The following is a 54967-nucleotide window of genomic DNA, read 5'->3' on the forward strand; positions in this document are numbered from 1 at the left end:
CGCCCCCCCCCGCCCCCCGGCGCCCCCCCCCCCCGGGGGCCCCCCCCCCCGCCCCCGGCCCCCCCCCCCCCCCCCCCCCGGGCCCCCCCCCCCCCCGCGGGGGCCCCCACGGCCGCGTCCCCGGGCACCCCGGGCGGGGGTCCAGGGGCGCCAGGGGGCCTCGGTTCGGGGGCGTGCCGTAGGCTCACGGGAAAATCGTTGCGCCGGAGCCGCGCGGGACCACGAGCGGGGCGGGGAGTCCAGACCAGATGAGCACGGCATCGAGCACCGAGTCGTCCAGCACCCAGCCCGGAGCGGCGGCGCCGGTGGAGGCCCCCGAGGAGCGCACGGGCCGCGTGCCCCGGCGGTTCGGGGCGCTGGTGGACCGCTTCGCGCCCGCGCTGGGCGCGTACGCGGTGGTGAAGGCGATCGGCATGACCGTCTTCCTGCTGCTGCTCTCGCACACCGGCGACTACCTGACGAAGCAGCCGGGCCGCGGTGGCGCCGCCACCCCGTGGGACGTCCTGGGCACCTGGGACGGCGTCTGGTACCAGCGGATCGCCGAGGACGGGTACGACCCGCAGCTGATCCCGCTGCACGGCTTCCCGCTGGCCACCTACTACGAGAACTCGGCCGCCTTCTTCCCGCTCTACCCCTGGCTGATGCGGCTGGTCGGCGCGGTCACCGGGCTCGGTACGTACGGCTCCGGGATGGTCGTCTCGGTGCTGGCCTCGCTGGTCGCCGCGGCGGGGATCTTCGCGATCGCCGAGCGGCTCGGCGGCTTCCGGGCGGGCGTGATCGCGGCGGTGCTCTGGGGGCTGTTCCCGGGCTCCGGCGTGGAGTGGGCGGTCTACTCGGACTCGCTGTTCGTCGCGCTGTCCGCCTGGGCCTGCTACTGCGTGATGACCCGTCGCTGGATCGCGGCCGGCCTGCTGACGCTGGTGGCGGGCCTCAACCGGCCGACCGCCGCCGTACTGATCGCCGCCGTCTCGATCGCCGCGCTGGTCGCGCTGGTCCGCCGCACCGACGGGGTGGCCCGTCCGCTGACCGCGATGCTGGTCACCCCCTGGGGCCTGCTCGGCTACGTGGCCTGGGTCGGCTGGAAGATGGGCGACTGGACCGGCTACTTCAAGCTCCAGCAGGGCGCCTGGAACCGCTACTTCGACGGCGGCGTGTCCACCGTGCGCACGATCAGGGACGTGCTCGCCGGCCACTGGGTCTACTGGCAGGCCAACCCCGTCCCGGACCTGATCGCGATCGTCCTGCTGATCGCCCTGCCCGGGCTGCTGGTGCTGCTCTGGCGCACCCGGCCGCCGCTGGTGCTGTGGGTCTACACCGGGCTCACCCTCTTCACCGCGCTGAGCACCAACCAGATCTTCGGCAACATCTCGCGCTACCTGCTGCCCGCCTTCCCGCTCTGCATCGGCCTGGCGGTGGCGCTGCGCCGGGTGCGGACCTCCTCGCTGGCCGGGCTGCTGGCGACGCCGGTCCTCGCGGCGGGCTGGTACGCGGGCTATGCGCTGTTCGAGTTGGGCATCCCGTAGACCGCTGTTGGTTGGCTACGGGATCATCCGGCAGCAGACGGGCCGTTGCTAACCTCGGACGTATGACGACGACCCCGCCGCCCGCGCGCCAGATCCGCGACATCTCCGGGCTGATGGACCACGCGAGCCACGTGCTGGCCACCCGGATGGCGGCCGCCTTCACCGAGCTCGGGATCACCCCGCGCGCCTACTGCGTGCTGTTCCACGCCCAGGAGGCCGAGCGCACCCAGATCCAGCTGGCCGAGCTGACGGACCTGGACAAGACGACCATGGTGGTCACCGTCGACGAGCTGGAGAAGGCGGGCCTGGCCGAGCGCCGTCCGTCCGCGACCGACCGGCGGGCCCGGATCGTCTCGGTCACCGAGGCGGGCGCACGGGCCGTGGTGCAGGGCACCGCGATCGCCGACCGGGTGCACCGCGAGCTGCTGGAGTCGCTGCCGCGGCCCGAGCGCGAGGTGTTCGTCTCCGCCCTGACGCACCTGGTGGACGGCCATCTCGCGGAGCCGGTCGAGGTCGAGCGCACCGTCCGCCGGGCCCGCCGTTCCCGGGGCTGAGGGCGAGCCGGGGGCTCCACCCGCCGTACCCGAGAGCCCGGACCGTCCGCCGCGCATGTACTCCCGAGATAGATAGTCCCGAACAAAACAATCTGATAGCGTCCTACCCGGTACTCGACGAACCGGGAGAACCGCCATGACCACGCACGCCCCGGCCGCCACCAGGCCGGCTTCCGCAGCCCCCGCCCGCTCCCGCACCCTCGCCCTCGTGGTGCTCTGCGCGGGAATGCTGATGATCATCCTGGACGGCTCGATCGTCACCGTGGCCCTGCCCGCCATCCAGCAGGACCTCGGCTTCTCGCCGTCCGGACTGACCTGGACGGTCAACGCCTACCTGATCGCCTTCGGCGGCCTGCTCCTGCTGGCCGGCCGGCTCGGCGACCTGATCGGCCGCAAGCGGGTGTTCGTCGCCGGGCTCGCCGTCTTCACCGCCGCCTCGCTGCTCTGCGCCGTCGCCACCAGCCCCGGGCTGCTGATCGGCGCCCGCTTCCTCCAGGGCGTCGGCGGCGCGCTGGCCTCCTCGGTCAGCCTCGGCATGATCGTCACGCTCTTCCCCGAACCGCGCGAACGCGGCCGCGCGATCGGCGCGTTCAGCTTCGTCGGCGCGGCCGGCGCCTCCATCGGCCAGGTGCTCGGCGGCGTCCTCACCGAAGCCCTCGACTGGCACTGGATCTTCCTGATCAACCTGCCGCTCGGCATCACCGCCGCGCTGCTCGCCCTCCGGGTGCTGGAGCCCGAGCGCGGCCCCGGCCTGCGGGCCGGCGCCGACGCCCCCGGCGCGGTGTTGATCACCGCCGCCCTGATGCTCGGCGTCTACACCATCGTCGGCACCGGCGAGCACGGCTGGACCTCCGTCCGCACCCTCGGCCTGGGCGCCCTCGCCGTCGCCCTGCTGGCCGCCTTCCTGTGGCACGAGGGGCGGGCCGCCCACCCGCTGCTGCCCCTGCGGATGTTCCGCTCGCGCAGCGTCTCCGGCGCCAACCTCGTCCAGGTCCTGACCATCTCCGGGATGTTCGGGTTCCAGATCCTGGTCGCCCTCCACATGCAGAACGTGCTCGGTTACGGGGCCGCCGCCACCGGCCTCGCGATGCTGCCGGCCGCCGTCGCCATCGGCGCGGTGTCCCTGCTGCTCTCCGCCCGGCTGAGCGCGCGCTTCGGCGAGCGCCGCGTCCTGCTCGCCGGCCTCGCCCTGCTGGTCGCCGCGCTCGGCCTGCTCACCCGGCTGCCCGCCGACGCCGACTACGCCGTGCACCTGCTGCCGACCATGCTGCTGATCGGCGGTGGCGGCCTGGTGCTCTCCACCCTCGCCGTGCTCGGCATGTCGGGCGCCGGACCGGCCGACGCGGGCACCGCCTCCGGGCTCTTCAACACCACCCAGCAGATCGGCGGCGCGCTCGGGGTCGCCGTCCTCACCACCCTCGCCGACGGCCGCACCGCGGCCCTCTCGGCCGCCGGGCAGCCCGCCACCGAGGCGCTCGCGGACGGCTTCCGGCTCGCCTTCGCGGTGGCCGCGGGCCTGCTGGCGACGGCTCTGCTGCTCGCCGCCACCGTACTGCGGCCCGCCGGTCGCCAGGACTGACGAACCGTCAACCAGCCCCACCCCGGCCCGCGTTCGGCGGAGTCGGGGCGGCGGGCGTCACGGCCAGACCAGGCAGTACAGCTGGTGCCCGGCGTCGTGCAGCCGGTTGGCGAAGTCCTGCCACTCGTGCAGCATGCTGTAGATCACGAACGCGTCCCGCGGCCCGCGCCGGTCCGGCACGGTGGACCAGATGAAGGCGGCGGCGCCGAGCTCGGTCTCGTCGGCCTTGCGCAGCGGCTCGACGACGTTGTGGGGGAGCTGGACGACGGCGTAGTCGGGGTGCAGCACGACCAGTTCCAGCGGCGGCACCTGGTGCAGCGGGACGCCCTGGATGCCGGTGAGCACCATGGCGCTCATCGTCTCCGGTTTGATCTTGGTGGAGAGGTGGCCGGTGGGGGAGCCGCTGGTCTCCATCAGGTCGCCGAGCCGCCCCAGCGAGCCGAGCTCGCCGGCGTCCAGGCCGAGCCCCCCCGGGCCGAGGGCGGTGGGGACCCTGGCGGCGGTCGCGCGGTCCGGGGCGCCGAAGTACTTGTAGGTCACCCCCACGCGTCCCTCACCCCGCCTCTCACCGCCGCGACGACCACGGCCCGTACCCGCTCCCGTACCCCCGCGTGCGGCCTCGGTGGGCCGGCGGGAGCCCCCCGCGGCCTCGTCGTAGCCGTCCTGCGCCTCGGACACTCGGACCATCCTCACCGGAATTCGCCGGAATCGACAGACCCCCGCACGTCCGGCGTCCCACCGGACGTGCTCCTTACCCGTCATGCGCCGCCGTACCCATTCGCGGTACGCGGCAGTCCTCTCCACACCCCTGCACACAGACCGGAGCGCCTGCGCACTCTGTGTACACAGTCTGACTGGTCCCCGGTCCGGTGCAGTCAGCGGCCCCTGCTGTACGGACAACCGTACAGACAACGGTGCCCGGATCATCGTTCCAGATGATCGGGTCGGACATGCAGAGCGCGAGGACACGATTTGAGACCATGTCTTTTGTGAGCTACCCCTACGAAGCCCCCCAGTCCCAGTCGCTGTTCGACCGCGCCTCCGTGGTGACGCCCGGCGGCGTGAACTCCCCGGTGCGCGCCTTCCGCGCGGTCGGCGGCACGCCGCGCTTCATGGTGTCCGGCACCGGCCCCTACCTCACCGACGCCGACGGCCGCGAGTACGTCGACCTGGTGTGCTCGTGGGGGCCGATGATCCTCGGCCACGCGCACCCCCCGGTGATCGAGGCCGTCCAGCGGGCCGTCTCCAACGGCACCTCCTTCGGCACCCCCGGCGAGGGCGAGGTCGAGCTGGCCGAGGAGATCGTCTCCCGGGTCGCCCCGGTCGAGCAGGTCCGCCTGGTCTCCTCCGGCACCGAGGCCACCATGTCCGCGATCCGGCTGGCCCGCGGGTTCACCGGCCGGGCGAAGGTGGTCAAGTTCGCCGGCTGCTACCACGGCCACGTGGACGCGCTGCTGGCCGCCGCCGGTTCCGGCGTGGCCACCTTCGGCCTGCCGGACACCCCGGGCGTCACCGGCGCCCAGGCCGGCGACACCATCGTGCTGCCGTACAACGACCTGGCCGCCGTCGAGCGGGCCTTCGCCGCCCACCCGGGCGAGATCGCCTGCGTGATCACCGAGGCCTCGCCCGGCAACATGGGCGTCGTCCCGCCGCTGCCCGGCTTCAACGGCGGCCTGGCCCGGCTCTGCCGGGAGAACGGCGCGCTGTTCATCTCCGACGAGGTGATGACCGGCTTCCGCGTCTCCAAGGCCGGCTGGTACGGCCTGGAGGCGGCGAACGAGGGCTGGGCGCCGGACCTGCTGACCTTCGGCAAGGTCATGGGCGGCGGCTTCCCGGCCGCGGCCTTCGGCGGCCGCGCCGACGTGATGGCGCACCTGGCCCCGGCCGGCCCGGTCTACCAGGCGGGCACCCTGTCCGGGAACCCGGTCGCCACCGCGGCCGGCCTGGCCCAGCTGCGCGGCTGCACCGACGAGGTGTACGCGACGGTGGACAAGGTCGCCGCCGAGATCTCCGGCCTGGTCACCGACGCGCTCGCCAAGGAGGGCGTGACGCACCGGCTGCAGACCGCCGGGAACATGTTCTCGGTGTTCTTCACCGAGGCCCCGGTCACCGACTACGACGAGGCCAGGACCCAGGAGGCGTACCGTTTCACCGCCTTCTTCCACGCGATGCTGGCCGAGGGCGTCTACCTGCCGCCGTCCGCCTTCGAGTCCTGGTTCGTCTCGGCGTCCCACGACGAGCGGGCGATCGAGCGGATCGCCGCCGCCCTGCCGGCCGCCGCGCGCGCCGCTGCCGCCGCCACGGCCTGACCCGCCGCGGCCCGAACCCGATTCCCCAGGAGCAGTCGAGAAGTGAGCGCCAAAGAGATCACCGTCGTCCACGTGATGCGGCACGGCGAGGTGCACAACCCGGAGGGCGTCCTGTACGGGCGCCTGCCGGACTACCACCTGTCCGAGCTGGGCCGGAAGATGGCCGAGCGGGTCGCCGAGGACCTGGCCGACCGGGACGTCACCCACGTGGTGGCCTCCCCGCTGGAGCGGGCCCAGGAGACGGCCGAGCCGATCGCCGAGGCGCACGGCCTGGCCGTCGCGGAGGACGAGCGGCTGATCGAGGCGGAGAACGTCTTCGAGGGCAAGACCTTCGGGGTCGGCGACGGTTCGCTGCGCAACCCGGGCTACTGGAAGTACCTCACCAACCCGTTCAAGCCCTCCTGGGGCGAGCCGTACCTCGACCAGGCGGTGCGGATGATGGGGGCGATCGGTGCCGCCCGGGACGCCGCGCGCGGGCACGAGGCGGTCTGCGTCAGCCACCAGCTGCCGATCTGGATCCTGCGCTCCTTCGTGGAGCGCCGCCGGCTCTGGCACGACCCGCGCAACCGGCAGTGCTCGCTGGCCTCGCTGACCAGCTTCACCTTCGAGGACGACCGGATCGTCTCGGTCGGCTACCGCGAGCCGGCCCGCGACCTGCTGCCCGCGCACCTGGTGGGCAAGGGCCGCAAGGGGGACAAGCCGGTGGGCAAGAGCTTCGGCGCCTAGCCTTCCGCCCCTCCCGTAAGCGGTGCGTAAGTATGACTTCGGGTCACCTGGCACGTGCCGGGTGACCCGAAGTCGTCGCAGGTCAGACGGGGTGCGACGCGCAAGGCAGGACCCCGGCGAACCTGCCCGGAACTCCATGCGAAACTTTTCACATGTCTGCCATGACGCGCCCCCGTCCCCGTGTCGCCGCAGCAGCCGTCGTCACCGTCGCCGCTGCCGCGCTCGCCCTCACCGGCTGCTCCTCCTCGGGCTCGTCGGGCGGCGGCGAGGGCCAGGTCGGCTTCGTCACGGTCAAGGGCACCAACCTGTCGAAGGCGGAGGCGGGCAAGCGCGGCGACGCGCCGGACATCTCCGGGGAGACCCTGGAGGGCACCCCGGCCAAGCTCTCCAACTACCGGGGCAAGGTCGTCGTGCTGAACGTCTGGGGCTCCTGGTGCGGCCCGTGCCGGGCCGAGGCCAAGAGCCTCCAGAACGTCTCGGAGAAGTACAGGGACCAGGGCGTCCAGTTCCTCGGCATCAACACCCGGGACACCGAGAAGCAGAACGCCGTCCGCTTCGAGCAGGAGCAGGGCGTCACCTACCCGAGCCTCTTCGACCCGGCCGGCACCCAGCTGCTCAAGTTCCCCAAGGGCAGCCTCAACCCGCAGTCCATCCCGACCACCCTGATCGTCGACCGGGACGGCAGGCTGGCCGCCCGCGCCGTCGGCGGCACCACCGAGGACGCGCTGGAGTCGATCCTCCAGCCGGTGGTCGCGGAGCAGAAGCAGTGAGCCTGCCGCAGCAGCTCGCCGACAACACCGGAACGCTCCAGAGCGGGGCGCTGCTGGTGGCCGCGCCGATCGCGCTGGCGGCCGGGCTGGTGTCGTTCTTCTCGCCCTGCGTGCTGCCGCTCGTCCCGGGCTACCTGTCGTACGTGACCGGCTTCTCCGCCGCCGACCTCGCGGACGCGCGCGGCGCCCGGCGCGGCCGGATGCTGCTCGGGGCGACGCTGTTCATCCTCGGCTTCACCGCCGTGTTCGTCTCGGGCGGGGCGCTGTTCGGGCAGTTCGGCGACACCCTCCAGGAGCACAAGCGGGTCATCTCGATCGTGCTCGGGGCGGTGACGATCGTGATGGGCCTCGCCTTCATGGGCCTCGTCCCCGGCCTGAGCATGCGCGAGATGCGCTCCCACCGCCGTCCGGCGGTCGGCCTGCTCGGCGCCCCCCTGCTGGGCGTGGTCTTCGGCGTCGGCTGGACGCCGTGCATCGGCCCGACCCTGGCGACCGTCCAGAACCTGGCGCTGAACCAGGCCGACGCCGCGCGCGGCGCCATGCTGATGACCTTCTACTGCCTGGGCCTCGGCGTACCGTTCATCGTGGCCGCGGTGGCCTTCCGCCGGGCGCTGGGCGCCTTCGGCTGGGTCAAGCGGCACTACCCGCTCGTCATGAGGATCGGCGGCGGCATGCTCGTCGCGGTCGGTCTGCTGCTCGTCACCGGGATCTGGGACTCGATGATGAGCCAGCTGCAGTCCTGGACCGCCGACTTCCAGATCGGAATCTGACCGTGAGCAACACCACGACCGAGACCGAGCAGCCCCCGGCGCCGGACGACGGCGCGGCCGAGCGGCTCAGCACCGCGCCGGTCGAGTCCGAAGGCCCGACCGGCATAGGGACGTTCGGCTGGGCGCGCTGGATGTGGCGCCAGCTGACGTCCATGCGGGTCGCCCTGATCCTGCTCTTCCTGCTGTCGCTGGCGGCCATCCCCGGCTCGCTGATCCCGCAGTACCAGAACGGCCAGGGCCAGTTGAAGGTCGAGGCCTGGAAGGCGCAGCACGCCACCGTCGCCCCGGTCTACGAGAAGCTCCAGCTGTTCGACGTCTACAGCTCGGTCTGGTTCTCCGCGATCTACATCCTGCTGTTCGTCTCGCTGGCCGGCTGCATCGTCCCGCGCACCTGGCAGTTCGTCGGCGTGCTGCGCTCCCAGCCGCCGGCCGCGCCGCGCAACCTGACCCGGATGCCGGTGCACGCCGCCTGGCGCACCGACGCGGACGCCGACCGGGTGAACGCCGCCGCGCACCGGCTGCTGCGCCGGCGCGGCTTCCGCGCGCACCTGTCCGGCGGCTCGGTCGCGGCCGAGAAGGGCTACCTGCGCGAGGTCGGCAACCTGCTGTTCCACCTGTCGCTGTTCGCGCTGCTCGGCGGTTTCGCCTGGTCCAGCCTGGCCGCCGGCACCGGCGGCAAGCTGATGATCGAGGGCGAGGGCTACTCCAACACCATCACCCAGCTCGACGACTTCAACGGCACCCGGTTCTACGGCAGCCAGGACCTCGACCCCTTCTACCTGAAGCTGAACGGCTTCACCTCGAAGTTCCAGGAGAAGGGCGACCAGATCGGCGCCGCCCGGCAGTTCACCGCGAACGTCGAGTACTACGCGGGCAGCGACGAGTCCAAGCTGAAGAAGTCGACGATCGAGGTCAACCACCCGCTGGAGGTCGGCGGCAGCAAGGTCTACCTGATCGGCCACGGCTACGCCCCGGTCATCACCGTCAAGAACGGCAAGGGCGACGTCGTCTACCGGGGCGCCGTCCCGTTCCTGCCGCAGGACGGCAACCTCACCTCCACCGGTGTCGTGAAGGTCTCCGACTACGGCACCGGCCCCGACGGCAACAAGACCCAGCTGGGCTTCTCCGGCTTCTTCCTGCCGACCGCCCCGCTGAGCTTCGAGGGCACCGGCCCGGTCTCGCTGTTCCCCGGTGACGCCGCCCCCGAGCTGGTGCTGAACGCCTTCGCGGGCGACCTCGGCACCGACTCCGGCCTGCCGCAGAACGTTTACCAGCTCAACACCCGCAAGCTCACCCAGCTCACCCGGGACGGCGAGCCGGCCAAGGCCCGGCTCAAGCCCGGCCAGGGCTGGGAGCTCCCCGACGGCTACGGCTCGGTGACCTTCGAGGGCTACAAGCAGTGGGCCAGCTTCAACGTCACGCACCGCCCGGGCAACTCGATCGCCCTGGCCGGCGGGGTGCTGGCGATCCTCGGTCTGATCGGCTCGCTGTTCATCCAGCGCCGCCGGATCTGGGTGCGGGCGGTCGCCCTGCCGGGCGGCGGCACCCAGGTGGAGCTGGCCGGCCTGGCCCGCAGCGAGTCGGCGAAGATCGCCGAGGAGCTGGCGGAGCTGGCGGTCGACCTCCAGGACGACGCCCCGGCCTCCGAGGAGGACGACGCCCCGGCCTCCACGAAGGAGGACGCCCCGGCCTCCGCGGAGGAGGACGGGGACGGCACCGAGCGCTCCGCCGCCGCTCCCGACGCGGTGTCCGACGACCCCGAGGCCGAGGCCTCAGCCCCCGCAGTCCCTGCCGACCAGAACTCCAAGGAGTAGACGGTGCAACTCGCCTCGGCGGTCGACCCCCAGCTGGCCGACCTCTCCAACAAGCTGATCTATTCGGCGATGGTGGTCTACACGCTCGCCATGTTCGCCCACATGATCGAGTGGACCTTCGGCAGCAAGGGCGCCGTCGCCGTCCGCTCGAAGGAGCAGGCCGTCAGCCTCGGCGAGACCGTCGCCACGGCCGGGCCGAAGGCCAGGAAGGTCACCGTCACCGTGGCGGGGGCCGGCGGCGGCACCACCACGCTCACCCGCACCGCGGTCGCGGGCGAGGGGGCGACGGTGGTCACCAGCGGGCGCGGCGCGGACGAGGAGGACGGCCCGGGCGCGGCCGGCACCAGCGAGCGGGCCGACCTGGCCGGCCGGATCGCCGTCTCGCTCACCGTGCTCGCCGCCCTGCTGCACGCGGGCGGGATCGTCACCCGCGGCCTCTCGGTCTCCCGCTGGCCGTGGGGCAACATGTACGAGTTCTCCTGCGCCTTCGCCTTCGCGATGACGGCGGCGTACCTGGTGCTGCTGGCCACGAGGAAGAACGTCCGCTGGCTGGGTCTGCCGGTCGTCCTCGCGGGGCTGCTGACCCTGGGCATCGCCACCACGGTGCTCTACACCGACTCCGAGCAGCTCGTCCCGGCGCTGCACTCGCCGTGGCTGGCGATCCACGTCTCCACCGCGATCTTCTGCGGCGGCGCCTTCTACGCGGCGTTCATCGCCACGCTGCTCTACCTCGGCAAGGACTCCTTCGACAAGCGGATGGCGGCCGGCCTCACCACCGGCCCGCTGGGCACCTCGGCCTCGATCTGGCGCCGGCTGCCCGCCGCGTCGACCTTCGACAAGCTGTCGTACCGGATCAACGCCCTGGTCTTCCCGCTGTGGACGTTCACCATCATCGCGGGCGCGATCTGGGCCGAGGCGGCCTGGGGCAAGTACTGGGAGTGGGACCCGAAGGAGACCTGGTCGTTCATCACCTGGGTCGCCTACGCCTGCTACCTGCACGCCCGGGCGACGGCCGGCTGGAAGGGCCGCAAGGCCGCCTACCTGGCGCTGGCGGCGTTCGCCTGCTGGCTCTTCAACTACTACGGCGTGAACATCTTCGTCACCGGAAAGCACTCCTACGCGGGGATCTGACCGGGACACACGACCACCCACCGGCCCGGCCCTCTCCCACAGGTAGCCGGGCCGAGGTGCAACAGGGGTAGTGCGCGCCGGCCGCCGGTCGGTGCGAGAGGGAACTGAGGAGGAAATCGCGCAATGGAGTGCGACGAGGTCATGTTGACCGTCCGAATCACCGCCGCCGAGCGCATGCTGCTCCGCCGGCTCGCCCAGGGACACCGGAGCGACGTGTCCGAGGTGGTGTCCGACGCGCTGCTGGACATCATCCCCACGCTCAGCGCGCCGGGGGACGCCTACCGGCTGCTGGGGGCGCTGGCGGTGCCCGCGCCGTGCGCCCTGACGGTGTGGCTGCCGACCCCGCTGGCCGACCTGCTGGTGCCCGGCGCGGCCCGGATCGCGCAGATCACCGACGTCCGGATCGAGTCGGCCAGCGCCGCCCTGGGCGCGGCGCTGCGGCTCTGGCTGGCCCAGGACCCGGTCCGGCTGGCGACCAACCTCAGCGTGATGCACGCGGGCCGGCCGGCCGCCCTGGTGGCCGCCTGACGGGGGTCAGCTCGCCAGCGGCAGCCGGGTGCCGCCGAGGCCCGGCGCGGCGGGGCGGCCGTCGTAGGCGTCCCGCTGGGCCGGTACCGCCGGGCCCTCGGCCGGGCCGTCCAGCGGCGCGGTGAGCAGCAGGCACTCGGCCGCCGTCAGGCCGTCCTGGAGCAGTTGGACCCGTACCGGCTGCCGGGCGCCCGCCGCGGCGGGCGCGCCAGTCGGTCCGGCGGCCGGCCCGGAGGTCGGTCCGGCGATGGGTTCGGGGACCGCCCGGACGAGGCAGGGCCGGTCCAGCTCGATGTACCTCTCGAAGGAGGTCACCAGCTCGACCGGCACCACCGGCTCGGGGTGGCGCAGCCGCTGGGCGGCCTGCCGGGCGGCCTCCAGCACCAGCATCCCGGGCACGTGGTCCAGCTCGTGGTCGAACAGCACCGGGTGGGTGGCGTCGGCGCGCAGCAGCCAGGTGTCCGGGGCGAGGGTCGGGCTGAGCACCACGTCGGCGGGCTGGGCGCGGCCGACCAGTTCGGGGGCGGCGGGCGCCGGCGGCCGTGGCGCGGCGGTGCGCCGCCCGGGGCCGCGCAGCCGGGCGTACGAGGCGGGGGAGACCACCCGCAGCCGGCCGGTGCCCCGGCCGATCGGCCGGCCGTCCCGGGTGACGTCGACGCACACCCGCAGCGAGACCAGCTCGCCGTGCCGCATCCGGACGTCCTCGCAGTCGACGGCCAGCATCAGCGAGGCGGGGCCGGTGGTGACGGCCAGGCCCGGCAGCCCGGATCCGTCGAGCGCGTAGGAGAGGTCCTCCATCACGAAGTGGTGGCCGCGCGGCACCCCGAATCCGGCGTGGCCGATCAGCAGCCCGGCCTGCCGGATCGTTTCGGCGAGCAGCACCGGGTCGTGGTAGCGGTCCCCGGGGAGCCGGTAGAAGCCGTGCAGCCGGGGCCACTGGGCGCCGAGCAGGAAACCGTACGGGCCGGTGGACCGCCAGCCGGTGAGGAACACCTCGGAGACCGCGGTGCGGTGCACCAGGTGCCGGGAGACGGTCCGGTCGTGGAAGTCGTAGCCGGTCGCGGGGCCGTCGTGGAAGTCGAGGCCGCCACCGCTGCCCGGGCCGGGGTGGGCGTACGGGCCGCGCGGGTCCGGCTCTACGATCGATGGCATGACTGGCCCCCGCCTCAGGGTGTCGGTCGGAGCGGCCGCCACGGCCGTCCGAGCAAAACATACATACCACCCGGTTTGTCTTTGCCGACCGGGGTGCCCGGGCCGCACTCGCCGGTACCACCACGCTACCTGGCCCGTGCGCTGGGGGAATGCCCGTTCGGCGGACCTCGGACCATCGGTGGGGGGCCGTCCCCGCTGGACGGCGGGGGCGAAGCAGGCGCTAGATTAGATACCAACCATGCGGTTTCGGGCGTCCCGTCCGCATGCGGCGCCGCCTCGCGGGGCGCGCCGACAGCAGCCGGGTGGGGCGGGGATCGCGCCCGGTCGAGTCCGGAGGGGGCCAGTGGTCAAGCAGGAACGGGCCGGGCGGACCCGGCAGGCCGTACTGCTCGCGGCCGCGGAGACCTTCGCGCGGGTGGGCTTCGAGGCCGCCAGCCTGGTCGACATCAGCCGTCGGGCCGGGGTGAGCAAGGGGGCCCTCTACTTCCACTTCGTGTCCAAGCAGGCCCTCGCCGACGGGGTGCGCCGCGCCTCCGGGCGGGAGGTCGGCTCGGCCGCGCTGCGCGCGCTGCGGGCCGACGGCCCGGCGCTCCAGGGCCTGATCGACTTCTCCCACGAGCTGGCCCGGATGCTGCGGGAGGACGTGGTGGTGCGGGCCGGTGTCCGGCTGGTCCAGCAGGGCCGGCGCCGGGACGGCGTCCTGGAGGGGCCGTCCGGCCGGTCCGCCCCGGTGGCCGCCGACGTCGCCTGGCGCAGCCTCACCGCCGTCGTCCACCGGCTGCTGGACCGCGCCGCCGAGGCCGGTGAGCTGGGCCCCGGGGTGGACCGGCGGGCCGCCGCCGAACTGCTCACCGCGGTGGCGGCGGGCCAGGTGCTGCTCGGGGACGAGGAGGCCGGCGCGCCCGGGCCGGAGAAGGTGAGCCGGCTCTGGACGGCCGCGCTGCCGGCCCTGGTGGCGGCGGAGCACCGGGCGGGCTACCGGGTCTGATCCGGCGCGGTCGCGGGGCCGTCCGGTGACCCGGCCTGCCCGGTGGCCCGGGGTGCGTCGGACGGCCCGGGCGCATCGGACGGGCTCAGGCGCGCCCGACGGCTCAGGCGCGCTCGGCGACGCTCAGCCGGGCGAGCGCGTGCGGCTGGACCAGGCCGGGCAGCAGCAGCGTCCAGAGGTCGGACATCCGCTGGACCAGGTCCTGCCGGTCGGCCAGCACCTGGGAGCTCAGCTGGATGCCGGTGACGGCCCCGGTGATCACCCCGGAGGCCGCGGTCAGGTCGACCCCCGGGTGGAGGTCGCCGGCCTCCCGGGCGCGCTCCAGCAGCGCGCCGACCGTGTCCATCCAGCCCTGGTAGGCCGCGATCTGCGGCTGGGTGAAGCTGCCGTGCTCGATCGTCAGCCGGATGCTGCCGCGCACCAGCGGGTCGGTCTGGAGCGCGCGGGCGAAGGCGTACCCGAGGTCGATGAGGTTCTGCACCGGGCTGTCCGAGGACGGTGCCCACCCGGAGATCCAGGCGCCCTGCCCCTCGATGACGGCGAGCGCCAGGTCCTCCTTGGAGTGGAAGTGGAAGTACAGCGCGCCCTTGGTGACGCCGGCCCGGTCCAGGATCTCGGCCATCGTGGCGGCGGCGTAGCCCCGCTCGTCGAACACCTCGGCCGCCGCGACGAGTACCGCCTGGCGGGTCGCCAGCGCGCGGGCCTGCCTGGCCATCGCAGCCTCCCTGGAAGGTTCTGGTCCCGGCAGCGGCCGGTCCCGTGGGGGCGGACGGGGCGGCGGACGCGTACCGCCCAGCAGGTATCCTACCGAGCCCTCCGCGGCCCCCTCCGGCCCCGGCCGACCGGGCGGGGGCCCGGCCGGCGCGGCTCCCGGGAAAAGCCCGACGGCCGGCCACCCCGTTCGGGTGGCCGGCCGTCGGCTCGGGCGGTCAGGCCGCCTGCTGCCAGCTGAACGGCGAGTAGTACGCCGGCCGGCGCTCCAGGCGCTGCCAGTTGGCGATCGGCTCCATCGGCGCGGCGGCGGCGGCCTGCTGCGCGGCGGCGGCGCGCGCGGCGAGGACGGCGGTCAGGGCGGCGAGTTCCTCGTCGGTGAGAGTGCCGCGGACGATGCGGACGAGGGGTTCGGCGGAAGCGGTCATGTCCTGGTTTCTCCCCCGGTGGCTGTGGTCTGAGTGGGTGCCCGGTGCGGGCTGCTGCTGTGGAGCGGGTGCGCTGGGAGGCGCCGCTACATCGGCGGGTTGCCGTGCTTGCGGCTGGGCAGGTCGGCGTGCTTGGTGCGGAGCATGGCGAGGGCGGCGGAGATCACCCGACGGGTCTCGGCCGGGTCGATGACGTCGTCCACGAGGCCGCGCTCGGCCGCGTAGTACGGGTGCATCAGCTCGCTCTTGTACTCCTTGATCTTCTGGGCGCGCATCGCGTCCGGGTCCTCGGCGGCGTTGATCTCGCGCCGGAAGATGACGTTGGCCGCGCCCTCGGCGCCCATCACGGCGATCTCGTTGGTCGGCCAGGCGTAGGACAGGTCGGCGCCGATGGAGCGGGAGTCCATCACGATGTAGGCGCCGCCGTAGGCCTTGCGCAGGATCAGCGAGATGCGCGGCACGGTGGCGTTGCAGTACGCGTAGAGCAGCTTGGCGCCGTGCCGGATGATGCCGCCGTGCTCCTGGTCGACGCCGGGCAGGAAGCCGGGGACGTCGAGCAGGGTGACCAGCGGGATGTTGAAGGCGTCGCACATCTGGACGAAGCGGGCGGCCTTCTCGCTCGCGTCGATGTCCAGCACGCCGGCCAGCGACTGCGGCTGGTTGGCGATGATGCCGACGACGTGGCCGTCGATCCGGGCGAGCACGCAGAGCACGTTGGTGGCCCAGCGCTCGTGGACCTCCAGGTACTCGCCGTGGTCGACGATCTCCTCGATCACCTTGCGCATGTCGTACGGGCGGTTGCCGTCGGCGGGCACCAGGTCCAGCAGGCTGTCGTTGCGCCGCTCGACCGGGTCGTCGCTCATCACGGACGGCGGCATCTCGCGGTTGTTCTGCGGCAGCAGCGACAGGAGGTAGCGGACCTCCTCGATGCAGGACTGCTCGTCGTCGTAGATGAAGTGGGCGACGCCGGAGACGCCGGCGTGCACGTCCGCGCCGCCGAGGCCGTTCTGGGTGATCTTCTCGCCGGTCACCGCCTGGACCACGTCCGGGCCGGTGATGAACATCTGCGAGGTCTCGCGGACCATGAAGACGAAGTCGGTCAGCGCGGGGGAGTACGCGGCGCCGCCGGCGCACGGGCCGAGCATCACCGAGATCTGCGGGATGACGCCGGAGGCCTTGGTGTTGCGCTGGAAGATGCCGCCGTACCCGGCCAGGGCGGTGACGCCCTCCTGGATGCGGGCGCCGGCGCCGTCGTTCAGCGAGACCAGCGGGGCGCCGGCCGCGATGGCCATGTCCATGATCTTGTGGATCTTCTGCGCGTGGGCCTCGCCCAGCGCGCCGCCGAAGATCCGGAAGTCGTGCGCGTACGTGAAGACGGTGCGCCCGTGGACGGTGCCCCAGCCGACGACCACGCCGTCGGTGTGCGGCTTCTTGGCCTCCAGGCCGAAGCCCTGGGCGCGGTGCCGGCGGAACGGCTCGACCTCCTGGAAGGAGCCCTCGTCCAGCAGCAGCTCGATGCGCTCGCGGGCGGTCAGCTTGCCCTTGGCGTGCTGGGCCTCGGTGGCCTTGTCGCTGGGGCCGCGGCGGACCTTCTCACGGAGCTCGTGCAGCTCGGCGACCCGCCCGTGGGCGTCGGCCGGGACCTCCGGGACCTCGCCGTCGACCGGCGCCTCATGCACAACCGTCATCTCGAACCACTCCAAGGGTGAGGGAACTGTCCGACAGCCAACGTCTGCTGTGCCCCCGGCTGCGAATCACTTTCTTCACTTATGACTGTACGAGGGGCCGTGCGCTGGTTTCGGCGTCGATTCCGTACAAGGTCGGGTTCGTTTAGCTGTCAGGCCCTTACAGAAGCGGTCGACCCGATCACCGTGCGCTCGGTGTTCATCCGGATACCGGGGGTTGTCGAACAGATGATGGTCCGATGATCTGAGCATGAAGAAAAGTGCAGGTCAGGACCGTCTGCCGGTGCCCCGGGCCGGTCCTCTCGGGGGCCGCTCAAGGTCCACTCCAGCCCGGTGGCCAGGGGTTCGCCGACTGGCCGAGGGATTGAGCAATCGTAGAGAAGCACCAAAAACACCGAAGCCCACCCCGCGCGGTGGGGGTGGGCTGTCCGAGCGAGCGGGCGGACCCGCTCCGATCAGCTCTTCCTGCCGTCCTCGGGTTCGTCGCGGTCGCGCAGCTCCCGCTCACGGCGGCGCAGGTCGGCCTCCCACTGCTTGAGCATGTCCTCGTGGTCTTTGTCGCTCTTCTTCAACGAGGCGAGGAACTCGGGGTCGTCGTCCGGCGCCATCGGGCGCCCGCCGCGCGGGGCCGGGCGGCCCGGACGGTCGTCGGCCGGGTACCCCGGGTCGGCCGCCCCGGCGGCCGCGGTCCGCAGGAAGCCGCGCTGCTTGCCGGCGATCAGCCAGGCGATCGGGCCCAGCGGCGGGAAGAGCGGCACGATCAGCACCCAGACCACCTTGGGCAGGTGCTTCACCTCGTCCTCGGGCGTGGTCAGGCAGTCCACGAACGCCCAGACCCAGAGCGCGAGCGGAAGGATGATGGTCAGAAGAATCCTCGGCACGGCTGGGATCTCCCCCCGGGCGACGACGGTGGCGGGCGCCTTCCAGGGGCCCTTGACCCGGCCAGGCTATCGGGTGGCGGATACTGGCAGGCATGGCATACGACGATCTCCGCTCGTTTCTCCGCGCCCTCGACCGCGAGGGCGACCTCAAGCGCATCAAGGCGGAGGTGGACCCGCACCTGGAGATCGGCGAGATCGTCGACCGGGTGCAGAAGGCCAAGGGCCCGGCGCTGCTCTTCGAGAACGTCAAGGGTTCGTCGATGCCGCTGGCCATGAACGTCTTCGGCACCGAACGGCGGCTGGCCAAGTCGCTGGGCCTCAAGGGCCCGGAGGACATCTCAGAGAAGATCGCCGGCCTGCTCAAGCCGGAGCTGCCGCAGGGCTTCACCGGCTTCCGCGACGCCTTCGGCAAGCTCGCATCGATGGCGCACGTCCCGCCCCGGCACGTGAAGTCCGGCGACGCCCCGGTGCAGGAGGTCGTGCTCACCGGTGACGACGTCGATCTGGACGCGCTGCCCGCCCTCTTCACCTGGCCGCTGGACGGCGGCTCGTTCTTCAACCTGGGCCTGACCCACACCAAGGACCCGGACACCGGCATCCGCAACCTGGGCCTCTACCGCCTCCAGCGGCACGACCGCCGCACCATCGGCATGCACTGGCAGATCCACAAGGACAGCCGCAACCACTACGCGGTGGCGGCCAGGCGCGGCGAGCGCCTCCCGGTCGCGATCGCCTTCGGCTGCCCGCCGGCCGTCACCTACGCGGCCACCGCGCCGCTGCCCGGGGACATCGACGAGTACCTCTTCGCCGGCTTCGTCGCCGGGGAGCGGGTCCGGATGGTCGACTGCAAGACCGTGCCGCTCCAGGTCCCGGCCGACGCGGAGGTCGTGCTGGAGGGCTGGCTGGAGCCCGGCGAGATGCTGCCCGAGGGCCCGTTCGGCGACCACACCGGCTTCTACACCCCGCAGGAGCCGTTCCCGGCACTGAAGATCGACTGCGTGACGATGCGCCGCCGCCCGATCCTCCAGTCCATCGTGGTCGGCCGCCCGCCGACGGAGGACGGCCCGCTGGGCAAGTTCACCGAGCGGTTCTTCCTGCCGCTGCTGAAGATCATCATCCCGGACATCGTCGACTACGACCTGCCCGAGGCCGGCGGCTTCCACAACTGCGTGATCGTCTCGATCGACAAGAAGTACCCCAAGCACGCCCAGAAGACGATGCACGCGATCTGGGGCGCGCACATGATGTCGCTGACCAAGCTGATCATCGTGGTGGACTCCGACTGCGACGTGCACGACTACCAGGAAGTCGCCTGGCGCGCCTTCGGCAACGTCGACTACAGCCGCGACCTCACCGTGGTCGAAGGCCCGGTGGACCACCTGGACCACGCCTCGTACCAGCAGTTCTGGGGCGGCAAGGCCGGCATCGACGCGACCCGCAAGCTGCCCGAGGAGGGCTACACCCGGGACGGCGGCTGGCCGGAGATGGTGTCCTCGGACCCGGCGACGGCCGCCCTGGTCTCGCGCCGCTGGAAGGAGTACGGACTGTGAGCACGGCTGCCGTCGAGACCCCAGGGCGCACGAAGGCCTTCCTGCGCCTGGTGATGATCGAGCACTCGGTCTTCGCCCTGCCCTTCGCGTACATCGCCGCGCTGACGGCGATGTTCCTCGCCGACCGGCGGGTGCACTGGGGCGAGCTGTTCGTCGTCACCGTCTGCATGGTCGGGCTGCGCACCTTCGCGATGGCGGCCAACCGGATCATCGACCGCGAGATCGACGCCCGCAACCCGCGCACCGCCACCCGCGAACTGGTCACCGGCGCGGTGTCGTTGAAGACCGCGTACGTCGGCTCGGCCGTCGCCCTGGTGGTCTTCCTCGGCGCGGCCGCGATGCTCAACCCGCTCTGCCTGGCGCTCGCGCCGGTCGCCGTGGTGCCGATGGTGGTCTACCCGTACGGCAAGCGGTTCACCGACTTCCCGCAGGCGATCCTGGGCCTGGCCCAGGCGATGGGGCCGGTCGGCGCCTGGCTCGCGGTGACGGGCACGTGGTCCTGGGACGCGGTCGTGCTGGGCGTCGCGGTCGGCATCTGGATCGGCGGCTTCGACCTGATCTACGCCTGCCAGGACGTCGAGTCCGACCGCGAGAACGGCGTGCGTTCGGTGCCGGCGCGCTACGGCGTACCGGCGGCCGTCCGGGGCGCGCGGGTCTGCCACCTCCTGACGACGCTCCTGCTGGGCTGGTTCGCGCTCCGCACGGACGCCGGACCGGCGTTCTGGATCGGCCTGGTGGTCGTCGCGGGCGCGTTCGTGTACGAGCACACCATCGTGAAGCCGAACGACCTGTCGAAGCTCAACCGGGCGTTCTTCCAGACCAACAGCTTCGTGGGGATCTCGCTGTTCTTCTTCGCCCTGGTGGACCTGGTCGTCCGCGGGCTCGGGATCTGACGCCCGCCCCCGCCCGGAACCCCGGCCGGTCGGCCTGCGCTCAGTTGTGCAGGAAGCCCTCCAGCGACACCGCCAGGGCCACCGGGGCCTCGTACATCGGGAAGTGCCCGCTGCCGCCGAGCTCCTCCAGTTCGGCGTGGGGGTAGTGGCTGAGGAAGGTGCCGCGCATCACGTCGGCGGTGAGGACGAGGTCGTGCTCGCCGACGATCACCTTGACCGGCACCGGGTTGCCGCTGATCCGGCGCTCCAGGTCGGCCGTAGCCCAGTCGCGGACGTAGCCGCCGAAGGCCTCGGGGGTGGACAGCCGCAGCGACTGGTCGACCATGCGGTCGAGCCAGACCCGGCCGGCCCGTCGGCCGGTGACCAGGTCCAGGATGGCGAGGCGCTTCTCGCGGTCCTCGGCGGCGCCGTAGAACAGCGCCTCCCCGGCCGCGTCCAGCGGGTACGCCCCGGCCGGCACCGGCGCCAGGCCGACCAGCTTGCGCACCCGCAGCGGAGCCTCGGCGAGCACCTGCTGGGCCGCCTTGCCGCCCATCGAGTGGCCGACGAGGGAGAAGCGGTCCCAGCCGAGCTGGTCGGCCAGGGCGAGCGCGTCGGAGGCGATCTCGGCGAGCGTGTACGCGCCGGGGACGTCCTTGCGCTGCCCGTAGCCGCGGTAGTCGAGGAAGGCGTAGCTGAAGGCGTCGCCGTCGAGGTAGTCGAGGAACGGGCCCCAGCCCGCGCTGGTGCCGAACCAGTCGTGCAGGACCAGGACGTGGTGGTCGCCGGTGCCGGTCGAGCGGTGAGGGATCGTCATGCCAGCCGTCGTTCCCCGCGAGCCGCCCGCCCGAACGGACGGTTCGGGGGGAGCGGGAAGCGGGGAGCGGCGTACGGGCCGTGGCGGCTCAGGCGTCGCGGCGGGCGAACGCCGGGGCGTGCTCGGGGAGCGGGCCCAGGGCGATCAGGCGGGAGACCAGCTGCCGGAAGCCGGGCGCGAAGCGGGCCAGCAGCACCAGCCGCCGCGGCGGGCCGACCCGGCGGCCGCTGAGCACCGGCTCGAACATGACGTCGTGCAGGACCCGCTGCATCCGCTGGGTGATCACCGTCGGCCGCCACCGGCGCCGCTGCACCCGGGCGAGCGCGGCGGTGGTCGGCCGGCCGTGGCGCAGCGGTTCGGCGAGCAGGGTGGCGGCCGCGACGGCGTCCTGGATCGCGAGGTTGATGCCCACCCCGCCGGCCGGGGACATCGCGTGGGCGGCATCGCCGATCAGCAGCAGCCCGTCGGCGTACCAGCGGTGCAGCCGGTCGAGCCGGACGTCGAGCAGGTGGACGTCGTCCAGGCCGGCCAGCTGGTCGACCCGGTCGGCGTACCGGGGCAGCAGTTCGGCGATCCGGGCGCGGAACCGTTCGATGCCCTCGGCGCGCAGCAGCGGGTCGGCGCCCTTGGTCCGGAAGTAGGCGATCTGGAAGTAGTCGTCCCGGGTGAGGCTCAGGGCGATGTCGCGGTGCCCGAAGCCGGGGACGACGCTGGGCGGTGCGGACCGCTCGTGGGGGTGCCGGGGCAGCCGGAACCACCAGACGTCGAAGGGCACCGGGAACTCCTCGGGCGTCAGTCCGGCGGCCCGGCGCAGGGCGGAGTGCCGGCCGTCGGCGGCGACGGTGAGGTCGGCGCGCAGTTCGCCCTCCTCGCCGTCCCGGGTGCGGTACCGGACGCCGACCACCCGGCCGCCGTCCCGGAGCAGGCCGGTGGCCTCGGTGTTCATCCGCAGGGTGAAGGTGGGCTCCCGCCGGGCCTCCGAGGCCAGGAAGTTCAGCAGGTCCCACTGCGGGATCATCGCGATGTAGTTGTACGGGGGCCGCAGCCGTTCGTAGGCGCTCAGCGCGACGGGCGCGGCGCCGGGCACCCGCACGACCAGGTCGCCGAGGCGGCTCTGCGGCAGGGCGGCGAACTTCCGGCCGAGGCCGAGTTCGTCCATCAGCCGCACGGTGGAGGCGTGGACGGTGTCGCCGCGGAAGTCGCGCAGGAAGTCCCCGTGCTTCTCCAGCACGGTCACCTCGACGCCGGCGCGTGCCAGCAGCAGACCCAGCATCATTCCGGCCGGACCGCCCCCGGAGATCACGACGCTCATGGGCTCTCCCCTCTCAGTGTTCGATCGACCACTGTCCGTATGGAACTTGCCTATACAGACTCTCTGGAACCGTCCCAGGTGTCAAGTAGTACGATGCTCCACATGAAGGAGCTGGTGACGGCCGCCCTCGCGGCCGCGAAGGAACGGGGCCAGGACGTCGCCGACGTCCCGCTGACGGCGATCGCCGCGGCGGCCGGGATCTCCCGCAGCACGCTGCTGCGCCGGCTCGGCGGCTCCCGGGCGGCACTGGACGAGGCGGTCCGCGAGTCGGGGGTGGATCCGGGCGGGCGGCCGCCGGTGCGCGAGCGGGCGATCGAGGCGGCCGCGCTGCTGGTGGCCGAGCGCGGCCTGGCCGGGGTCACCCTGGACGCGGTGGCGGACCGGGCCGACTGCTCGCTGCCCAGCCTGCACACGGTGTTCGAGGGGCGGGACGGCCTGCTCTCCGCCGTCTTCGCGCGGCACTCCGCGCTGCCCGGCCTGGAGGCCCTCGCGGCCGACCCGCCGGAGCGCCTGGAGGACACCGTCCGGGCGCTGCACGCCGCCTTCCTCGCGGCCTTCGCGCACGAGCCGCGGATCGTCCCCGCCGTCTTCGCCGACCTCTTCGGCCGCCCGGACGGCCCCGCCGCCAGGGTGATGGCCGGCAGCCTGCCGCGGGTGCTCGACAGCCTCGACCGGCTGCTGCGGCCGCACGTGCGGGCCGGCCGGCTGCGGCCGCTGCCCACCCCGGTGCTGGTCCAGCTGCTGCTCGGTCCGCTGCTCAACCACGTCCTGATGCGGCCGGTGCTGGAGTCCGTCCCGGGCGGCGCCGGGATGCCCCCGATGGACGAGGCCGTCGAGATCTTCGTCGACGCCTACCTGCGGGCGGTGGCCCTCCCGGCGGCGGAGGCGGCGGAATCCGGGCGCGACGTCGACGCCCCCTGAGGAAGGCCGTGGCCGCCCTGAGGGGGGCCGTGACCGGCACCCGGCCGGGCCCTTCTTCCGCCTGGTCCGCAGCCGCGGGGGTGGAACCCGCGGGCCGGTCAATCCCCTGGCGCCGCAGGCAGAGTGACGAATGGTCAGCCGCTCGCGAGGAGGGTGATCAGTCCAGGACCAGCCGGTCGCCGACCCGCAGCCGGCCCGGGGCGGCGACCTCGGCGAGGGCGTCGAGCCGGCCGTCGTGGGCGTGCACCACGGCCTTGAGGATCTCGGGCGCGTGCGGCAGCCCCGGCTGCGGGGCGCCGGTCATCGCGCAGCGCTCGCTGGAGGCGACGAAGGAGAGCCGGGGGCTGCCGGGGGCCTCGCCGGACGCCCGGCGGCCGAGCCAGGCGTCCTCGACGAACGGCGGGGTGCCCGGCGGGGTGCGCAGCACGATGTTGGGGCGGAACCGGCGCTCGTCGATCACGGCGAAGGGGACGGCGTCGCGGACCCAGTCCAGGGTGGCGGTGCTGAGCACGCTGACCGGCAGCTGGTCGAAGTGCGACACCGCGTCCTCGCGGGCGAGTTCGACGTCCGCGCGCTGGAGGTAGGCGCGCAGGAAGGCGTTCGGCCGGTCGACCGGGCGGCCGAGCGGGTCGACCAGCTCGGGGCCGTCGATCCGGTGGCCGAGCCGGGCGGAGAGGCGGAGCAGGCCGTCCATCCGGCGGAAGTGGCGGGTGTTCTTGCCCGAGCCGAGCCGCCCGGCCGCGTCGCGGACGGCGTAGAGGCGGTCGCCGGCCAGGCCGCGCTCGTCCACCTCGACGGAGTCGAGCCGCTCGCCGCCGGTGGATTTCACGGGGTAGCGCCAGAGTCGCTCGATCACTCCGATGATCTCTGCCATGGCCGGAAAGCGTACTGGCGCTGACGGGGGATGGTCTAGACCAAGTCTCCGGGGTGCCTCAGCCCAGCCGGGCCACCGCCCGCACCGGAGCGCCGTCCGCCGCGACCAGCCGCAGCGGGAACAGCGAGACCTCCACCGGCAGACCGGCCTCCTGGGCGGCCAGCAGCGGCCGGAGGTCGGTCAGGTTCTCGGCGATCACCCCGCCGCCGGACGCCCCCAGCAGCACCCGGTGGGCGGCGAGCGACGGCTCGTCGGCGGTGTCCGGGTCGTGCTCGTCGGTGAGGTCGGCGAGCAGGGCGGCCACCGCCGGGTCGCCCGGGCCCGGGTCCGGGGTCGGGTCGACGCTGAGCGCGTCCACCCCCACCGTCCGCACCCCGGCGGCGACGATCGCCTCGGCGGCGGCCGGGGTCAGGCTGGGGTGGGCGAGGTAGGTGTCGGTGCCCCAGTGCCGGGCCCAGCCGGTGGCCAGCAGCAGCACGGTGCCCTCGGCGGCCCGTTCCAGCGCGGGCGCCAGCAGTTCGGGGGTGACGGCCGTCCGGGGCTCCAGTCCGCGCAGGTCGGCGACCACGGCGGGGCCGGTGAACCGCTCCAGCGGCAGCCCGTCCAGGGTCGGCCAGGTGACGTCCACGTGGTAGGGCGCGTCCACGTGGGTCCCGGACTGCGAGCCCAGGTGCAGGGCCAGCACGTTCACCCCGGCGGTGGCCGTGGTGAGCGCGGGCTCCAGCAGGACGGCCGGGTCGCCGGGGTAGACCGGCATCGCGGTGGTCACCTGATGGGTGAGGTCGACGAGGGTCGCTGCCATGCGCCCATCCTCCCAGGGGCCGGGCGCTTCCGGGCCCCTCCCGGTCCGCCCGGGCCGAACGCGCTGGTGCGGCCGGGACAGAATTGCCCCATGGGAACTGCGAAGCGTCAGCCGTGGGTGGTCGGGGTCTCGGGTGCGTCGGGGACGCCGTACGCGGCCTCGGTGATCCGCGCGCTGCTGGCCGCCGGCGAGGCGGTGGACCTGATCGTCAGCCGCGCCGCCCGGCTCACCATCCTGGACGAGACCGGCATCTCCTTCCGGGACGCCCACTGGCGCGCCGACCTCGCCGCTTGGCTCGGGAGCGACGAGGGCCTGGACGCCGTCCGCTACTGGCCCGCCGGGGACTTCGCGGCCGGCCCGTCCAGCGGCTCGTACCCGGCCAAGGGCATGCTCGTGGTGCCCGCGACCACCGGCGCGGTGGCCGGGATCGCGCTCGGCCTGAGCAAGGACCTGCTGCAGCGCGTGGCCAGCGTCACCCTCAAGGAGCGCCGTCCGCTCGTCGTCTGCGTGCGCGAGACACCACTCAACGGGGTGACGTTGAAGCACTTGGTGGAGCTCGACGCACAGGGGGCGGTCGTCCTGCCCGCCTCACCCGGTTTCTACGCCGGCGGCTCCACCGTGCGCGAACTCGTGGATTTCGTGGCCGGACGGGTGCTGGACGCCGTCGACGTGCCGCATTCCCTGTACCTGCGCTGGGAAGGGGAGTTGGGGGCGGCCGCCCGCAAACCGGCGGCCGGCGGGGGCCCACGGCCTGAGGGGGAGTAAGCGGACCGAGGGCGGGAGAGTATCTTCTCTGCGATATCCGGGTCGGTCGGCGCACAGCGCCTTTGAATCCGGATAATGATCTGTGGGTCTGGTGAGGTTCGGAAGGACGCGGACGGTATATGGACACGGTGGACAGACAGCTCATCCAGGCGCTCCGGGAGAACGGCCGCGCGTCCTACGCCGAGTTGGGCCGCCTGGTCGGGCTCTCCGGCCCGAGCGTCACGGACCGGATCAACCGCCTGGAGCAGGCCGGGGTCATCACCGGCTACCGGGCGACGGTCAACCCGGCGTCGCTCGGCTTCGGCGTCACGGCCCTGATCGGCCTTCAGCTCACCGACGCGGCGGACCACGAGGACGTCGCGTTCCGGCTGAAGGACCTCAACGAGGTGGAGGACTGCTGGTTCATCGCCGGCGACGACTCCTACATGCTGAAGGTGCGGGTGGCCGACGTGGCCGGCCTGGAGTCGGTGGTCAAGCGGATCTCGGGCACGAAAGGCGTGGCCCGGACCCGCACCACCGTCGTACTCTCCACCAAGTGGGAGAACCGGGTGAGTGAACTTCCTCCTGTAGGAGAGTGACGTATGGCACTGGTCGGTCTGGAGGAGCTGCGCGCGGCTCGGCAGCGGATCGCGGGGGTCGCCGTGCGCACCCCGCTCGTTCCCGCCCCCTGGGCGGCCGAGGGGGAGCGGCGGCTCTGGCTGAAGCCCGAGAACCTCCAGCCGACCGGGGCCTTCAAGACCCGCGGCGCCTACAACCGGCTGGCCGCGCTCACCGAGGAGGAGCGCTCCCGGGGCGTGGTCGCCCAGTCCAGCGGCAACCACGCGCAGGCGGTGGCGTACGCGGCCCGGACGCTCGGCATCAAGGCCGTGATCGTGATGCCGGACACCTCGCCCGCGGTGAAGGTGGAGGCCACCCGCTCGTTCGGCGCCGAGGTGATCCTGGTCGCCCCGGCGGAGCGGGACGCCCTGCCCGCCGAGCTGGCCGAGAAGCACGGCTACGTGTGGGTGCCCCCGTACGACGACCCGTTCATCATCGCGGGCCAGGGCACGGTCGGGCTGGAGATCGCCGAGGACGCCCCGGCCGAGCTGGACACCGTCCTGGTGCCGGTCAGCGGCGGCGGCCTGATCGGCGGGACGGCGGCCGCGCTCAAGCTCACCCGCCCGGGCATCCGGGTGATCGGGGTGGAGCCCGAGCTGGCCGCCGACGCCCGGGCCAGCCTGCGGGCCGGCCGCCGGGTCGAGTGGCCGGTCGCCGACACCTACCGGACCATCGCGGACGGGCTGCGCACCCCCTCGCTCGGCGTGCTGCCGTTCGAGCACGTCACCGCCTACGTGGACGACATCGTCACCGTCACCGAGGACGAGATCCGCGCCACCGTGGCCGTGCTGGCCCGCCGCGGACGCCTCGTCGCCGAGCCCTCCGGGGCGGTCGCCCCGGCCGCCTACTTCCACCGCGCCGCCGAAACCGGCGGCCAGGCGGTGGCGGCCGTGGTCAGCGGTGGCAACATCGACCCGACACTGCTCGCCGAGCTGCTCTCGGCATAGGCGTACGCTCGTTCCGGCAAGGAATCGAAGTCGGAGGAGGCGGGGCACCGCATGGACGCAGGGCTCAAGCGCGAGCTGGAGGCGAAGGTCTACGCGGGTGAGCGGCTGACCCGCGAGGACGGGATCGCGCTCTACGAGAGCGACGACCTGGCCTGGCTGGGCGGGCTGGCCCACCACGTGCGGACGCGGAAGAACGGCGACGTCGTCCACTTCAACGTCAACCGCCACCTCAACATGACCAACGTGTGCAACGCGTCCTGCGCGTACTGCTCGTTCCAGCGCAAGCCGGGCGAGAAGGACGCGTACACGATGCGCATCGAGGAGGCCGTCCGCCTCGCCAAGGCGATGGAGGTCGAGTCCCTCACCGAGCTGCACATCGTCAACGGCCTGCACCCGACCCTGCCGTGGCGCTACTACCCGCGTTCGCTGCGGGAGCTGAAGGCCGCTCTGCCGAACGTCTCGCTGAAGGCCTTCACCGCCACCGAGATCCACTGGTTCGAGAAGATCAGCGGCCTGTCCGCCGACGAGATCATGGACGAGCTGATCGACGCCGGCCTGGAGTCGCTGACCGGCGGCGGCGCGGAGATCTTCGACTGGGAGGTCCGTCAGCACATCGTCGACCACGACACCCACTGGGAGGACTGGTCGCGGATCCACCGCCTCGCGCACAGCAAGGGCCTCAAGACGCCGGCGACCATGCTGTACGGCCACATCGAGGAGCCCCGCCACCGGGTGGACCACGTGCTGCGGCTGCGCGAGCTCCAGGACGAGACCGGCGGCTTCCAGGTCTTCATCCCGCTGCGCTACCAGCACGACTTCCACGACTCCAAGGACGGCGTCGTGCGCAACAAGCTGATGGCCCGTACCGAGATGGCCACCGGCGCCGAGGCGCTGAAGACCTTCGCGGTCTCCCGGCTGCTCTTCGACAACGTCCCGCACGTCAAGGTCTTCTGGGTGATGCACGGCGTCGCCACCGCCCAGCTGGCGCTCAGCCACGGCGCGGACGACATGGACGGCTCGGTGGTCGAGTACAAGATCACCCATGACGCGGACAACTTCGGCACCCCGAACAAGCTCGGCCGCGACGACCTGCTCGGGCTGATCCGCGACGCCGGCTTCCGCCCGGTGGAGCGCAACACCCGCTACGAGGTCATCCGCGAGTACGGCGGGCCGGACCCGATGCGCCGTGAGTCCCCGCAGGCGATGCGCCTCTGACCTGCGAAGCTCCCCGCCGCCCCGGCCGCCCCACGGCCCGGGCGGCGGTTGTCTTCACGGCCTCCGCACGAGGCCCGGGTTTACCAACGGGTAGGGCGTTTGGCAGGATCGACGGCATGTCCGGTTCTGATCGCGCCACCGCGTACCCGCCGCACCAGCCGATGCAGGAGCCGGTCGACCTGATGCCGCAGCAGCGGTACGAGGGCTTCCAGCCGTACCAGCAGCCGGCCCGGCAGGACCACCCGTACGACCGGTACCAGCCGTACGAGCAGGCTCCTGACGGGTACTACGCGGCGTACGACCAGCCGTTCCAGCCGTACGAGGCCGAGCCGGTCCGGTACGGCGCCGAGCCGGTCCGGTACGGGGCCGAGGCCGGCTACGAGCCCGCCTCGGTCTACGAGGCCGGGCCCGTGCACGAGCCGTTCCCCGGAGCCGCTCACGAGCCGTTCCCCGGAGCCGGCCACGAGCCGTTCCCCGGTGCCGGCCACGAGCCGTTCCACGGAGCCGGCCACGAGCCCCTTCCCGGAACCGGGTACGAGCCCGAGCCCGTCGTGCTCGCCGCGGCGCCCACCGCACCGGTCGCGGGCGCCCGGACGGCGGCCCGGGGACGGCGGCGCAAGGCCAAGCAGAAACGTCACGGCAAGGCCGTGATGGCCGGCACCGCGCTGCTGGTCGCCGCCACCGCCGGCTGGTACGCCGTCGGCCAGGACGGCGCCAAGCCCGGCATCACCACCGCCGACGGCCCCGGCCCGGAGGGCGTCAGCAAGCCCGACCAGCCCGCCCCGGACCCCGCGGCCGCCCAGGCCGCCGCCGACCGGCAGGCCGCGGTCCCGGCCGCCGACCGCAGCCAGACCCGCCCGGACGGCTCGGTCGCCGCGATACCCGGCCTCGGCGCGGCCTTCACCGCGAAGATCCCCGCCGCGACCACCCAGGTCGTGGTCGCCTCCGGCCAGGACAAGAACACCGACAAGAACAGCGTCACCCTCTGGACCCGCACCCCCGAGGGCCGCTGGCTGGCTGGCGAGACCTGGCAGGGCCACAACGGCAAGAACGGCTGGACCACCGACCACAACGAGGGCGACCTGCGCAGCCCGATCGGCGTGTTCGAGCTCACCGACGCGGGCGGCCGCAAGGCGGACCCGGGCAGCAGGCTCCCGTACGACAAGGACCCGAGCTTCGTGGTCTCCGGCACGGGCTTCTTCGGCGACCAGCTGGCCGGCTCCTTCGACTACGTGGTCGCGATCAACTACAACCGCGTCGCCGGCAACTCCCCGCTCGACCCGCGCCGCCCGATGGGCGCCAAGAAGGGCGGCGGCATCTGGCTCCACGTGGACCACGACGGCCCGACGCACGGCTGCGTGTCGATCCCCGAGGACAAGATGGCCCAGCTGATCCGCACCCTGGACCCGGCCGCCCACCCGGTCATCGTGATGGGCGACGCGGCCGCACTGGCCGCCTGACCTCGGCGTACGCGGACCCGGGCCCCGCAAGGGGCCTTGTCCACCTCCTACAGAACGAGGGGGCGGATCCTGTCACCGGTCATACCATGCTGACCAGCGGGTAACCCGGTTCCATGGCAGTATGAGCGGTTCGCGCATTGTGGCACTCGGCCACTACCAGCCCCCCAAGGTCCTCACCAACGACGACCTGGCGGCACTCGTCGACACCGACGACGAATGGATCCGCTCCCGCGTGGGCATCCGCACCCGGCACATCGCCGAGGACGAGAGCCTGGTCGACCTCGCCACCGAGGCCGCGCAGAAGGCGCTCGCCAACAGCGGCCGGGACGCCGCGGAGATCGACCTCGTCGTGGTCGCCACCTGCACCGCGATCGAGCGCAGCCCCAACACCGCCGCCGCCGTGGCCGCCCGGCTGGGCGTGCGCTCGCCCGCCGCGTACGACATCAACACGGTCTGCTCGGGCTTCTCGTACGCGCTGGCGACCGCTGACCACGCGATCCGGGCCGGCTCGGCCCGCCGCGCCCTGGTGATCGGCGCCGAGCGGATGTCCGACACGCTCGACTGGACCGACCGCTCCACCTGCGTGATCTTCGGCGACGGCGCCGGCGCCGCGGTGGTCGAGGCCCAGGAGGACGGCGCCGAGCCCGGCATCGGGCCGGTGGTCTGGGGCTCCGAGCCGGAGAAGGGCGACGCCGTGGTGATCACCGGGTGGGACCCGGTGATCAGCCAGCAGGGCCAGTCGGTCTTCCGCTGGGCCACCACCCAGCTCGCCCCGCTGGCCCGTCAGGCCTGCGAACGGGCCGGGATCGATCCGGCCGAGCTGAAGGGCTTCGTCCCGCACCAGGCCAACCTGCGGATCATCGACGCGATCGCCCGGAAGCTGGGCCTCGGCGAGGACGCGGTGGTGGCCCGGGACGTGGTGCACTCCGGCAACACCTCGGCCGCCTCCATCCCGCTGGCCTTCTCCAAGCTGGTCGAGCGCGGCGAGCTCTCGCCCGGCGATCCGGTCCTGCTCTTCGGCTTCGGCGGCGGCCTGGCCTACGCCGGCCAGGTCGTGCGCTGCCCCTGACCCGACGGCGCCCCGGGGCCGCCTGACGGCGCCGCGGGGCCGCCCGAGGGCACCGCACGCCGTGCGGACGCGAACATGCCGGTGGGCGGGCACCCTGTCGCGGGTGCCCGCCCACCGGCATGTCTGGCGCGCGAGCGGTACGTCGGCGGACCTCCCCCGAGGACACGGCCGCCGTCCGTCGGTCCCCGGACAGGAGGCCGGGGCTGCGCGCGGAGCGGATGGTGGGTCGGAGGACGGTCCTACTTGGGCGCCTTCTTGCCGGTGACGCCCAGGTACACCAGGGGAGCGAGGTTGGGTTTGAGGTCCTTGACCTTGACGCCCCAGGAGGTGAAGGCCTTCTGGTGCTCGGCCGCCGAGGCGAGCAGCGAGACCAGGGCCCCGGCCACGGCGTTCGCGTCGAGCGCCTTGTCGGCCTGACCCTTCGACTGGAGTTCCTTGACGGCCTCCGCGAGCGGCTTGGCGACCGCGTTGAGGACCGTCATGCGGATCTTGAAGAACCGCTTGTCCCCTTCGGCGGCACCGAGCGTGACCACTCGGAGAATGGCGTCGTTCTTGCGCCAGAAGGCGAGGAATCCGTCGACCAGTTCTTCCGAAGTGGTCGGTCCGGACTTCCCTGCCCAGGACTTTCCGGCCACCAGCTCTTTGAGCTGGTCGGCGTCCTTGGCCATTTCCTCGGCGATTTCGAGGACAGCGCCCTCGACATCCGGGAAGTACTGGTAGAAGGTCGCGGGGGAGGTACCCGCCATACGGGCGACGTCGATGACCTTGACGTCCCGATAGGGCGACGTGCTGAGCATCTCGCGGAGGCAATCGAGCAGCTTCTGCCGCGTCTCCTGTCCGCGTCGCCCGGCGACGCGACCGTCGACGGTGCGAACTTGTCCTGTCATGCCGTCAGCTTACCGTGGCACGATCTTGGCGCGATTCGGTGATGCGACTATTACTCCGCACGGGGGTTGGTATAGCGGCATGAACCACTTCGGACGGATATTCACCGGGCTTCGACGCCCCTGTTGAAGCCCCCCCGTGTGCCTTTGACCTCACAGCGTGACGGCGAGTCCGCTGAGGGGTGATCGGGTGACAGAGCGTGACGGTTCGGCGGTGGGCGGTCCGGGGCTCCGCGCGCAAGCCGCCTGCGGAGCGGGCGTCAGGATCCAGCCGTTCCGTCCGCGCTGGTCAGAGGGCCGTCCGGGGTGCCGTCCGGGCCCGGACGGCGGGCTCCGGCGGGTGGGGGAGGTTGGATATGCGCGGGGCGGCATTGGAGAATCGGGTCCGGCACCACGCGGCGGGTGCGGACAACGGGGAGGTGGCAGCGGAGTGGACCAGCTGACGGCGCACGATCCGAGGCGGATCGGGCCCTTCGAGGTGCTGGGGCGGCTCGGCGCGGGTGGGATGGGGCTGGTCTACCTGGCGCGTTCCGCGTCGGGGCGACGGGTGGCCATCAAGACCGTGCGGGGTGAGCTGGCCGAGGACGAGCTGTTCCGGGTCCGCTTCGCCCGGGAGATCGCGGCGGCCAAGACGGTCGGCGGCTTCTACACGGCGGCCGTGGTGGACGCGGACGCGGACGCCCGGGTGCCCTGGCTGGCCACCGCGTACATCCCGGCGCCCTCGCTGGAGGACCTGGTCGAGGAGTGCGGCCCGCTGCCGGTGGAGGCCACCCGCTGGCTGGTCGCCGGCATCGCGGAGGCCCTCCAGTCCATCCACGCGGCCGGGCTGATCCACCGCGACCTCAAGCCCTCCAACGTCCTGGTGGTCGAGGACGGCCCGAAGGTGATCGACTTCGGCATCGCGGCCGGGGTGTCCAGCACCCGGCTCACCATGACCAACGTCGCGGTCGGCACCCCCGCCTACATGTCCCCCGAGCAGGCCAGGGACAGCCGGACCGTCCGCGGCGCCAGCGACGTCTTCTCGCTCGGCTCGCTGATGGTCTTCTGCGCCACCGGGCACCCGCCCTACCGGGGCTCCAACCCGGTCGAGACGGTGTTCCAGCTGCTGCGCGAGGAGCCGGACCTGACCGGCATGGCGCCCGAGCTGATGGACCTGGTGCGCGCCTGCATGCAGCAGGCCCCCGAGCGCCGGCCCACCCCGGCGCAGATCCAGACCGAGCTGGCCCCGCACCTCTTCTCCCGGGACGACGCCTCCGGCGAGGCCGGGGACTGGCTGCCGGCCAACGCGCTGGAGCTGATCGAGCGCAAGCGGGGCCGCCGGCCGGCCGCCCCGCCGTCGCGCCCGCCGGCCGGCCCGGCCCAGCCGCCGCAGCCGCCCGCGCACCCGCAGGCGCCGCCCTCGCACGTCCCGTCGCAGCACCTCGGACCGGCCGACCCGCGCACCAACCCGGGCGGGCGGCACGCGCAGCCGCCGGCCGGTCCGGTGCACGCCGCGCCGCTGCCGGGCCACGGCTCCGACACCGAGATCCCGACCGCGAAGCTCGCCGCCCCGAACAGGCACCGCGCGCCGACCGGCGGCGGCGCCGTCGAGGTGCAGCTGTCCGGCGCCTCGGTGCGGATAGGCCCGGGGCCGCGGGCCGAGCACGAGCAGCCCGGTCCGAGCACCGCCCCGGCCGCGACCGACTGGGTCCGCCGGGCGGCCCCCACCCCGCCGCCCCCGCCGGTCCCGGCCGCCCGCTGGCGCCCCTGGCGGTTCCGGATGTCCAACGACGTCTGGGGCACCCCGGTGGTCGCCGACGGCACGCTCTTCGTCTCCAGCTTCGAGGTGCACGCGCTGGACATCGGCTCCGGCGAGCGCCGCTACAAGACCCGGGACGTCGCCTGGGCGCTCGCGGTGGACTCCGGCCGGGTGCACGCCGCGGACGGCCCGCACCTGTACACCGTCGACTCCGCGGACGGCACCGAGCGCTGGCGCACCTCGCTGGACGGCTGGGTCTACTCGCTCTCCGCCGCCGACGGCGTGCTCTGCTGCGGCATCAGGGGCGGCGGCGTCCAGCTCCGCTCGGCCGCCAACGGCGCCGAGCTGTGGCGCGCCGACGACGCCCAGCAGGACTACGAGAACCCGCAGTCCGGCCCGGTCCTGGTGGGCGGCGCCGCCTACTACTACGGCGGCGGGCGGCTGCGCTGCGTCGACCCGCGCGGCGCGGGCCTGCGCTGGTCCTTCCCGGTCGGCGAGGACGTGCCCTCGCACCCGGTCGAGCGCGGCGGCGTGCTGTACGTGTCGGCCGGCACCCGGGTGTACGCGCTGGACGCGGCCAGCGGGGCCGAGCGCTGGCGCTTCGAGGCCCCGGTCGTGCTGTTCACCCCGCCCGCCCTGGACGCCGACGCGGTCTACGTGGCGGACTACCTGGGCACGGTCTACGCGCTGGACGCGGCCACCGGACTGGACCGCTGGCGCGGGGTCACCGGCCGCCGCCAGGGCGCCGACCCGGTGGTGGTCTCGGACGGCATGGTGCTGGTCGGCAACGGCGAGGTGCTGTACGCCTTCGAGGCGGCCACCGGCCGGGAGCGCTGGCGCTACACCGCCCGCGGCGAGATCGTCGGCTCCCCGGCGGTCGCCGACGGCCTGGTCCACCTGGGCAGCCGGGACCACTCGCTGCACACCCTGGACCTGGCGAGCGGTCAGCTGCGCTGGGAGCTCGGCACCAAGGGCGAGCTCACCGGCTCCCCGGTGGCGGTCGGCGGCCGGGTCTTCGTCGGCTCCAAGGACCGCTGCGTGTACGCGCTGGACGCCTTCTACGGCACGGCGGTGCCCGCCCGCTGAACCGCGGGGCGGACACCGCCGGACCGGCGCCGTCGGATCAGGCCCTGCGGGCCCCGGGGTGGCGGCTGCACCAGCCGTCCCACGCGGAGGAGACCATCTCCGTCACGTCGTGCCGGGCGGTCCAGCCCAGCTCGCGGTGGATCAGGTCGGCGGAGGCCACCACCCGGGCCGGGTCGCCGGCCCGGCGCGGGGTCACCTCGGCGGTGGTGTCGTAGCCGGTGACCTTGCCGATCACCTCCAGCATCTCCTTGACGCTGACGCCCTCGCCGCGGCCGATGTTCAGCACCAGGGAGGTGGCGCCGGCCGGGTCGGCGGCCATCCGCTTGGCGGCCGCCACGTGCGCCGAGGCGATGTCGGAGACGTGGATGAAGTCACGGACGCAGGTGCCGTCCGGGGTCGGGTAGTCGTCGCCGAAGATCCGCGGCGCCTGGCCGGCGGTGAGCCGCTCGAAGACCATCGGGATCAGATTGAACACCCCGGCGTCGGAGAGCTCGGGGGAGGCGGCGCCGGCCACGTTGAAGTAGCGCAGGGCCACGGTGGACATGCCGTAGGCCTTGCCGGCCGCGGCGACCAGCCACTCGCCGGCCAGCTTGGTCTCGCCGTACGGGCTCATCGGGTCGCAGGGCGTGGACTCGGTGACCAGGTCGACGTCCGGCATGCCGTAGACCGCGGCGGAGGAGGAGAAGAGGAAGCGCTTCACCCCGCCCTCGGCGGCGGCCTCCAGGACGGTCTGGAGGCCGATCACGTTCTCGCGGTAGTACAGGAAGGGCTGCTCGACGGACTCGCCGACCTGCTTCTTGGCGGCGAAGTGCAGGACGCCCTCGACGCCGTGCTCGCGGATCGCGGCGTCCAGGACGGCGCGGTCCAGGGTGGAGCCCTCGATCAGGGGGACGCCGGCCGGCAGCCGGGAGGCGTCGCCGGTGCTGAGGTCGTCCAGGACGGCGACGCGCTCCCCGGCGTCGAGCAGCTGTCGGACGACATGTCCGCCGATGTATCCGGCACCGCCGGTGATCAACCAAGTCATGTGGCAGATCCTAGGCGGTCGGATTCGATCGTCACGTTCGGGCGAGTCGGGGCCGCGAAGCGGACAAAACGGTGGAAAGCTGACAACGATTTCCGTGTACTCATGCCCGCGCCCGCCCGGCGTGGTGACGAACCGGAGGCAGCCAGGTGAGCCGTCGCAAGGAACACACCCGCACCCTGCCCGCCGGCCCGCGGCGGCCCCGGCCGAGGGCGTCGTACGGACGGCTGCCGGGGGCGGTCGCGGTCGCGGCGGCGGCCGCGCTGGCGCTGGCCGGCTGCAGCAGCGGCTCCTCCTCCCCGGCCGCCGTCGCCGCCACCACCTCGTCCTCGGCCCCCGGCGCCACCCAGGCCGCGCCCGGCCAGTCGAACGGCGCGACGCAGCTGCAGGAGGCCTACCAGAGGGTGATCGCCGACGTGCTGCCCTCCGTGGTGCAGATCACCACCGGCGACAGCCTCGGCTCCGGGATCGTCTACGACGACAAGGGCGACATCGTCACCAACGCCCACGTGATCGGCTCCGCGAAGACCTTCACGGTGACCCTCGCCAACAGCACCACCACGCTGGACGCCGAGCTGGTCGGCAGCTACCCCGACTCCGACCTCGCGGTGATCCGGCTGAGCAAGCCGCCGAGCGGGCTGCGGCCGGCCAGCTTCGGCGACTCGGGCAAGGTCCAGCTCGGCCAGATCACCCTCGCCATGGGCAGCCCGCTGGGGCTCTCCAGCAGCGTCACCCAGGGCATCGTCTCGGCCACCGGGCGGACCGTCACCGAGCCCCAGGGCCCCGGCTCGCCGGGCGCCACCATCGGCAACATGGTGCAGACCTCGGCGGCGATCAACCCGGGCAACAGCGGCGGCGCGCTGGTGGACCTGGACAGCAAGGTGATCGGCATCAACACGCTCGCCGCGACCGAGCCGCAGACCAACGGCTCGGCCGCCCCCGGCATCGGCTTCGCCATCCCGGCCAGCACCATCACCAACATCGCCGACCAGCTGATCAAGCAGGGCAAGGTCACCAACTCCGGCCGGGCCGCGCTCGGCGTCACCGCCCGGACCAGCTTCAACCAGCAGTTCCAGCCGGCCGGCGCGGTCATCGTGGCGGTCACCGCGGGCGGCGCGGCCGCCTCGGCGGGGCTCCAGGCCGGTGACGTGATCACCAGGATCGACGACACCCAGGTGGACTCGCTGAACGCGCTCACCACCGCGCTCGCCTCGCTCACCCCGGGCAGCAAGGTCACCGTCACCTACACCCGGGACGGCGCCACCAAGACCGCCGAGGTCACCCTCGGCGAACTGCGGGCCCCCTAGCCGGCACCACTCCGACCCCGGTACGGGGACGCCGGGCCGCACGCCGCGCAAGGGTTCAGCGGGTCGGGTGTCGTACCGGAACGGCGCCGGGACCTCGTCCCAGTCCCGACGAGGTCCCGGCGCCCTGCCGTCCGTCACCGGCCCGTCCGGTGCGGTGCCGTCCGGTGCGGTGCCCTGCGCGGGCGGGGTCAGCGGCGGGCGGTGCGGGTGCGCCAGGGCAGCTCGACGGTGACGGTGGTCGGCCCGCCCTCGGGGCTGTCCACCAGGAAGACCCCGTCCACCGCGCGGATCCGCTCGGCCAGTCCGCCCAGCCCGCTGCCCGGGTAGGGGGCCGCGCCGCCCTTGCCGTCGTCCTGGACCAGCACCATCAGCTGGTCCTCCGAGCGCCAGACCTCGACCGAGGCGGAGCGGGCGCCGGCGTGCTTGGAGACGTTGGTCAGCAGCTCGCTGACGGTGAAGTAGGCGATGCCCTCGACCGCCGAGTCCGGGCGCTCGGGCTGCCCGTCCGGGCCGGCCAGGTCGACGTTCACCCGGACCCCGCCGGGCACGGTGCAGCGGGCGGCGACCGAGGACAGCGCGGCGTCCAGGCCGCGGTCGGTGAGCACCGCCGGGTGGATGCCGCGGGCCAGGTCGCGCAGCTCCTGGAGGGCCAGCTTCACCTCGCCGTGGGCGTTGTCGACCATCCGGGTGGCGGCCGCCATGTCGTCCTCGCTCTCCACCTCGCGCAGGCGCTCCTTGGCCATGCCGAGGTCCATCGCCAGCGCGACCAGCCGGGCCTGGGCCCCGTCGTGCAGGTCGCGCTCGATCCGGCGCAGGTCGGCGGCGGCGGTGTCGACCACCATGCCGCGGTCGTCCTCCAGCTCGCGCACCCGCTCGGCCAGGGCGCCCGGGAAGAGCAGCGACTCGATCAGGATGCGGTCGACCGCGGCGAGCCCGCGGACCACCCACGGCAGCACCGGCCAGAGCGCGATCACCGAGACCAGGGTCAGCGCGAAGCTGAGCACGCCCCAGGGCAGCATCAGCACGTTGTAGAGCGCCGAACGCCAGTTCAGCAGGTCGGTGAGCTGGGCGATGGTGTAGCCGACCACGCCCGGGCGGCGCGGCTTCACCGGCTCCGGCTCGTCGATCTCGGAGCCGTACGCCGCCCGCGCCCGCTGCCGGCCCAGCGCGCCCAGGGAGCGCGAGGCGGCCAGCCCGCCGGCCAGCAGCGGCAGGCCGATCACGGTGATCGACAGGCCCAGGCCGACCGACAGCGTGCTGACGGCCACCAGGAAGCCGAACATGCCGAGCGGCAGGTTGAACAGCAGTCGGCCGGCCTGGTGCCACATCCTCGTGCCGTACAGCGGCGGGCGCTCCATCCGAGCGTCCTGCTCCTTGATGGCGTCCACGGCGCGGTGCAGCGGCTTCATCCGGATCTACCGTCCCTACTTCGTCGTGCGGCTGGACCAAGCTTCCCGAACCGGGGGCGGTGGATGCCATGGGGGTGATACATCTTCCCGGCCGGGGGTTAACCCCACCCCCGGGCCCGGCCGCCGGACGTCCGACAGGGTGTCCACCGGTCGTCTTGCGGATCGGGCAGGGTTCGGGCGGAGCGGAGCGGTCCCCTTAGACTCACGCTTTGGCCGGCGTTAGGCCTGTGAGAGTAAACGTCGTAGAACTGTCCTGAGGGTGGGTTCACGGCCGAGGTGGAGGCGAAGGCATGGAGGGGAAGCACGCGGCGGTGGCCGCGGCCGACCCGGCGGTCGGCAGCGGCTACTTCGACGCGTACGCCGCGATGGGCCTGCTGGCCGTCGTCGGGGTGCTCTTCGTCGCCGTGGCGTTCACCGCCAACCGGCTGCTGCGGCCCGTGGTGTACTCGCCCGAGAAACTCCTCGCCTACGAGTGCGGGGTGGACCCGGTGGGCGAGGACTGGGCGCACACCCAGATCCGCTACTACGTGTACGCCTTCCTGTACGTGATCTTCGCGGTCGACGCGATCTACCTGTTCCCCTGGGCGACCGTCTTCGCCTCCGCCGGGTACGGCGCCGGAACGCTGATCGAGATGTTCCTGTTCATCGGCTTCCTCGCGGTCGGGTTGCTCTACGCCTGGAAGAAGGGCGTTCTGGAATGGACGTGACGCACTCCCACTCGCACGACGGTGCTCAGGGCGGCCCCGTCCCGCTCGGCCTGCCGGACCCGGCGCGCCCCGGCGCCGTCGAGCGCCGCGGCATCGGCCCGCTGGCCCGGCTCGCGCCGGACCCGGTCAAGGTGGTGCTCAACTGGGGCCGCCGCTACAGCCTCTGGTGCTTCAACTTCGGCCTGGCCTGCTGCGCGATCGAGTTCATCGCCGCGTCCATGGCCAAGCACGACTTCATCCGGATGGGTGTGATCCCGTTCGCCCCCGGACCCCGTCAGGCTGATCTGATGATCGTCTCCGGGACGGTCACCGACAAGATGGCGCCCGCCGTGAAGCGCCTCTACGAGCAGATGCCCGAGCCGAAGTACGTCATCTCCTTCGGCGCCTGCTCCAACTCGGGCGGCCCGTACTGGGACTCGTACTCGGTCACCAAGGGCGTGGACCAGATCATCCCGGTGGACGTCTACGTGCCCGGCTGCCCGCCGCGGCCGGAGGCGCTGCTCCAGGGCATCCTCAAGCTCCAGGAGAAGATCGCCGCCGAGTCCCTGCCGGACCGCTACACCGCGCCCGCGGCTGCCCTGCGCCGCCCGCTGGTGGCCGGGCCGTCGAACGGCGCCCGGACCGAGGGAGGGGCCTCGTGACGTCCGCCGAGCAGTACGCGGCGTCGGTCGGGGAGTGGGCGACCGGCGCCGAGGCATACGGGCTGATCACCGTCGACGTCCCGGCCGAGCACTGGACCGAGGCGCTCACCAACGCCCGGGACGTCCTGGGCCTGGGCTTCTTCGACTGGCTGAGCGCCGTCGACGAACTCGCCGAGGGCTTCTCCGTGGTCGCCCACCTGGCCGCCGTCGAGGCGCCGGGCGTGCGGCACCTCGCGCTGCGCACCCGGGTGCCGCGCGACGGGGCCGCGCTGCCGACCGCCGTCCCGGTGTACGCGGGGGCCGCCTGGCACGAGCGCGAGACCCACGAGATGTTCGGCATCGACTTCCCCGGGCACCCCTACCTGGCCACCCTGCTGCTGCCGGACGGCTTCGAGGGGCACCCGCTGCGCAAGGAGTTCGTGCTCGCGGCCCGGGTCGCCAAGGACTGGCCGGGCGCCAAGGAGCCGGGCGAGTCCGACCACGGCGGCGGGCCGGCCCGGCGCAAGATGCAGCCGGCCGGTGTGCCGGACCCGAACGAGTGGGGGCCGCTCAAGGGCACCCTGCCGCCGGTCGCCGAGCGGCCCGCGCGCGGTGCGCGGGCGGCGGGTGCGGCGGCGCGGACGCCCCGGGCGGCAGCGGCCGCCGGTGCGGCTGCCGCCGGCGAGGGCGGTGCCCCGGTGCGGGCGGACCGGCCGCGGCGGACCCGGTCGGTGTCGGAGGGATCGGCGAGCCAGGCGGGTGCCGAGGCGCCCGCCGCTCCGGCCGCTCCCGCGGCCGAGGGTGCCCCGCCGGTGCGGGCGGACCGGCCGCGGCGGACCCGGTCAGTGTCCGAGGGCTCGGCCAGCCAGACGGCTGACCAGACGGCCGGCCAGGCGGCCGGAGAGCCGCCGGCCGAGCCCGCGGCCCCCGTACGGCCCCGGCCCGCCGACGCGCCCCGCTCCTCCGACGCGCCCTGGCACAACCCGGTGCCCGCCCACGACGAGGAGCCGTCGGACGGCCGCCCGGGCGAGCCGAAGCCGGGCGAGCAGAAGGACGAGACCCCGGCCGGACCGGCCGACCAGGACGGAGAGGGCGCGTGAACCTGCTCGACACGGTGCTGCGCTGCGTCGCCACCCTCGTCGTCTTCCTGGTCTTCCCGCTGGTCATCGGCCAGACCGAGCACAAGGTCATGGCGCACATGCAGGGCCGGCTCGGCCCGATGTACGCGGGCGGCTTCCACGGCTGGGCGCAGCTCGTCGCGGACGGCGTGAAGTTCGCGCAGAAGGAGGACATCGTCCCGGCCGGGGCGGACCGCCGGATCTTCCAGCTGGCGCCCGCCGTCTCGCTGCTGCCGTACCTCTTCGTGCTGCTGGCGATCCCGGTCGGGCCGAACGGCTTCGTCGGCCAGGCGGTCGACGCCGGCCTGTTCTTCGTGCTGGCCGTGATGGGCGTCGGCGTGATCGGCAAGCTGATGGCCGGCTGGGCCTCCGCGAACAAGTTCTCGCTGCTCGGCGGCCTGCGCACGGCCGCGCAGCTGATGTCGTACGAGCTGCCGATGGTGCTGGCGGCGGCCTCGGTGGCGATGGCCGCCGGCACCCTGTCGCTGCCCGGGATCGTGGACGCCTGGGAGTGGTACTGGCTGCCCTGGCAGATCATCGGCGCGTTCGTCTTCTTCACGGCCGGTCTGGCGGAGCTCCAGCGCCCGCCCTTCGACATGCCGATCGCCGACTCGGAGATCATCTTCGGCGCGTACACCGAGTACACCGGTCTGCGGTTCGCCCTGTTCCTGCTGTCCGAGTACGTGGGCATCCTGGTGGTGTCCGCGCTGACCGCGGTGCTCTTCCTGGGCGGCTGGCACGGACCGCTGCCGGACCAGCTCGGCTGGCTCTGGATGATCCTCAAGACCTTCGCGCTGGCCTTCGCGGTCATCTGGCTGCGGGTCACCTACCCGCGGCTGCGCGAGGACCAGCTGATGCGCTTCGCGTGGACGGTGCTGATCCCGCTCGCGCTGGTCCAGCTGGCCCTCACCGGCATCATCAAGGTGGCGATCTCATGAGCGGGCGAAGCGAGCGGATCATCGTCAGGCGGGTACGGGCGAACGCCCCCGCCGAGCACAGCGAGGTGGGCGCATGAGTTTCCCCGGTGCCGGCCTGGCCAAGGGCCTGGCGGTGACGCTGCGGACGATGACGAGGAAGAGCGTCACCGCGCAGTACCCCGACGTGCAGCCGGTGCTGCCGCCGCGTTCGCGCGGCGTCATCGCGCTGCTGGAGGAGAACTGCACGGTGTGCATGCTCTGCGCGCGCGAGTGCCCGGACTGGTGCATCTACATCGACTCCCACAAGGAGACGCTGCCGGCCGCCGAGCCGAACGCCCGGGCCCGCACCCGCAACGTGCTGGACCGGTTCGCCATCGACTTCTCGCTCTGCATGTACTGCGGGATCTGCATCGAGGTCTGCCCCTTCGACGCGCTGTTCTGGTCGCCGGAGTTCGAGTACGCGGAGACCGACATCCACGAGCTGACCCACGAGCGGGAGAAGCTCCGCGAGTGGATGTGGACCGTCCCGGCGCCGCCGGCGCTGGACCCGGCGGCCGAGGAGCCCAAGGAGATCGCCACCGCGCGCAAGGCGGCGGACAAGCTGGTGGCCGCCGCGGCGGCCGCTGCCGAGGCCGCTGCCGCTGAGACTGCCGCCGCTGAGACCGCCGCTGCCGAGGCCGCTGCCGTCGAGGAGAAGGGCGACGACGCATGAGTTCCGCAGCCACGCTCCTCGCGGCGACCGGTTCGTTGGAGCCGGCCGCCCGTTCGTTCCTCTCCCCGACCGGGCAGGAGATCGTCTTCCTGCTGGTCGGCATCGCCGTGCTCGGCTCGGCCGTGGTCTCCGTGACCACCCGGCAGCTGGTGCACGCGGCGCTCTGGCTGGTGGTCGCGCTCGGCGGGCTGGCGGTGGAGTTCCTGCTGCTCACGGCCGAGTTCATCGCCTGGGTGCAGGTGCTGATCTACCTCGGCTCGGTGGTCGTCCTGGTGCTGTTCGGGCTGATGCTCACCAAGGCGCCGATCGGGCGCTCGCCGGACGCCGACTCCAAGAACCGCTGGGTGGCCCTGGTCGTGGCGCTGGCCTCGGCCGGGACGCTGGTCACGCTGGTGGTCGACGCCTTCCGGACCTCCTGGATCGACCTCGGGCAGGGCGGCGGCTCGGCCGCCGTCACCGGGGCCAGCCTGTTCCGGCACTGGGTGCTGCCCTTCGAGGCGCTGTCGGTGCTGCTGCTGGCGGCGCTGGTCGGCGCGATCGTGCTGTCGCGCGGCTCCAAGCGGCGGGTGCCGGCGCCCCGGGCGGGCAGGCTGCGCGCCGGGCGGCCGGTCGGCTCCAACGGGACGGTCGCCGCGTCCGCGCCCAAGCCGTCCACGCCTGCGCCCGAGCCGTCCGCGCCCGCGTCGTCCACGACCGCGTCCGAGCCGACCGCGCCGTCCACGCCCGTGACGGAGGAGAGCTGATGCACCTCGCCTACCCCGCCGTCCTCGCCGCGCTGCTGTTCAGCGTCGGCGTGTACGGCGTGCTCGCCCGGCGCAACGCCGTCCTGGTGCTGATGTCCGTCGAGCTGATGCTCAACGCCGTCAACCTCAACCTGGTCGCCTTCGACGCCTGGCTGCGGGACTCGCTGCACGCCGGGCAGGCGCTCACCCTGTTCACCATCACCGTCGCCGCCGCCGAGATCGGCCTGGGGCTCGCCATCGTCCTGCTGCTGTTCCGGGCCCGGGGCACCGCGGACATCGACCGGGCCACCGCGCTCGGCGACCCGGCCGAGGCGCTCGCCGTGGAGGAGCCGCCGGTCGACGCCGAGGCACCGGCCGGAGCCGGGGCACTGAAGGGCCGGGCCACCGCATGAACCTCGCCCTGCCCGTACTCGTCCCGACGCTGCCCGCGCTCGGCGCCGCCGCGACCCTGGCCGTCGGCAGGAAGGCGCCCGGGCTGGCCCGACCGCTGGCGATCGTCCCGGTGGCCGTCTCGGCGGTGCTCGCCCTGGTGGTCGCCCTCCAGCTGGGCACCGGCCAGACCCTGGACGCCGCCACCCGGCTCACCCCGACCGGCGGACCGGACATCGCGCTCGCCCTCCACCTGGACGGCTTCAGCTCGCTGATCTCGGTGCTGGTCGGCCTGGTCGCCACCTGCGTCCAGGTCTACTCGACGGCGTACCTCAAGGAGGACCCGCGCTACCCCTCGTACGCGGCGCTGGTCTCGCTGTTCACCGCGGCGATGTTCCTGGTGGTCTACTCGGGCGACCTGATCGTGCTGCTGGTCGGCTGGGAGGTGATGGGCCTGTGCTCGTACTTCCTGATCGGCCACCACTGGGAGACCGCGGACGCCCGTTCGGCCTCGCTGAAGGCCTTCCTGGTCACCAAGCTCGGTGACGTGCCGTTCCTGTTCGGGATCTTCCTGCTCGGCGCGGACGCCGGCAGCTTCCGCGTCCCGGACGTGCTGGCGGCCGCGACCGACGGCCGGCTCGGGCACCCGACGCTGACCGCGCTGCTGCTGCTCGCCGGCGTGGCCGGCAAGAGCGCGCAGTTCCCGCTGCACACCTGGCTCCCGGACGCGATGGCCGGCCCGACCCCGGTCTCCGCGCTGATCCACGCCGCCACCATGGTCGCGGCCGGCATCTACCTGGTCGCCCGGCTGCTGCCGGTGTTCCTGCTGTCGGGCGCGGCGCTGGTCGTGCTCGCGGTGATGGCCGCCGTGACGATGATCGGCTCGGCGCTCTGCGCGCTCGCCCAGGACGACCTCAAGCGGGTGCTCGCCTACTCCACCGTCGGCCAGCTCGGCTACATGGCCGGAGCGCTGGCGAGCGGGGACCGCGAGGCCTCGGTCTTCCACCTGGTCAGCCACGGCGCGTTCAAGGCGCTGCTGTTCCTGGCCGCCGGTGTGGTGATCCACGCCGCCCACACCAACTCGATCTCCGCGATGTCCCGCATCCCGGGGCTGCGCCGGCGGGTGCCGGACGCCTACTGGACGATGGGCATCGCCCTGGTCGCCCTGGTCGGGCTGCCGCCGTTCGCCGGCTTCTTCAGCAAGGAGGCGGTGCTGACCGCCGCCGAGCACGCCGCCAACGGCGAGGCGCTGACCAACGGCCTCGGCCCGGCCTCGGCGGTGCCGCAGGCGGCCGGGTGGATCGTGCTGATCTCCGCCGGGCTGACCGCGCTGCTCACCGCCGCGTACGCGACCCGGCTCTTCCTGCTGGCCTTCCACAGCCCGGCCGGTGCCGCCGCGGCCGCACCCAAGGTGCTGCCCGCCGCCGACCGGGGCACCGTCGTGGCCGACCACGAGGCCGGGGCGCCGTACTCGCCCGAGCTCGACGAGGCCGACCCGACCGCCGCCGAGCCGCCCGCGATGCGCTGGCCGCTGTGGGTGCTGGCCGTGCCGACCATGGGCTTCGGCGTCGCCGGCCTGCGCTCGGACTGGCTGCCCGCGCTGCTGGACGGCGGCTCGCTGCGGCCCTCCGCGGTCACCGCCGTCACCGGGACCGGGCTCGCCGTGGTCGGCGTGCTCGCCGCGTACGGCGCCTGGCGCTCGGCGACCGCCCGGCTGGGCACCGGCCGTCCGGACCCGGCCGGCACGGGCCGGGTGCCCGGGCAGGCCGGGAGCCCGGCCGCCGAGGTGATCGTCGCCGACCCCGGGCGCACCCTGCTCGGCCCGCTGTTCGGCCCGGCCCGGCACGGCTTCGGCGTCGACCGGCTGTACCACGCGCTGTTCGTCCGCCCGGTGGCCGCCGCCGCCAAGCTGGTCCGCTTCCTCGACCGCGAGGTCGTCGAGACCTACGTGCGCGGCAGCGGAGCGGGCGCCAACCTGCTCGGCCGGGCCGTCCGGCTGGCGCAGACCGGAAACGCGCAGACGTACCTCAGCGCCCTGCTGGCCGTCGTCGTCCTGCTGGCCGTCCTGGTGGCGGTGTAGCCGGTGCTGCTGTCCTCCACCTCCGTCCCCTCGACCGCTGCTGGGAGCCCCCGATGAACGCAGTCCTCATCGCCCTCCTGGTGCTTCCGCTGCTCGGCGCCGCGCTCACCCTGGCGCCGGTGTTCGGGCCGGACCGGGCCGTGGCCGGCCGGCGGGCACTGCGGCTGAACACCGTCGTCACCGGTGCGGTGTTCCTGCTCGCCGTCGCCCTCGCGGCCGGCTTCGACCACGACGAGCCCGCCCGGATGCAGGCCACCACCGACGTGTCCTGGATCCCGGCCCTGGACGTGCGCCTCCACCTCGGGGTGGACGGCGTCTCGCTGCCGCTGGTCGTGCTGACCGCGCTGCTCACCTTCCTCTGCGCGCTGTACTCGGAGAAGCGGCTGCCGGACGGGGCGGACGTGCCCTCCGCGCAGGCCTTCGTCGGGCTGTTCCTCCTGCTCGAAGTCGGCATGCTCGCCACCTTCGCGGTGCTGGACCTCCTGCTCTTCTTCGTGGCCTTCGAGATCGTGCTGATCCCGATGTACTTCCTGATCGCCCGCTGGGGCAGCGGCGCCAAGGTGCCGGCCGCCAACCGGTTCATCCTCTACACGCTGCTCGGCTCGGCGGTGATGCTGCTCGGCTTCCTGCTGATCGGCGGCAAGGCCGGCACCTTCGACATGCAGGCCCTGGCCACCGCGCACGGCGGCGGCCTGAGCCACACCACCCAGGTGGTCGCCGCGCTGGCGATCCTGGTCGGGCTCGCGGTCAAGGCCCCCGCCTGGCCGCTGCACAGCTGGCTCCCCGACGCCCACACCGCCGCCCCGACGGTGGGCTCGGTGCTGCTCGCCGGCGTGCTGCTGAAGATGGGCACCTACGGCCTGGTCCGCGTCCTCCTCCCGGTCGTGCCGGACGGCGCCGCCACCCTGGCGCCCTACCTGGGCGCCTTCGCGGCCGTCGGCATCGTCTACGGCTCACTGGCCTGCCTGGCGCTGGCCCGCCCCGGCGCCAAGGGCGACCTCAAGCGCCTGATCGCCTACTCGTCCGTCGGCCACATGGGCTTCGTGCTGCTCGGCATCGCCTCCCTCACCCCGGTGGGCGTCAACGGCGCGCTGTTCGCCAACATCGCCCACGGTCTGATCACCGGTCTGCTGTTCTTCGTCGTCGGCGCGCTCAAGGACCGCTACGGCACGGCCGACCTCGACACCCTCTCCGGCGCCACCGGCGCCGCCCTGTACGGCCGGGCCCCGCGGCTCGGCGTGCTGCTCGCCTTCGCCGCCGTCGCCAGCCTCGGCCTGCCCGGCCTGGCCGGCTTCTGGGGCGAGCTGCTCGCCATGTTCGGCGCGTTCGACCCGGCCGACGGCCTGTCGCGCCCCGCGTTCGTCACCTACATGGTCCTGGCCGGCCTCGGCACCCTCCTCACCGCCGCGTACCTCCTGATCGTGGTCAGGCGCGTCTGCATGGGGGACCCCACGCAGCCCGCACCGGTGGCCGAGCTCACCGACCTGCGCCCGTACGAGGCCGTCAGCTGGACGCCGCTGGCCGCGCTCACCCTGCTCGCCGGCCTCTGGCCCGCGCTGCTGCTCGGCCTCTCCGACCCCGCCGTCAAGCACCTCCTCGGGGGTGGCTGACCGTGCTCGCAGCCCAGACCGCCGCACTCGGACCTCACTCCACGGGGCAGCACACTGTGACCTCCCTCGCCGTAGCCAACCCGGGCAGCCTGATCCAGTCCGTGGACTGGGTGGCGATCGCGCCCCCGCTGATCGCCGCCGTGGCCGCCCTCGTCGTGCTGCTCACGGACCTCTTCCTGCCCGAGCGGCACAGGAAGTGGCTCGGCCGCCTCACCGCGGCCGGACTCGCCCTCGCCCTCATCGCGCTCCTTCCCCTCACCGGTGGATCACCCCGAGCGACATTCTGTGCGCAGAACGTAGCAGGGGGGTCTGACACTCCATCCATCAGCGGCCCCGCCGCGGGCGGCTGCTCGTACGTCGCCGACCACTTCGCCCTGGTGTTCCAGCTGCTCGCCCTCGGCGGCGCGCTGATCGCGGCGCTGCTGTCGGCGCACACCGTGGAGAGCGAGAAGCTGCCGCGCGGCGAGTACTGGTTCCTGCTGCTCTCCAGCGCCACCGGCGCCGCCCTGCTGCCGGCCTCCCGCGACCTCGCCACCATGGTGATCGCCCTGGAGGTCGCCTCGCTGCCCGCCTTCGCCCTGGTCGCGCTGCGCCGGGACGGCCGGGGCGCGGAGGCCGCGTTCAAGTTCTTCGTCTCCTCGGTGACCGCGACCGCCGTGATGCTGCTCGGCGTCGGCTTCGTCTACGCGGCGAGCGGCAGCCTGCACCTCGACGCCGTCGCCCAGGGCCTGGAGCACGCCCCCGGCCGGCTCAGGCCGCTGGCCGAGGCGGGCGCGGTGCTGACCCTGGTCGGCTTCGCCTTCAAGGTCGCCGCCGTGCCGTTCCACTTCTGGGTGCCCGACACCTACACCGGCGCGCCGCTGCCGGTGGCCGGCTACCTCTCGGTGGTCGGCAAGGCGGCCGGCCTGTCCGGGCTCGCGCTCGCCACCACCGTCGCCTTCCGCCCGTACGCCCACACCTGGGGCCTGGTGCTCGCGGTGCTGGCCGCCGTCACCATGACCGTCGGCAACGTCGGCGCGCTGCGGCAGCGCTTCGACACCCGGTACAGCGCGGTGCGGCTGCTCGCCTGGTCCTCGGTCGGCCAGGCCGGGTACCTGCTGGTGCCGCTCGCCGCGGCCGGCTACGCGCCCGACGGCGTGGACCCGCTCGGCGCCACCGCCGCGTACGCGCTGATCTACGGCGTGGTGAACCTCGGCGCCTTCGGGGTGGTCGCCGCCGTCGGCCGCCGGGCCGGGACCAGCGTGGACGAGTTCCGCGGCCTGTTCGCCCGCAACCGCTGGACGGCGCTGGCGCTCGCCTTCTTCCTGCTCTGCCTGGCCGGGCTGCCGCCGGGCGTGGTCGGCCTGTTCGGCAAGGTCGTGGTGTTCCGCGCGGCGGTCGACGCCGGGCTCGGCTGGCTGGCCGTGGTGATGGCCGTCAACGTGGTCGTCGCCCTGTACTACTACCTGCTGTGGACGGCCCGGCTGTTCGCCCCGGCGGGCGAGGAGCCCCTCGGGGAGGCCGCCACCGGGCACCGCCTGCCGGCGAGCCTCACCGCGACGCTGGGGCTCACCGCCTCGGCGGCCGTGGTCCTCTCGGTGGCGCCGCAGCTGGTCCTCCAGGTCGCGGGCGGCTCGCTGTTCTGAGCCCGGGCACGCCGGGCCCGGGCCGGGGTGTGCCGTGGCCGGGGCGGGCTGGGCCGGGGGGTACCGGCCCGGCGGTTCCCCGTCGGTCCCGCTGCCGGTTCCCCGGCGGTTCCACGGCGGTGTCGCGTCGGTGTCGCGTCGGTCACAAGGGAACAAGGTCCCCGGCCCCACCCGTTGACCGGGCAAGAGGGACGAGGCAGAAAGGGCTTCCCCACCGCACCACTGGAGGGCCTGACGTGCACAGCCGGCACAACGGACTGAGGACCGCCGTCCTGCTCGGGGGCCTCTCGGCGCTGATCCTGGTGATCGGCGGACTCTTCGGACGCACCGGCTTCGTGATCGCCCTGCTGGTCGCCCTCGGAACCAACGCCTACGCCTACTGGAACAGCGACAGGATCGCGCTGCGGGCCATGCGGGCCCGGCCGGTCAGCGAGTTCGAGGCACCCGGGCTGTACCGGATCGTCCGCGAGCTCTCCACCTCGGCCCGCCAGCCGATGCCCCGCCTCTACATCTCCCCGACCCCGGCCCCCAACGCCTTCGCCACCGGCCGCAACCCGCGCAACGCGGCGGTCTGCTGCACCGAGGGCATCCTGCGGATCCTGGACGAGCGCGAGCTGCGGGGCGTGCTCGGGCACGAGCTGAGCCACGTCTACAACCGGGACATCCTGATCTCCTCGGTGGCCGGGGCGCTCGCCTCGGTGGTGATGTTCCTGGTGAACTTCGCCTGGCTGATCCCGTTCGGGCGCGACGAGGACGACGACGGCCCGGGGCTGTTCGGAATGCTCGCGATCATGATCCTCGGCCCGCTGGCGGCCGGGCTGATCCAGCTGGCGGTCAGCCGCTCCCGCGAGTACCAGGCCGACGCCGACGGCGCCCGGATCACCGGCGACCCGCTGGCCCTCGCCGGCGCCCTGCGGAAGCTCGACGCCGGCACCCGTCAGCTGCCCCTCCCGCCCGAGCCGCAGCTCCAGACGGCGAGCCACATGATGATCGCCAGCCCGTTCCGGCCCGGCGAGGCCGGTGCCAGGCTCTTCTCCACCCACCCGCCGATGGCCGAGCGCATCGCCCGCCTGGAGCGGATGGCCGGCGGCCGGGGCTAGGCGTCCGCACGGCCGGAGCCGGGCACCCCCAGGGCGTCAGCCCGCCTCCTCCTCGAACGCCAGGCGCAGGCGGTGGACGCCCTCGACGACTTGGGCGGCGCTCTCGGCCGCCGCGTAGCTGAGGCGCAGGTGGGGGGCCGGGGGCTCGGCGGGGTGGTAGGGGCGGCCTGGGGAGAGCTGGACGCCGGCGCGCAGGGCGGCCGCGGCGAGGGCGGTGTCGTCGACGCCGTCCGGGAGCCGCAGCCACAGGTGGTAGCCGCCGGGGCGGTGGGCGCCGAGGACGCCGGGCAGTTCGCGGTGCAGGGCGGCGACGGCGGCGGTGCGGCGGTCGCGCAGTTCGGCGCCGAGGGCACGCAGGTGCCGGGCCCAGGCGGGGTCGGCGACCAGTTCCAGGGTGGCCTCCTGGAGCGGCCGGGGCACGAAGAAGCTGTCCACCACCTGGGTGGCCCGCAGCCGGGCCAGCGCCGGGCCGCGCGCGGTGAGGGCGCCGACCCGCAGGTTGGGGGAGGCCGCCTTGGTCAGCGAGCGCAGGTGGACCACGACCCCGTCGCGGTCTTCGGCGGCGAGCGGGCGCGGCAGCGCGGGGGCGTCCGCGTGGACCAGCAGCCGGGCGAAGTCGTCCTCGACCACGAAGGCCCCGGCCGCCCGGGCGATCCGCAGCACCTCCGCCCGCCGCCCGGGCGACAGCACCGCGCCGGTGGGGTTCTGGAACAGCGGCTGGCAGACGAAGACCCGTGCCCGGGTGGCCTCGAAGGCGTCCGCCAGCAGGTCGGTGCGCACGCCGTCGGAGTCCACCGGGACGGGGACGGGCCGCAGCCCGGCCGCCCGGACGACCGCCAGGATGCCCGAGTACGTCGGCGACTCCACCAGCACCGGCGCGCCGGGCGCGGCGAGCGCCCGCATGGCGACGGTCAGCCCGCTCTGCCCGCCGGAGGTGACCAGGACGTCCCCGGCGCCGACGGGGCCGCCGTGGCCGCCGATGTCGCGGGCGAACCAGCCGCGCAGCTCGGTGAGGCCGTCGGTGGGCGGGCGGTTCCAGGCGCCCGGCCTCCGGCCGGCCCGGGCGAGGGCGGCGGCGAGCAGCCGCTCGGGCAGCAGCGAGGCGTGCGGGTAGCCGCTGTTGAGGTCGATGACGTCCGGCGGGGGCACCCGCAGGGTGGCGAACACCGGGGCGGCGAGCAGGTCGCGCGGGCCGGAGTCGGCGCTGAGCGCGATCTGCTGCCAGGAGAGGTCGCCGGTCCGGCCGGCCGGTGCGGCGGGGACGGCCGGGGCCGCGGCGAAGGCCGCCGCCCGGAACACCCCGGAGCCCGGCCGGGAGACCACCAGCCCCTCGGCCACGAGCACCGCGATGGCCCGGGAGACCGTCACCGGGCTGACCTGATGGCGCTCCACCAGCGCCCGGCTGGAGGGCAGCTTCCGTCCCTCCGGATAGCGCTCGACCTCCCGCCGCAGGGTGTCGGCGAGTTCGGCCACACTGCTACGCTCGTTCATGACGGCACAAGATAGCGCTACCCGCTCCCCGGCGGTAGCACCTCGAACGGCCCCCGCCTCCGGCACCGCCCTCGCGGCCCTCGGGGTGGCCTCCTTCTCGCTCAGCTTCCCCGCCACCGCGTGGTCCCTGACCGGCTTCGGCCCGTGGTCCGCGACCGGTCTGCGCGGCGCCCTGGCCGGCCTGCTGGCCGTGCTCTACCTGGCGGCCGTCCGCGCCCCGCTGCCGCGGCGCCGGCACTGGCCCGCACTGCTGGTGGTCTCCGGCGGCTGCGTCCTCGGCTTCCCGCTGCTGACCACGCTCGCCCTGCGCACCTCCTCGACCGCCCACTCGGCGGTCGTCATCGGCGTGCTGCCGCTGGCCACGGCGGCGGTCGCGGCGCTGCGCACCGGCCGCCGGCCGTCCGGGGCGTTCTGGGCGGCGGCGCTCGCCGGGGCCGCCGCCGTCCTCGCGTTCACCCTGGTGCAGAGCCACGGCCGGCCGACCACCGCAGACCTCTACCTGTTCGTGGCGCTGCTGCTCTGCGCCGCCGGGTACGCCGAGGGCGGGCGGCTCTCCCGGGAGCTGCCGGGCGCCCAGGTGATCGCCTGGGCGGTGGTGGCCGCGCTGCCCGCGACGCTGCTGACCACCGCGCTCGGGCTGGGCGCCGAGCCGGTCCGGCTCGGGGCGGAGGCGCTGGTCGGGCTGGCGTACACGGCGGCGGTCTCGCAGCTCGGCGGGTTCGTGCTCTGGTACCGGGGGATGGCCGGGATCGGGGTGCCGAGGGCCAGTCAGCTCCAGCTCGCGCAGCCGCTGCTGACCCTGGTCTGGTCGGTGCTGCTGCTCGGCGAGCGGCTGCCGGCGGCGGCGCCGGTCACCGCGGTGGTGGTGCTGGTCTGCATCGCCGTCACCCAGCGGGCCCGGACCTGACCCGCGGGCGCCGCGGCGGCGTGGCCGGGCACTGCCGGGCCACCGTCGATCCCGGCACCGTGGGCGCGGAGCGCGGGGTCGCACACGTGAGACAAGACCCAAGATCGTCCCCGGCACCGTGCGCGCGCGGAACGCGGTGCCGTGCGGACGCCCGCCGTACGCCCGGCGACCCGGCTCCGACCGGCCCGGGCGGCCCCTCGCTCGTTAGGATGATCCCGCGCCCGACGGTCCGGGCGCGGCATCCGGAGGGAGTGGGCCGCCATGGCAGACGAGAGGAACGCCCCGGCGGCCGGGGACGCGCCGGCCCGCCGCCGCGGTCAGGGCGAGCTGGAGGCCCAGGTGCTCGCGGTGCTCCAGCAGGCGCCCGGCCCGGCCGCCGCGGGATGGGTCCAGGAACGCCTGGAGGGTGACCTGGCGTACACCACGGTGATGACCATCCTGTCCCGGCTGCACGCCAAGAACGCCGTGACCCGGACCCGCTCCGGCCGTTCCTACCTGTGGCAGGCCTCCTCGGACGCCGCCGGGCTGGCCGCGCTGCGGATGCGCCGGATGCTCGACGGCGAGGCGGACCGGGACGCCGTCCTGGCCAGCTTCGTCACCGCGCTGCTGCCGCACGACGAGGAACTGCTCCGGACGCTGCTGGACGCCGCGTCCGCCGATCCGGCGGCGACCGACCGTGAGAGCTGAGCCGTGGGCGTCTTCGTCTTCCTCCCGCTCGTCCTGCCGCTCACCGCGGTCCCGATCGCGCGGCTGACCGAGCAGCACCTGCACCCGCGCGGGGCGGCCCGGCTGATGACCGTGATCAGCGCGGTGCTGGCGCTGTGCAGCGTGCTCTGCCTCGGGCTGATCGGCGTGGTGGGCACCGCACAGATCCCCGGCAACCCGCTGCCGGACAGCTGGTCCGACCCGGAGGTGCGGGCCGCGCTGCCGTACCACGAGACGGTCGGCACCGTGGTGATGTGGCTGCTGGCCCTGGTGGGCTTCGCCTGCGCCCGGACGGTCGTCCGGCACCTGCGGGTGCGGACCCGGGCCCGCCGGGCGCTGAGCGGGCTGCCCGCCGGGCCGGGGGAGTCCGGCGACCTCGCGGTGCTGCCGGACCGCAGCCCGTACGCCTACGCCCTGCCCGGCTCGCCCGGCCGGGTGGTGGTCTCCACCGGGATGCTGGCCGGGTTGGCCGCCGACGAGCGCGAGGCGCTGCTCGCCCACGAGCGGGCGCACCTGCGCCACCGGCACCACCGGTACCTGCTGGCCACCCAGCTCGCCGCCTGCGTCAACCCGTTCCTGCGGCCGCTGCAGCACGCGGTGGCGTACAGCGCGGAGCGGTGGGCGGACGAGGACTCGGCGCAGGCCGTCGGGGACCGCCGGATCACCGCGCGGGCGGTGGCCCGGGCGGCGCTGGTCTCGCACGCCGCCCCTGTCCCCGGCTTCGCGGCCTTCGCCTCCCCGGCCGCGGCGGCCGGGCCGGTGCCGCGCCGGGTCGCCGCACTGCTCGGCCCGGTGCCGACCTCCCGCAACTGGCCGCCGGCCAAGACCCCGGCGGGCCTGGCGGCGATGGTCGCGGCGATCGGTACGGCGGCGTCGGCGCTGTGCGCGCTCAACGCCGCCGTGGCCCTGCTGGTGGTGCTCAAGGCCGTCACCCCGCTGTAGGGCCTGTCGCCCCGTGGGCGGGGCGGGCTCGGAGCGCCGTGCCGGGCTCGGAGCGGTGGGCCGGGCGGGCTCAGAGCGCCGCGGCCAGGTCGTCGAGGGCGGCCCCGGCCGCCGCCAGCGACTCGACGGCGAGCGGCTGGAGGGCGTTCAGCGCCGGGACGTCCGCGGCCCTGGTGAGTTCCGCGGTGACCACGTGCAGGTGCTCCGCCGCGATCCCGATCCGGTCGAAGTACGCCCGCAGGTACGGGACCTGGAAGTCGCAGTGGGCGCGCGGGGTGTCCGGCGCGTAGCCGCCGCCGCGGACCGCGACGACCACCACGCGGGTCTCGCGCAGCAGCGGCTCGCCGCTCTCCGGGTCGTGGTGGACGCCGGGGAGGGTGACCCGGTCGATCCACGCCTTGAGGCCGGTCGAGACGGTGTAGTTGTACATCGGGCTGCCGATCAGCAGGACGTCGGCGGCCCGCAGTTCCTCGATCAACGGGCGGCTGAGCGCCCACTCGCGCGCTTCGTCCGGCCCCTCGGCGAGGCGGCCGATGTCGTCCAGCGGGAGTGTCCCCCTACGCTCGGTGCGGCGGCCGAGGGCGTCGAAGGGGGCGCCCACCGCGGGCACCGGGTCGGCGGCGAGGTCGCGGTGCCGGTGCCGGGCGGCGGCGCCGTGCCGGGCGCGCCAGGCGTCGGCGAAGCGGGCGGTCAGGGCGCGGCTGACCGAGCCGGACGGGCTGATGCTGGAGTCCAGGTGGAGCAGCGTGGCGGAGGTCATGGGGGTCTCCTGGTCACCTCGGAGGGGGACGGATCGTCATAGCGGTGACGAGCCCCGCCGAGGAAAGGTGACCGATGGACCGCGACGCGATGCCGGGAACGGCGGCCGGAGCACCGGGGGCCGGAGCACCGGCGGCTGGAGCACCGGAGGCTGGAGCGCCGGCGGCCCCGGGACGGGACGCCGGGGCGACGGGCGAGCGGTTCGAGGCCGAGCGCGGCCGGCTGCGGGCGATCGCCCAGCGGATGCTCGGTTCGACCGGCGAGGCCGAGGACGCCGTGCAGGAGGCCTGGCTGCGGCTGGTCCGCACCGATCCGGCGGAGATCGGCAACCTGCCCGGCTGGCTGACCACGGTGGTCTCCCGGATCT

At 73.7% G+C, this 54967-nt stretch carries 52 protein-coding genes (1 of these 52 running past the window's edge); 37 read left to right on the forward strand and 15 right to left on the reverse strand.

What is annotated here, in order from left to right; translation table 11 throughout:
- The first annotated feature begins 248 nt into the window (after positions 1–248).
- From ACFY0X_RS13160 to ACFY0X_RS13170, 3 genes are all read left to right on the forward strand, one after another.
- Positions 249–1523 carry a glycosyltransferase family 39 protein gene (locus tag ACFY0X_RS13160; RefSeq protein ID WP_387753008.1) on the forward strand — a complete coding sequence of 425 codons (1275 nt, stop codon included), beginning with the start codon at positions 249–251 and terminating at the stop codon, positions 1521–1523.
- Between the two features lie 62 nt (positions 1524–1585).
- The gene (locus ACFY0X_RS13165) at positions 1586–2077 is read left to right on the forward strand and encodes a MarR family winged helix-turn-helix transcriptional regulator (protein ID WP_387753011.1); all 492 of its coding nucleotides are present in this window, start codon (positions 1586–1588) and stop codon (positions 2075–2077) included.
- Between the two features lie 136 nt (positions 2078–2213).
- Positions 2214–3656, forward strand: a complete 1443-nt coding sequence (locus ACFY0X_RS13170; RefSeq protein ID WP_387753014.1) for a DHA2 family efflux MFS transporter permease subunit — start codon at positions 2214–2216, stop codon at positions 3654–3656.
- A 57-nt stretch (positions 3657–3713) separates the two neighbouring features.
- Here the strand turns inward: ACFY0X_RS13170 and ACFY0X_RS13175 are convergent, their stop codons facing one another.
- On the reverse strand, positions 3714–4196 hold the full coding sequence (locus ACFY0X_RS13175) for a hypothetical protein (RefSeq protein ID WP_121174810.1): 483 nt from the start codon (positions 4194–4196) through the stop codon (positions 3714–3716).
- A gap of 440 nt (positions 4197–4636) precedes the next feature.
- Here ACFY0X_RS13175 and hemL point away from each other — a divergent pair, with 440 nt between their 5' ends.
- From hemL to ACFY0X_RS13210, 7 genes are all read left to right on the forward strand, one after another.
- Positions 4637–5965 carry a glutamate-1-semialdehyde 2,1-aminomutase gene (gene hemL, locus ACFY0X_RS13180; protein WP_387753017.1) on the forward strand — a complete coding sequence of 443 codons (1329 nt, stop codon included), beginning with the start codon at positions 4637–4639 and terminating at the stop codon, positions 5963–5965.
- A gap of 75 nt (positions 5966–6040) precedes the next feature.
- Entirely contained in the window at positions 6041–6691 is a 651-nt protein-coding gene (locus ACFY0X_RS13185) for a histidine phosphatase family protein (RefSeq protein WP_387753210.1), read from the forward strand.
- A gap of 152 nt (positions 6692–6843) precedes the next feature.
- Entirely contained in the window at positions 6844–7461 is a 618-nt protein-coding gene (locus ACFY0X_RS13190) for a TlpA family protein disulfide reductase (protein ID WP_387753020.1), read from the forward strand.
- Positions 7458–8231 carry a cytochrome c biogenesis CcdA family protein gene (locus ACFY0X_RS13195; protein WP_387753022.1) on the forward strand — a complete coding sequence of 258 codons (774 nt, stop codon included), beginning with the start codon at positions 7458–7460 and terminating at the stop codon, positions 8229–8231. The genes ACFY0X_RS13190 and ACFY0X_RS13195 overlap by 4 nt, the downstream gene beginning before the upstream one ends.
- Positions 8228–10045, forward strand: coding sequence for a cytochrome c biogenesis protein ResB (locus ACFY0X_RS13200; protein WP_387753213.1), 1818 nt, complete (start codon positions 8228–8230; stop codon positions 10043–10045). The genes ACFY0X_RS13195 and ACFY0X_RS13200 overlap by 4 nt, the downstream gene beginning before the upstream one ends.
- A gap of 3 nt (positions 10046–10048) precedes the next feature.
- On the forward strand, positions 10049–11176 hold the full coding sequence (ccsB, locus tag ACFY0X_RS13205; protein WP_387753025.1) for a c-type cytochrome biogenesis protein CcsB: 1128 nt from the start codon (positions 10049–10051) through the stop codon (positions 11174–11176).
- A 141-nt stretch (positions 11177–11317) separates the two neighbouring features.
- A complete protein-coding gene (locus ACFY0X_RS13210; RefSeq protein WP_355256523.1) occupies positions 11318–11704 on the forward strand; it encodes a hypothetical protein in 387 nt (128 codons plus the stop codon).
- Between the two features lie 6 nt (positions 11705–11710).
- Here ACFY0X_RS13210 and ACFY0X_RS13215 read toward each other — a convergent pair whose 3' ends face one another.
- Positions 11711–12856, reverse strand: a complete 1146-nt coding sequence (locus ACFY0X_RS13215) for a ScbA/BarX family gamma-butyrolactone biosynthesis protein (protein WP_387753028.1) — start codon at positions 12854–12856, stop codon at positions 11711–11713.
- A 343-nt stretch (positions 12857–13199) separates the two neighbouring features.
- Between ACFY0X_RS13215 and ACFY0X_RS13220 the strand changes: the two genes are divergently transcribed.
- Positions 13200–13844 (forward strand): ScbR family autoregulator-binding transcription factor, encoded by a 645-nt coding sequence (locus ACFY0X_RS13220; protein WP_387753031.1) that lies wholly within the window; start codon positions 13200–13202, stop codon positions 13842–13844.
- Between the two features lie 103 nt (positions 13845–13947).
- Here the strand turns inward: ACFY0X_RS13220 and ACFY0X_RS13225 are convergent, their stop codons facing one another.
- The 4 genes from ACFY0X_RS13225 to ACFY0X_RS13240 all read right to left on the reverse strand — a co-directional run bounded on the left by ACFY0X_RS13225 (position 13948) and on the right by ACFY0X_RS13240 (position 17549).
- Entirely contained in the window at positions 13948–14559 is a 612-nt protein-coding gene (locus tag ACFY0X_RS13225) for a ScbR family autoregulator-binding transcription factor (RefSeq protein WP_387753034.1), read from the reverse strand.
- Positions 14560–14773: 214 nt separating this feature from the next.
- Entirely contained in the window at positions 14774–14983 is a 210-nt protein-coding gene (locus ACFY0X_RS13230; protein ID WP_387753037.1) for an acyl-CoA carboxylase epsilon subunit, read from the reverse strand.
- 86 nt (positions 14984–15069) lie between these two features.
- Positions 15070–16671, reverse strand: coding sequence for an acyl-CoA carboxylase subunit beta (locus ACFY0X_RS13235; RefSeq protein WP_387753039.1), 1602 nt, complete (start codon positions 16669–16671; stop codon positions 15070–15072).
- Between the two features lie 452 nt (positions 16672–17123).
- A complete protein-coding gene (locus ACFY0X_RS13240) occupies positions 17124–17549 on the reverse strand; it encodes a PLD nuclease N-terminal domain-containing protein (RefSeq protein ID WP_387753042.1) in 426 nt (141 codons plus the stop codon).
- Positions 17550–17641: 92 nt separating this feature from the next.
- On the opposite strand from ACFY0X_RS13240, the gene ACFY0X_RS13245 reads away from it, so the two are divergent.
- Positions 17642–19099 carry a menaquinone biosynthesis decarboxylase gene (locus ACFY0X_RS13245; RefSeq protein ID WP_387753045.1) on the forward strand — a complete coding sequence of 486 codons (1458 nt, stop codon included), beginning with the start codon at positions 17642–17644 and terminating at the stop codon, positions 19097–19099.
- Positions 19096–19992 (forward strand): menaquinone biosynthesis prenyltransferase MqnP, encoded by an 897-nt coding sequence (mqnP, locus tag ACFY0X_RS13250; RefSeq protein WP_387753048.1) that lies wholly within the window; start codon positions 19096–19098, stop codon positions 19990–19992. The genes ACFY0X_RS13245 and mqnP overlap by 4 nt, the downstream gene beginning before the upstream one ends.
- A gap of 40 nt (positions 19993–20032) precedes the next feature.
- On the opposite strand, the gene ACFY0X_RS13255 is transcribed toward mqnP, so the two are convergent.
- Both ACFY0X_RS13255 and ACFY0X_RS13260 read right to left on the reverse strand, forming a co-directional pair.
- Positions 20033–20788 (reverse strand): alpha/beta fold hydrolase, encoded by a 756-nt coding sequence (locus ACFY0X_RS13255; RefSeq protein ID WP_387753051.1) that lies wholly within the window; start codon positions 20786–20788, stop codon positions 20033–20035.
- An 88-nt stretch (positions 20789–20876) separates the two neighbouring features.
- The gene (locus tag ACFY0X_RS13260; protein ID WP_387753054.1) at positions 20877–22100 is read right to left on the reverse strand and encodes an FAD-dependent oxidoreductase; all 1224 of its coding nucleotides are present in this window, start codon (positions 22098–22100) and stop codon (positions 20877–20879) included.
- Positions 22101–22202: 102 nt separating this feature from the next.
- Between ACFY0X_RS13260 and ACFY0X_RS13265 the strand changes: the two genes are divergently transcribed.
- Positions 22203–23021, forward strand: a complete 819-nt coding sequence (locus ACFY0X_RS13265) for a TetR/AcrR family transcriptional regulator (RefSeq protein ID WP_387753056.1) — start codon at positions 22203–22205, stop codon at positions 23019–23021.
- A gap of 157 nt (positions 23022–23178) precedes the next feature.
- On the opposite strand, the gene ACFY0X_RS13270 is transcribed toward ACFY0X_RS13265, so the two are convergent.
- Complete coding sequence (locus tag ACFY0X_RS13270; protein ID WP_387753059.1) at positions 23179–23895, reverse strand: MOSC domain-containing protein; 717 nt, start codon at positions 23893–23895, stop codon at positions 23179–23181.
- A 58-nt stretch (positions 23896–23953) separates the two neighbouring features.
- Complete coding sequence (locus ACFY0X_RS13275; protein ID WP_387753061.1) at positions 23954–24697, reverse strand: cyclase family protein; 744 nt, start codon at positions 24695–24697, stop codon at positions 23954–23956.
- Positions 24698–24787: 90 nt separating this feature from the next.
- Here ACFY0X_RS13275 and ACFY0X_RS13280 point away from each other — a divergent pair, with 90 nt between their 5' ends.
- The 6 genes from ACFY0X_RS13280 to ACFY0X_RS13305 all read left to right on the forward strand — a co-directional run bounded on the left by ACFY0X_RS13280 (position 24788) and on the right by ACFY0X_RS13305 (position 30750).
- Positions 24788–25462 carry a UbiX family flavin prenyltransferase gene (locus ACFY0X_RS13280; RefSeq protein WP_387753064.1) on the forward strand — a complete coding sequence of 225 codons (675 nt, stop codon included), beginning with the start codon at positions 24788–24790 and terminating at the stop codon, positions 25460–25462.
- Between the two features lie 119 nt (positions 25463–25581).
- Positions 25582–26040 carry an Lrp/AsnC family transcriptional regulator gene (locus ACFY0X_RS13285; RefSeq protein WP_030055719.1) on the forward strand — a complete coding sequence of 153 codons (459 nt, stop codon included), beginning with the start codon at positions 25582–25584 and terminating at the stop codon, positions 26038–26040.
- A gap of 3 nt (positions 26041–26043) precedes the next feature.
- On the forward strand, positions 26044–27006 hold the full coding sequence (locus ACFY0X_RS13290; protein ID WP_387753067.1) for a threonine/serine dehydratase: 963 nt from the start codon (positions 26044–26046) through the stop codon (positions 27004–27006).
- A 51-nt stretch (positions 27007–27057) separates the two neighbouring features.
- Complete coding sequence (mqnE, locus tag ACFY0X_RS13295) at positions 27058–28221, forward strand: aminofutalosine synthase MqnE (protein ID WP_387753070.1); 1164 nt, start codon at positions 27058–27060, stop codon at positions 28219–28221.
- A 116-nt stretch (positions 28222–28337) separates the two neighbouring features.
- Positions 28338–29681, forward strand: a complete 1344-nt coding sequence (locus ACFY0X_RS13300; protein ID WP_387753073.1) for a L,D-transpeptidase family protein — start codon at positions 28338–28340, stop codon at positions 29679–29681.
- A gap of 121 nt (positions 29682–29802) precedes the next feature.
- On the forward strand, positions 29803–30750 hold the full coding sequence (locus ACFY0X_RS13305) for a beta-ketoacyl-ACP synthase III (RefSeq protein WP_387753075.1): 948 nt from the start codon (positions 29803–29805) through the stop codon (positions 30748–30750).
- A gap of 239 nt (positions 30751–30989) precedes the next feature.
- On the opposite strand, the gene ACFY0X_RS13310 is transcribed toward ACFY0X_RS13305, so the two are convergent.
- On the reverse strand, positions 30990–31637 hold the full coding sequence (locus ACFY0X_RS13310) for a TetR family transcriptional regulator (protein WP_387753078.1): 648 nt from the start codon (positions 31635–31637) through the stop codon (positions 30990–30992).
- Positions 31638–32064: 427 nt separating this feature from the next.
- Here ACFY0X_RS13310 and ACFY0X_RS13315 point away from each other — a divergent pair, with 427 nt between their 5' ends.
- The gene (locus ACFY0X_RS13315) at positions 32065–34458 is read left to right on the forward strand and encodes a PQQ-binding-like beta-propeller repeat protein (protein ID WP_387753081.1); all 2394 of its coding nucleotides are present in this window, start codon (positions 32065–32067) and stop codon (positions 34456–34458) included.
- Positions 34459–34495: 37 nt separating this feature from the next.
- Here the strand turns inward: ACFY0X_RS13315 and galE are convergent, their stop codons facing one another.
- Positions 34496–35482: a UDP-glucose 4-epimerase GalE gene (gene galE / locus ACFY0X_RS13320; protein ID WP_387753084.1), complete on the reverse strand. Its 987-nt coding sequence runs from the start codon at positions 35480–35482 to the stop codon at positions 34496–34498.
- Positions 35483–35658: 176 nt separating this feature from the next.
- Between galE and ACFY0X_RS13325 the strand changes: the two genes are divergently transcribed.
- Complete coding sequence (locus tag ACFY0X_RS13325) at positions 35659–36786, forward strand: S1C family serine protease (RefSeq protein ID WP_387753216.1); 1128 nt, start codon at positions 35659–35661, stop codon at positions 36784–36786.
- A 188-nt stretch (positions 36787–36974) separates the two neighbouring features.
- Here the strand turns inward: ACFY0X_RS13325 and ACFY0X_RS13330 are convergent, their stop codons facing one another.
- Positions 36975–38144: a sensor histidine kinase gene (locus tag ACFY0X_RS13330; RefSeq protein ID WP_387753219.1), complete on the reverse strand. Its 1170-nt coding sequence runs from the start codon at positions 38142–38144 to the stop codon at positions 36975–36977.
- Positions 38145–38485: 341 nt separating this feature from the next.
- Here ACFY0X_RS13330 and ACFY0X_RS13335 point away from each other — a divergent pair, with 341 nt between their 5' ends.
- The 11 genes from ACFY0X_RS13335 (at position 38486) to htpX (ending at position 49796) form a co-directional block, all read left to right on the forward strand.
- Positions 38486–38902, forward strand: a complete 417-nt coding sequence (locus ACFY0X_RS13335) for an NADH-quinone oxidoreductase subunit A (protein ID WP_387753087.1) — start codon at positions 38486–38488, stop codon at positions 38900–38902.
- Positions 38893–39543, forward strand: a complete 651-nt coding sequence (locus ACFY0X_RS13340; protein WP_387753090.1) for an NADH-quinone oxidoreductase subunit B — start codon at positions 38893–38895, stop codon at positions 39541–39543. Before ACFY0X_RS13335 ends, ACFY0X_RS13340 begins: the two co-directional genes overlap by 10 nt.
- Positions 39540–40622 (forward strand): NADH-quinone oxidoreductase subunit C, encoded by a 1083-nt coding sequence (locus ACFY0X_RS13345; protein WP_387753092.1) that lies wholly within the window; start codon positions 39540–39542, stop codon positions 40620–40622. Before ACFY0X_RS13340 ends, ACFY0X_RS13345 begins: the two co-directional genes overlap by 4 nt.
- Positions 40619–41578 carry an NADH-quinone oxidoreductase subunit NuoH gene (nuoH, locus tag ACFY0X_RS13350; protein WP_387753095.1) on the forward strand — a complete coding sequence of 320 codons (960 nt, stop codon included), beginning with the start codon at positions 40619–40621 and terminating at the stop codon, positions 41576–41578. Before ACFY0X_RS13345 ends, nuoH begins: the two co-directional genes overlap by 4 nt.
- 73 nt (positions 41579–41651) lie before the next feature.
- A complete protein-coding gene (locus ACFY0X_RS13355; RefSeq protein ID WP_387753098.1) occupies positions 41652–42269 on the forward strand; it encodes a NuoI/complex I 23 kDa subunit family protein in 618 nt (205 codons plus the stop codon).
- A complete protein-coding gene (locus ACFY0X_RS13360) occupies positions 42266–43012 on the forward strand; it encodes an NADH-quinone oxidoreductase subunit J (protein WP_387753101.1) in 747 nt (248 codons plus the stop codon). The genes ACFY0X_RS13355 and ACFY0X_RS13360 overlap by 4 nt, the downstream gene beginning before the upstream one ends.
- Positions 43012–43404 (forward strand): NADH-quinone oxidoreductase subunit NuoK, encoded by a 393-nt coding sequence (nuoK, locus tag ACFY0X_RS13365; RefSeq protein WP_387753103.1) that lies wholly within the window; start codon positions 43012–43014, stop codon positions 43402–43404. The genes ACFY0X_RS13360 and nuoK overlap by 1 nt, the downstream gene beginning before the upstream one ends.
- On the forward strand, positions 43401–45461 hold the full coding sequence (locus ACFY0X_RS13370) for an NADH-quinone oxidoreductase subunit L (RefSeq protein ID WP_387753106.1): 2061 nt from the start codon (positions 43401–43403) through the stop codon (positions 45459–45461). The genes nuoK and ACFY0X_RS13370 overlap by 4 nt, the downstream gene beginning before the upstream one ends.
- A gap of 53 nt (positions 45462–45514) precedes the next feature.
- Positions 45515–47071, forward strand: a complete 1557-nt coding sequence (locus tag ACFY0X_RS13375; RefSeq protein WP_387753109.1) for a NuoM family protein — start codon at positions 45515–45517, stop codon at positions 47069–47071.
- A 56-nt stretch (positions 47072–47127) separates the two neighbouring features.
- Positions 47128–48696: an NADH-quinone oxidoreductase subunit N gene (locus tag ACFY0X_RS13380; protein ID WP_387753111.1), complete on the forward strand. Its 1569-nt coding sequence runs from the start codon at positions 47128–47130 to the stop codon at positions 48694–48696.
- Positions 48697–48932: 236 nt separating this feature from the next.
- Positions 48933–49796: a zinc metalloprotease HtpX gene (htpX, locus tag ACFY0X_RS13385; RefSeq protein ID WP_387753113.1), complete on the forward strand. Its 864-nt coding sequence runs from the start codon at positions 48933–48935 to the stop codon at positions 49794–49796.
- A 36-nt stretch (positions 49797–49832) separates the two neighbouring features.
- Here the strand turns inward: htpX and ACFY0X_RS13390 are convergent, their stop codons facing one another.
- Positions 49833–51287 (reverse strand): PLP-dependent aminotransferase family protein, encoded by a 1455-nt coding sequence (locus ACFY0X_RS13390; protein WP_387753116.1) that lies wholly within the window; start codon positions 51285–51287, stop codon positions 49833–49835.
- On the opposite strand from ACFY0X_RS13390, the gene ACFY0X_RS13395 reads away from it, so the two are divergent.
- The 3 genes from ACFY0X_RS13395 to ACFY0X_RS13405 all read left to right on the forward strand — a co-directional run bounded on the left by ACFY0X_RS13395 (position 51286) and on the right by ACFY0X_RS13405 (position 53841).
- On the forward strand, positions 51286–52194 hold the full coding sequence (locus ACFY0X_RS13395) for a DMT family transporter (RefSeq protein ID WP_387753119.1): 909 nt from the start codon (positions 51286–51288) through the stop codon (positions 52192–52194). The genes ACFY0X_RS13390 and ACFY0X_RS13395 overlap by 2 nt on opposite strands.
- 261 nt (positions 52195–52455) lie before the next feature.
- The gene (locus ACFY0X_RS13400) at positions 52456–52881 is read left to right on the forward strand and encodes a BlaI/MecI/CopY family transcriptional regulator (protein WP_387753122.1); all 426 of its coding nucleotides are present in this window, start codon (positions 52456–52458) and stop codon (positions 52879–52881) included.
- 3 nt (positions 52882–52884) lie between these two features.
- Positions 52885–53841 (forward strand): M48 family metalloprotease, encoded by a 957-nt coding sequence (locus ACFY0X_RS13405; RefSeq protein WP_387753125.1) that lies wholly within the window; start codon positions 52885–52887, stop codon positions 53839–53841.
- A gap of 70 nt (positions 53842–53911) precedes the next feature.
- Here ACFY0X_RS13405 and ACFY0X_RS13410 read toward each other — a convergent pair whose 3' ends face one another.
- A complete protein-coding gene (locus tag ACFY0X_RS13410) occupies positions 53912–54601 on the reverse strand; it encodes an NAD(P)H-dependent oxidoreductase (protein WP_387753128.1) in 690 nt (229 codons plus the stop codon).
- 74 nt (positions 54602–54675) lie between these two features.
- Here ACFY0X_RS13410 and ACFY0X_RS13415 point away from each other — a divergent pair, with 74 nt between their 5' ends.
- Positions 54676–54967, forward strand: the 5' portion of a protein-coding gene (locus tag ACFY0X_RS13415; protein WP_387753131.1) for a sigma-70 family RNA polymerase sigma factor. The gene runs 698 nt beyond the window's last position; the window shows 292 of its 990 coding nt (coding positions 1–292); its start codon is at positions 54676–54678; its stop codon lies beyond the right edge, outside the window.

Source organism: Kitasatospora sp. NPDC001547, assembly GCF_042894165.1.
Classification (GTDB): Bacteria; Actinomycetota; Actinomycetes; order Streptomycetales; family Streptomycetaceae; genus Kitasatospora.

Bases quoted from the DNA above. Each gene is read 5' to 3' on its own strand.
- ACFY0X_RS13160 (WP_387753008.1), top strand. From the start codon at position 249: ATGAGCACGGCATCGAGCACCGAGTCGTCCAGCACCCAGCCCGGAGCG.
- ACFY0X_RS13165 (WP_387753011.1), top strand. From the start codon at position 1,586: ATGACGACGACCCCGCCGCCCGCGCGCCAGATCCGCGACATCTCCGGG.
- ACFY0X_RS13170 (WP_387753014.1), top strand. From the start codon at position 2,214: ATGACCACGCACGCCCCGGCCGCCACCAGGCCGGCTTCCGCAGCCCCC.
- hemL (WP_387753017.1), top strand. From the start codon at position 4,637: ATGTCTTTTGTGAGCTACCCCTACGAAGCCCCCCAGTCCCAGTCGCTG.
- ACFY0X_RS13185 (WP_387753210.1), top strand. From the start codon at position 6,041: ATGCGGCACGGCGAGGTGCACAACCCGGAGGGCGTCCTGTACGGGCGC.
- ACFY0X_RS13190 (WP_387753020.1), top strand. From the start codon at position 6,844: ATGTCTGCCATGACGCGCCCCCGTCCCCGTGTCGCCGCAGCAGCCGTC.
- ACFY0X_RS13210 (WP_355256523.1), top strand. From the start codon at position 11,318: ATGTTGACCGTCCGAATCACCGCCGCCGAGCGCATGCTGCTCCGCCGG.
- ACFY0X_RS13215 (WP_387753028.1), bottom strand. From the start codon at position 12,856: ATGCCATCGATCGTAGAGCCGGACCCGCGCGGCCCGTACGCCCACCCC.
- ACFY0X_RS13225 (WP_387753034.1), bottom strand. From the start codon at position 14,559: ATGGCCAGGCAGGCCCGCGCGCTGGCGACCCGCCAGGCGGTACTCGTC.
- ACFY0X_RS13230 (WP_387753037.1), bottom strand. From the start codon at position 14,983: ATGACCGCTTCCGCCGAACCCCTCGTCCGCATCGTCCGCGGCACTCTC.
- ACFY0X_RS13235 (WP_387753039.1), bottom strand. From the start codon at position 16,671: ATGACGGTTGTGCATGAGGCGCCGGTCGACGGCGAGGTCCCGGAGGTC.
- ACFY0X_RS13245 (WP_387753045.1), top strand. From the start codon at position 17,642: ATGGCATACGACGATCTCCGCTCGTTTCTCCGCGCCCTCGACCGCGAG.
- ACFY0X_RS13255 (WP_387753051.1), bottom strand. From the start codon at position 20,788: ATGACGATCCCTCACCGCTCGACCGGCACCGGCGACCACCACGTCCTG.
- ACFY0X_RS13260 (WP_387753054.1), bottom strand. From the start codon at position 22,100: ATGAGCGTCGTGATCTCCGGGGGCGGTCCGGCCGGAATGATGCTGGGT.
- ACFY0X_RS13265 (WP_387753056.1), top strand. From the start codon at position 22,203: ATGAAGGAGCTGGTGACGGCCGCCCTCGCGGCCGCGAAGGAACGGGGC.
- ACFY0X_RS13270 (WP_387753059.1), bottom strand. From the start codon at position 23,895: ATGGCAGAGATCATCGGAGTGATCGAGCGACTCTGGCGCTACCCCGTG.
- ACFY0X_RS13275 (WP_387753061.1), bottom strand. From the start codon at position 24,697: ATGGCAGCGACCCTCGTCGACCTCACCCATCAGGTGACCACCGCGATG.
- ACFY0X_RS13280 (WP_387753064.1), top strand. From the start codon at position 24,788: ATGGGAACTGCGAAGCGTCAGCCGTGGGTGGTCGGGGTCTCGGGTGCG.
- ACFY0X_RS13285 (WP_030055719.1), top strand. From the start codon at position 25,582: ATGGACACGGTGGACAGACAGCTCATCCAGGCGCTCCGGGAGAACGGC.
- ACFY0X_RS13290 (WP_387753067.1), top strand. From the start codon at position 26,044: ATGGCACTGGTCGGTCTGGAGGAGCTGCGCGCGGCTCGGCAGCGGATC.
- mqnE (WP_387753070.1), top strand. From the start codon at position 27,058: ATGGACGCAGGGCTCAAGCGCGAGCTGGAGGCGAAGGTCTACGCGGGT.
- ACFY0X_RS13300 (WP_387753073.1), top strand. From the start codon at position 28,338: ATGTCCGGTTCTGATCGCGCCACCGCGTACCCGCCGCACCAGCCGATG.
- ACFY0X_RS13305 (WP_387753075.1), top strand. From the start codon at position 29,803: ATGAGCGGTTCGCGCATTGTGGCACTCGGCCACTACCAGCCCCCCAAG.
- ACFY0X_RS13310 (WP_387753078.1), bottom strand. From the start codon at position 31,637: ATGACAGGACAAGTTCGCACCGTCGACGGTCGCGTCGCCGGGCGACGC.
- galE (WP_387753084.1), bottom strand. From the start codon at position 35,482: ATGACTTGGTTGATCACCGGCGGTGCCGGATACATCGGCGGACATGTC.
- ACFY0X_RS13330 (WP_387753219.1), bottom strand. From the start codon at position 38,144: ATGGAGCGCCCGCCGCTGTACGGCACGAGGATGTGGCACCAGGCCGGC.
- ACFY0X_RS13335 (WP_387753087.1), top strand. From the start codon at position 38,486: ATGGAGGGGAAGCACGCGGCGGTGGCCGCGGCCGACCCGGCGGTCGGC.
- ACFY0X_RS13340 (WP_387753090.1), top strand. From the start codon at position 38,893: ATGGACGTGACGCACTCCCACTCGCACGACGGTGCTCAGGGCGGCCCC.
- ACFY0X_RS13355 (WP_387753098.1), top strand. From the start codon at position 41,652: ATGAGTTTCCCCGGTGCCGGCCTGGCCAAGGGCCTGGCGGTGACGCTG.
- ACFY0X_RS13360 (WP_387753101.1), top strand. From the start codon at position 42,266: ATGAGTTCCGCAGCCACGCTCCTCGCGGCGACCGGTTCGTTGGAGCCG.
- nuoK (WP_387753103.1), top strand. From the start codon at position 43,012: ATGCACCTCGCCTACCCCGCCGTCCTCGCCGCGCTGCTGTTCAGCGTC.
- ACFY0X_RS13370 (WP_387753106.1), top strand. From the start codon at position 43,401: ATGAACCTCGCCCTGCCCGTACTCGTCCCGACGCTGCCCGCGCTCGGC.
- ACFY0X_RS13375 (WP_387753109.1), top strand. From the start codon at position 45,515: ATGAACGCAGTCCTCATCGCCCTCCTGGTGCTTCCGCTGCTCGGCGCC.
- ACFY0X_RS13395 (WP_387753119.1), top strand. From the start codon at position 51,286: ATGACGGCACAAGATAGCGCTACCCGCTCCCCGGCGGTAGCACCTCGA.
- ACFY0X_RS13390 (WP_387753116.1), bottom strand. From the start codon at position 51,287: ATGAACGAGCGTAGCAGTGTGGCCGAACTCGCCGACACCCTGCGGCGG.
- ACFY0X_RS13400 (WP_387753122.1), top strand. From the start codon at position 52,456: ATGGCAGACGAGAGGAACGCCCCGGCGGCCGGGGACGCGCCGGCCCGC.
- ACFY0X_RS13410 (WP_387753128.1), bottom strand. From the start codon at position 54,601: ATGACCTCCGCCACGCTGCTCCACCTGGACTCCAGCATCAGCCCGTCC.